A 56,270-nucleotide genomic window follows, 5' to 3' on the forward strand; every position below is an offset into this window, starting at 1 on the left:
TCTCAGGGTTTTTGAGGGGGAATCAAGAGAAGTGCACTCTTGCTTCCCCCTCAAAAACCCAACAACCATCATCTACGGGCGCCGCTTCAGAATGCCCTCTTGACAAAACCCACCACATATCAGCTAGGCGTGTCCAGCTGAGGTAAAATTGACTGTGCACGTCGCTGCGCCCCCTGACTTAGCGGGTCGACCGCGTGATGTGACCCACCGAGCGAGAAGGCCAGATTGACTGAACAGCGTCCCGATGACACGACGACTCCAGACGAACACGCCAGGTATGCCCTGGCGAGCAAGCTGAATTTGCTGCTGGATGCCGTCGCTGCTGAACGAGGTCACCCTCTGACCTACCGGGAGGTCGCCGCCGCCCTCGAAGCCCGTGGGGTGAGCCTGTCTCGCGCCCGATGGTCGTACATGCTCAGCGGCAGCGGATATCTGGTCACCGACGAACCCCTTCTGCGGGGGTTGGCGGCATATTTTGAGATCAACGCCGACTATCTCCTGGGTGGCGTCGATGTCGCCGAGCCCGAACGAATCGCGGCGGTGAACGAGCTGATCGCGGCCATGCGTGCCGCGAGAGTGCGCACCTTTGCCGCACGAACGCTGGGCCAGGTATCACCCCCCACCCTGCGGGCGATCACGGAGATTCTGAACCAGGTAATCGATCGACCGGCCATTGATAAAAAAACTGACGAACCGGCTCCCGGGGATAACCTCACCCCTCGAGAACAAGCCGCTGCCGAACGGAACCGAGATCTGCAGCCTCTAGCTGCCCCGCAAAAATGATGACCTGATCTTCCACGCCAAAACCGATTCGGAACACCACCGGCAGTAAATCATTTGCCACGAACTGTCCCACATAATCTTCCGCTACGACGAGGCCGCCGGTCCGGCCCTGCACGGCGTCTTGCTCAAAGCGGATGGCCGGTGAGAGCGTTCGGTCATTCCGATTTTCGCGATGAGTTCGAATTGGCGGCCGAAGCACTGGCCGATCTTTTGACCAACGCGATCCGCACCAGCGCCAAGGAGCCCGAGGGGTTTGAGGGAGTCTTCGGATGATGCACCTCATCATCGCCTTTGCCCTCTGGGGACTCGTGGGCGCGCTGGCTATAGGCACCCGCCGGCAGCGGCCGCCTACTCCCTGATCCAATTCACCTACCTGGGCATCGTCGTCGCTCTGACGGGAACGATCTGCCTGCGCTTTGCAGGGCGAATGAGAATCCCCGCTCGTCGGCTCGGGTTCCGCGCATCGTGGGCGCTGGCTGCGGCGCCACCGTTCTCATCGTGCACAGCGTGGTGGGCATGGACCTCGCGCACGTCTTCGGGGCGATGGCCCTCGTGGCACTGTTCGCGAGTGCTTACAACGTGCTGAACATGGCCGCGATCCTGCTCCTCTGTTTCGGTCTGTCCCTCCCGCCGATTCTGGGGTAGGTCGGCAAGAGGATCGACCGGCGGAATGTGCAGAGCGTTCTTCCCGACCTCACCCGAATCTGGAACGACGTGTTTGCCCAGCACGTCGAGTTGGGTGACGAGACTCACCGACACACCCCAGGCACGGCGTCGCGCGACGTCGACACCATTGTACACCGCACGCTGGTCGAAATTCGTGACGCCCTCCTGTTCGACCCGAGGGCTCGTGACCGGCTCACGGATGAGGATCTCGCGTTGCTCACTGCGACCGAGACCCTCATCGGCGCGCAGAGCGCATCAGCGTGAAATTCGGCTACGTCCTGACCGCGGGCGCTCTCGCCGTCGGGGACATCGCTGTTGCGAGCTTGGCCGTCGTCAGACAAGTCGTGAGAACGGATGCGCCGATGCGCGAACCGTTCCGCGTGATCGCGGTCGACGACGTCGCTGCACCTCGGGCCGTGACCCTGCCATCGAACGCGGCGGCGCGGGCACCCGGCCAATACGCGATCTGGTTCGACTCCGGCCGCGGCTACGCGCAGCTCGGGCGGGTCATCGCCGTCGGTGAAGTCGCCTCCCACGTCACGCGCGAGCAGCTCCCGCGGTACTCCGCTTCGAGCAGGCCAATCGGCGCGGTGGAGCGGTGTCGTGCCGTCTCAGGCAACGGATGTCGGGCTGCCGTTCACCGCCGTCACCGCCGCGACCGCGCTCGGTCCCGCGCCGGCTTACCGCTTCGATGCTGCCTCCGATCGGCCACCGGCCTCGACATGGGCGATCCACATCCACGGTCAAGGCGCGACCCGGGCTGGCCCGTTGCGCGGCGTTCCGGTCGCCCACCGTGCCGGAATCTCGTCGCTCGTTGTTTCGTACCGGAACGATCACGAGGCCCCGAGCTCGCCCGATAAAAAGTCGATGCTGGGCCAGACCGAGTGGCGCGATGTAGACGCGGCCGTCGACTACGCCATGGCCCACGGCGCCGAAAGCATCATCCTCGTCGGCTGGTCAATGGGCGCGATGATCGCGCTGCAGCTCACCCGGTCATCCCGGCATCGGAAGCGTGGCCTTGCCCCCGTTGAGTGGACACCTCACAAGAGAGAATGTTCACATGGGAAACACGCGCAGGTAGTTCACTCCTGAGTACAAAGACGAGGCCGTGAAGCTGGTGATCAACACCGGCAGGGCGATTGCGACCGTGGCCCGCGAGCTCGGAATCAACGAGGCCTCGCTGGGCCGGTGGGTCAGCGCTTTCAAGACCAGGAACGATACCGGAGAGACCGGAGTCACCGAGTCTGAACGGGCCGAGCTGCTCCGGCTGCGGAAAGAGAACGCAGACCTGAAACTTGATCGGGCGTTCCTAAAAAAAGCGTCCATCTTCTTCGCCCAGGAAGCATCGGATACGAGTGTAAAGCGTTCGAACTGATACTGGCGGAGAAGACCAACTTCACCATCACCCGCATGGTCCGCCTGCTCGAGGTGTCCCGATCGGGATACTACGTCTGGCTTGACCGGAAGCCCTCGAACCGCACGATTCGGCGGGAGAGCATCGAGCAGAAAGTAGCGTGGTTTCACGGCGACTCCGACGAGGTCTACGGTTCGCCGAGGATCCTCGCCGACCTCCGCGCCGACGGAGAGACCATCTCGCGCAAGACCGTCGCCAAGACCATGCAACGCCTCGGATTGGTGGGCATCTGCCCGAAGAAATGGAGGACCACCACGATCATCGACCACGCCGACGCCAACCCGGACCTGGTTCCGGGAGCTGTCGAGGTGAAGTCACGCGTTCCGTCCTTGTCGAGCATGTGGTTCTGAATGTGCTCGGTTCTGGCGTCCGGGTCAACGGTCGTGGTCTTCTTCCACGCCAGCATTCGCACGGCCCGCAGGCCGCGACTGGTGAGGATGGACCCGACAGTGCCGCAGGCGATGCTGACGCCCTCTTGGCTCAGGATCGTCGTGATCTGATCCCGGCCCGCCATGCCCTTCTCACGCGTGTAGACACGCACCACGTGCGCGTCCAACTCGTCGTGGCGAACCTGCGTCGGGGTGGGCTTCGCGGGGATGAGCCAGCGGTAAAACGAGGCCCGCGAGACCTTCAATTTGCTGGCACATCCAGTCGATGGGAAACGAGGCCTTCTCCGCCAAGATGAACACAAAATAGTCGTTCATCGTTGCTTCGCAGCGAAGAAGGCGCTGACTTTTCCCAGGTTATTTCGAGCTCGGGATAACCCAGGAATTCGATCTCCCTCGATAGCTCAGCATTCTCAGCTTGTAAGCCTTGTATTTGGCCTACTCGACCGGGCCCGGTTCGCCAGCACCGCCGACCTTGGGAAGTTCCTCTTTCCAGACGCGAACGCACCCTCGCCGGCCCCACCACCGCCCGAGCCCCGGGTCGGTGGGCGCCCGACCGTCATAACACCCGACACGCTCGCAGCAGCCAAAGCCCGACAGCAACGCGGCGAAACGCCCACCCAAATCGCCGAAGCCCTCGGCGTCTCACGAGCGACGATCTACCGCCACCTCAACCCTTAGCGCCAACCACCGTTCCATTACCGGCCAGACCTCTGCCTCAACAGTGAAATCAACTTCTACGCCGGCCGCGAGATCATTGGAATCCAACGGGAAGGGGCGTTGGCTGATTACGTCGTCGTTCCGACGGCGAATCTCACGGTCATGCCCGATTCGATCGGCTTTCCCGAGATCACGCTCATCGAATCGGCCGGAGCGGCCAATCATGCCGTCCGTGCGCTCGGCGTCTCGGCGGGCGACACGATTGTGGTGATCGGAACCGGTGGCCTCGGCATGCAGGCTGCGCGTTTGGCCCTGGCCCGAGGTGCCCGCGTCGTCGCGGTCGACACGGATCCCGCGGCACGGCAGAGGTGTATCGATGCCGGGACACACTCCGCCTTCGACCCGGCGGACCCCGGTCTCGTCGAGTCGATCCGCACCACCTCCGACCGCACGAACTCGCCGATACGCATCGTCATCACACCCTGAATCACACTCAACTAACGCGTCGTCGCGTCCAGGAGGCTGGTCGCTTCGCGTGCACTCGCGATCACTGCCGTCACGAGGCCATCCTGCAGATCGTAGGCTCTGCTCGCCGGAGCCCATATGCCGACCGCTCCGAGAACATCGCCGTCTCCGGCGAAGAACGGTGCCGCAATTCCGACGATGCCAGTGTTGTACTCCTGATCATCGAGCGCCCAGCCGCGTTCACGGATTGCGACGAGATCACGATTCAGCGCATCCATGATCGCGGGCTGCTGGTGGAGCGGGACCACGGAGAGAGAGCGAGCCAGTACCGCGTTCCTTTGTTCGTCATCGAGGAATGCCAGCACCGCCCGACCGGATGACCGAACATGCTCGAGCCCGCTAAGCCCGACATACAGGCCCGTCGCGCGAACAGCCTGAGTCCCATCGACGAACGCCGTCAGAACTACGGCATCAACCGAGAGCATCGAAATCCACGCCGTTTCAGAGGTCGATGTCGAGAGCCGGGTGACGAGATCGTTCATCTGCTGTTGCAACGAGAACCCCCGCTTGAAACCGTCGAAGAGAACGGCAGCCTGGAACCCGATCCGCAGAGTGAGATCAGCATTGCGCTCGATGTACCCACGCGAGGCCAGCGTATTGAAAAGGTGGTACGAGGTCGTGATGTTCACACCCAGGCCTTCTGCGACTTCACGAATGGTGGGCGGTGTAGCCGATGTCGCCACCTTCTCGAGAAACGAGAGCGCCCGTTCCACCGTCTGCAGCGTTAAGGTGCCGACGGAGTTCTTTGTTTGGGGGGTCATTCAGCCAAAGTTACCCTTTACCGGGCGTATCAGTTTACCTGCGGTGCGAAATATTAGTAGTATAAGAAATCTATTCCAGTATTTGAATTATGTATCTTCGTGGCGCGCATCACTCAAAGGAGAGATCAATGAATCGGATCGATGCGACGGGCGCAAATGTTGCCACGCTTCCCGGCATCAAAACCCTGACGGGCGCGCAAGCCGTAGCTCACGTCATCGCGGCGCAGGGGCGTCCAATTGTTTACGGCATTCCGGGCGGATATACGATGCACATCTACGATGCCCTGTTCCCTCTGCAGGACAAGGTAGAAACCTACCTAGTGCGACAGGAATCGATCGCGACAGTAATGGCTGAGGCACAGGGCCGACTAACGGGACGGCCCGCCTTTGTGATAGGCCAAGGTGCTTGGGTGCTCGGCAACGCAGGCATTGGAATCATGGAAGCGCACCTGGGTGCGTCACCGGTTGTGCTCCTGATCGATGCGACGGACGGCGGTTCATATTCGCATCTCGGCCCGTACCAGGCGGGCTTCGGTGGGTACGGAGCCTACGATCTGGCCGCAGCGATGTCGGCGATCACCAAGCAGGTCTTTGTTGCCACCGACCCCACACAGGCTCTGCAGATGACTCAACTCGCGGTGAAGCATGCAACAACCGGCGAACCGGGACCAGTGGCCGTGATCTTCCATGGGCGATCGCTCTTCAACCATCTAAATCCGGGAACGGAGCCGCCAACCTACCTCGACCGCTCATATCAGGGACCGGAGTTGCCCACAGCGCCAGATACCACCATCACGGCCGCCGCAGACCTGATTCGCCGAGCGAGCAACCCGGTGATCGTGTCGGGTAACGGCACCCGGCTATCGAAGGCCGAAACACAACTCCTGTCGTTCGCTCAAACCCTGTCCGTCCCTGTTGCCACGACCCCAGCCGGCAAGGGCACATTCCCGGAGAACGACTCACTCGCAACCGGGGTCATCGGGTCATTCGGTCACGCCACCGCGAACGAGGTGGTCGGCGGGGCCGATCTGGTCATCGTGGTCGGTTCGAAGCTCGGTGCAACAGACACCGCAAACATGCATCCTGCTCTCATCAATTCGTCGCGACAGAAACTCCTCCAGATCGATGTCGAACCGCTCAACCTCTCCTGGACTTTCCCCGCCGACCTGCTGGTGCACGGGGACGCTGCGAATTCCCTGTCGCGAATCGAAGCTCAACTCACCGGATATTCGGGCGGAGGTTTCAAGAGGGTCGATGCAGCGCGCAGGAACCACCCGTACTACAACCGGCCATACTCTTCGACACCGGGCGCGCTCAGTGGCCGAGATGTTGTCACCGTGCTCTCTGAAGAACTCGCCGATAACGCTGTCGTCACCTGTGACGCGGGAGAGAATCGCCTGTTCGTGTTGCACGACTTCCAATCAAAGCAGGGCGGAACGATGCTGCAGCCGAACGGCGGTGGTGGAATGGGCTATGCCGTTCCGTCTGCGATGGCGGCCGCGGTGAACTTCCCCGGTCGGCCAGTAGTCGCGGTGTGCGGCGATGGCGGCATCGCCATGTCGCTCCACGGGCTGATTTCGGCGGTCGAGCTCGGTCTGAAGCTGACCGTCGTGGTACTCGACAACAACATCCTGGGTTGGGTCTACAACGGCCAACGGGGACGCACTATCGCCTCCGAGTTCAAGGACTTCGACTACGCCGCGATCGCTGATGCAATCGGTTGTGGGGCGATTCGGGTAGACACGCTCGACGGCTTTCGTGCAGCGCTCCTCGATGCACAACAGAATTCGGGCGTTAGCGTGATTGTCGCGATGACGACCAAATCCGACCGCTATCAGGACATTATGTCGTCGCTCAACTCGCATGATGTTTACGCAGTGCCGCAATTCGACGCCATTGACGAATAGGATCCAGCACACGTATCCGCATGCAGCACCGAACGTGCTCGGGGTCAGCTCACGAATATTCTGAGGGAAGTCACGTGTCCACGAGATGCCATACTGTTGCTCAGACTCAGTACACTCATGCAAGAAGCGCGCGCGGTAGGAGTGCGTCGAGTTCCACAATGCTCATCGTAGATACGTTGAGCTTTGACAAAAAAGCTTATCCATATCGATGCAGCAGTCTGCCGGCCTGCTGGAGAAGCCGAGGGCGGGCGTGCACTATCCGGGCGGTGTCGCTGATCTGCATGCCTGGTTCGGTACCGACGCTGCCTGTCGCAGACTATCTGGATTGGTTGCGGTGGCCGGACGGGTTCGCTGTCCTCACTGCGGAAGCGGGGTCGCGTGGTGGCTGGCCGACGGGCGGTACTCCTGCGGTGGCTGCAAACGTCGGGTCAGCGTGACCGCTGACACGATCTTTCATGGCACTGGCCTTGGCCCCATTAACTGTGTAGTTTGAGGCGGCATGGTTGATGATGACCTCGAAATCGGACACCAGCGCGCTGAACTTACACCGGGTACTCGGTCTGGGCAGCTCCCAGACGTCGTGGGCGATGCTGCACCGCTACCGCGATGTGATGGTCGTGCCAGCGCGGGAGAAACTCTCTGGCACAGTGGAGATGGACGAAACATTCACCGGAGGGGGCAAGCTGGCGAGTAGGGCTTGATGGTAGCGCCAGTCCGGCGACTTAGTGTGTAATCGCGTGACATCGTGGACGCTGGGTCTCATGGCTTCGTGCACAGCTACCGCTCTGGCTCACCGAGCACTGCGGGGAGATCAGTCTGGCGCTGGGCGAACTGTGTCTGATATTCCGCGTTCTTGCGTTCCCAGGGTTTCGTCGGGTGGGTCACGCCAACGCCCTGGATGGAGTAGGAGGCAACGTATCGGCCTCGGACGTTCAGCGCGACCATCGGCAGCGGGAATGAGAACACGATCTCAGCGGTGACGGGATCGGTTAGCAAGAACGCGTCGTCGGTGATCGTCCGGTAGAACGAGCGGTCAGCGTACGTCGTAGGCAGGGAGACCTGGTAACCCTGAAAGTAGACCTGCCGGTTCGCTTTGGTGACCTCCACGAGTGACTGATCCGCGGTTTGCGGCCGCGCGTCGTCGTCGGGCATGACCTGCCCGGTCTTGGAGATCGTCAACGGCGCCCGGTGAAGGTCTGACTGTCGTCGCGAGCGAGCCCGCCGGTACTCCGAGGCTTTCGCCTCCAGCACCGACAGCGGGATCGGCTCGGTCGCTGGCGTGTGCTCGAGCAAGTCCCACGCCGCCCGCGGCGTAGCTTGTTCGAGGGCTTGATGCGGTCGGCGGTTGTTGTAGTGCTCCCGGAAACGCTGGATCCTGACACGGAGATGCTCGAGAGTGGCCGGCCGGTCGGCGTCGAGGAAACGGATCAACGTCTAGTGGGAACGCTCATTCTTGCCCTGTGTGGCGGGCTTGCCCGGCAGCCCGCTGATCGGCATGGTGCCTTTCGATGCCAGAAAGATCTCCACGGAGCCGATCGTGCCTGCGCGCAGTTGGTTGAACGCCAGCGAGTTATCCGATAACACTTCCTGGGGTGCCCCGCATGCGGCGATTGCCCGTTCGAGTACGTCCTTGGCATCAGCACTGTTCTCATGACGCGAATACGCGTCGGAGCCCACGTCGTAACGGCTTGCGTCGTCGAGCAGTTGATACACCGTGACGGTTTGCCCGTTCGCCAGCCGGTACTCGAACGCGTCCAGTTACCACAGCGACATCGCCGTCGCGCGCACGAACGGGATGTAGGACGACTTCGGTCGCTTTCTCGGTGACGCGTCCACCTGCCCGACGCTGGCCAGAAGACGTGCGATCGTCGCCACCGACGGGACCTTCCCTCCGAGGAACCCGCTATCCATGGCCGCTTCGTAGTAGATCGAGCGGGGACCATAATCCCAGCCATCAGTCTTGAGCTGTTTGCGGATCTTCACCACCTCATCCACGACGACCTGCCCATAACGCCGGGCTGGGACATTCGGGGCGCGGGAGCGTGGGTGCAGCGCAGCAGCAACCTCGTGGACAGCTCTCCCTCGGAGCTTGTAGAACACGCTCCGAGAGATCTTCAGAGAGCGGCAGAACCCGATAATCGACAGCGCGTGGGGCTGGGTCGGGTCGTAATTCATGATCGCGGCACGAGTCTGGGGTGAAAGAGAATTCGTCATTCCCCAACTATCACCGGCGCAAGTGTCTCCGACGCTGTGAGACACAGTGTCCACGATGTCATGAGATCGAGTGTCCACGATGCGCTGAGACAGGACACACGAAGCCATGAGACCCAGCGCCCACGAAGTTCTGAGATCCACTGTCCACGATGTCACGCGATTACACACCAACTACCTGGACTGGCGCTACCATCAACCGCTACTCGCCAGCAAGCCCGGCAACATGGCCGGGGCACGGCGGGCAAGGTACTGGTGGTCGGCGCTATCGAGCGGGCACCGAAGGGCCGGCGTGGTTTCGGCCGAGCCCGGATGGCGATCGCCCAAAACACGAAGAGCGACTCGTTACGCGAGTTTATCACCACCAACATCGCACTGTGTTCTCGCATCAGGTTGTTTACACACGCTCTCACGACCTTGTTTACAATCTGTCTCATGACGTTGTTTACGCCCGAAACCGCCGGCGCGCTCAACTGCTCACTGCTGAAGATCTCCCGCATCGAACGCGGACACGTCAACGACAGCAAATTCCTCACCAAATACCGCACCTGGTTCAAGCAGCAAACACCCTCGCAAATCGCCGCTCGACAACTATACGAGCATCACAGTCCACGCCTCGGTGACGGCACTGAAGCGGTCCAGGGCCCCGGTATTGCTGAAGTCGTCGGTGACACGTTGCCATCCTTGGCGTGGCCAAAGATCATGCAGTTGCAGTAGTTGTATTTGTCGAACAATCGGATTAGTTCCATGCAGGTGCGGGCCAGTGCTGGCACCGGCACAACGATGTCTTCAAGGAGCGCGTTGGTGCCTTGTGGACGTGTCTCGCCCACCGCGGGGATGATTCCCTTGCGTAGATGCCACAGCTGGGCACGGATGGCGGAGTCGGTACTGAAATCGGCCGGCATGCTAAGCCCCAGCTGTTCCACAACTTTGAGGCCTGTGGATAGCAGTTCCACCAGTAGAAACTGCCGATGCTTGTGTGAAACGATTCAGGTGCAGTTCAGAGATTGGATGAAGAAAATGAGTGCTGACCCAACGGCCCCTTCCCTAGCAGACGCAGGGTTTGAGGGTGGCGGCGAGCTGCCTGGACGTGGCGGTACTCGCGTGGCCAATTACATCCGATCTGCCATTCTCGACGGTGAGTTCGCGCCGGGGCAGCACATCGGTCAGGAGACTCTCGCCAAGCGGCTCGGAGCCAGCCGGCTACCGGTCCGCGAGGCTCTGCGCGTCCTCGAAGGCGAAGGACTGGTGACGTTTGAGCCAAACAAGGGTGCACGTGTCACAATGATGGATGCAGCGGAGTTGGACCTCCTTTACGGCACCCGCGCACGAATCGAGCCCTTCGTCATCGCCGACTCCGTCCCGCGCCTTTCCCAGATCAGCATCGAACGTGCCGGTTCCATCCTCGATGAGATCGAGGCCGGGGTCGGGGCTGTGGAATTTCTAATCCTGGATCGTGCCTTCCATTTGCTTACTTATGAGGGTTGCCAGAGCAGCCAGTTGACTTCTATTGTCAAGCGGTTGTGGAACTCCACGCAGCAATACCGCCGCGCGTTTGTGACCGAGACAGGTCCCAGTTGGGCTGAGGAAACGAACAGTGAGCACCGGTTGCTGCACAGTGCTATCAAAGGTCGCAACCACGAAGTCGCTGCAACGATTGTGGCCACGCACATCACACGCACCAGGGTCGCGCTGCGACGATCGCCGCAGGTGTTCACCCGGAACAGTGAGGGTTGAACCAAAGACATTCCCTCGCCCTCGAGCTGGCGTAACGTCGTCGCGGATGTGCGAGAGTGTCAGTCGCGGTCTGACCCGAGGATTTTGTCAACGATAAGCGCACCGATCGGGATCGCTGACGTGGCAGCCGGCGATGGAGCATTGCACACGTGGAGTTGGTGATCGGTGGACCGAAACAGAAAATCCTCTACCGACGTGCCGTCCCGCATGATCGCCTGCGCGCGGATGCCTGCGGGGTAAGGCCTCAGATCGGCTAACTCCAGCCCAGGGCAGTACTTACGCACGAGCTTTAGATAGCCGCGCGGGAAATAGGAGCTACGCATTTCCTCTACTCCCGTTTGGATGTTGTTCATGGCGAACCTCCACATACCGGGGAAAGCCAAGAATCGGGCGACATCGCGCCCGGTGATGGAGCCGCGTGGGTATCGCTCGCGTGAGAACCCGAGTACCGCGTTTGGACCGACAGTGATCCGCCCATCAATCGTCGGACTTAAATGGACGCCGAGGAAGGGAAGATCAGGGTCGGGCACTGGGTAGATTAGCCGTTGCACGATGCCCCATCGGTCGTGTGGCAGTTGGTAGTATTCGCCGCGGAAGGGGATGATCTGAAAGTCGATGTCAAGTCCCCCCATCGTGGCAACCCGATCAGCCTGGAGACCTGCGCAGGCGACGAGTTGCCGCGTTTGGTATTCCCCCGTATCAGATCCAACAACCACTTTACCCGATGCGCCAGAGCGCTCATCGATCGAGCGCACCTGTGATCGGGTGATTACCCTCCCACCCATCTGTTCAATGTCGCGAGCCATCGCGTGAGCGACGTCGCGGAAGTCGACGATCCCGGTCGCGGGTGAGATCAGCGCCTCGCGGCCGCGCACATTCGGTTCCATTTCTGCCAGTCGGTCGCGATTGATGTGCTCGACCTTGATACCGTTTTCGGCGGCTCTCTCCGCTAGCGCCTTCAGCCGCTCGATTTCAACGTCATCAGTCGCGACGACCAGCTTGCCAACCGTCTCGTAGTGAATTCCGTGCTCGTCGCAGAAGTCCTTGGTGGCCTTTTCACCCGCACGACACAGCCGAGCCTTAAGCGAACCCGGTGCATAGTAGAGGCCCGCATGGATGACGCCGGAGTTGTGCCCGGTCTGTGCGCTCGCGACGTCGTCGGCCTTCTCAAGGACGAGGACCGATATTCCAGGCCGACGCCGCAGCGCTTCTCGTGCGGTCGCCAGGCCAACGATGCCGGCGCCGATAACGATCAGGTCTTCCATGGCTTACCTCCGGTGTTGAAGTTCTTGGCGGCGACAGCCCTGCCACCGCATGTCCCCATGGAATAACCTTATCTATGGATCCAATAGTAGGAAGGTTGCAAATCAAACTAGCACTCCGCGCGCGCCGCTTCATAGGCGAGCGGGGTTGGAAGTGACTTATTCTGCTGCCTTGTTCTCAGGTTCGGCATGGAATCTGGGCCAGCCCCTATTGCCTCATGTCGATACCTCCGGCAAGGTCTTTCATTGCCTCAAATGCGAACCTCCGCGGACTTAGTGATTGAACGAGTGGTTGACGGCCGGTTTGGACACCCCGGGCTTCTTGGCGAGTGACAGGGTCTCGAGCTCCCCGGTGAGGGCCAGAATCTTCCTGGATAGGGCCGCTGGCTTGAGCTGTTTGAACTGCGCATTCATCTGAATGATCGGTCGTTTCCGCACCATCTCGTCCGCGATCGCGCGTTGGTACGGGGTCACCGCTGTGTCGTACTTCTTGGTCACCTTCGCGCCGTGTTGCTGCTTGAATACCAGCTTTTTCTGGGGCAGGAGGCAGTTCGTGAAGATGCGGTCTAGTTCCCAAATCTCGTTGAGTTTGGCCAACTCGGACGGGGTGTCGTAACGGAGGTAACTCACCAATTCCCGGACATGGGTTCAGGTCTTCTGCTCAACGTGCGCCCCGTCGTTGCTATGCTGTGACCGGGACCTCGTGAAGGTAATCTTGTGGTCGAGGCAGTACCGGTAGAAGTGCTCGTTGATAAATTCCGAGCCGTTGTCCGACCTATGCCGACATCGGCATGTCGTTAGTGCGTAGACGGTCATCTCAGATCGTGTTGAGCTTTCGGACCTTGGTCAACGATTTGACGGTAGGTGGTCGGCGCTTGGTGCACGCCCAGTCCAAGCAATGTTTGAAACGCTGCCATGGTCGTGCTGCGCCGATTCTAGCGGAACGTGAAGTCGTTCATGTAAACGTCGAGATATTCGTTGACGACCGACTCGTCCAGAATGCGGGACTTACCCGCTCGGTCCGTGCTCCAATACGAGAGCGCCTTCTTCTTCGTCATAGCCTGCCGCTGCGTCATCGTCAGCTCCATAGAAACGGATTTAACGCACATCTACCACCAAGTCAGAAACTACGCCGCAAAGCGGAAGTTTTTTATGAGCCAATGCAAACACTTGACGGTGAATGTGATAGCTGACAGACTGCCAGAAATAGTGGATCCAATATAGTGAATGACGAAAGGAGCCGGACTTCGATGATGACCTCTGGTGGTACGACCGCTGCGCCCGCTATTTTCCTGTCTCCCGCATGCACGTGGATTGGTCCGGGTGCGCTGACTTCGCTCGCAAATGGGCTCATTTCAGCTGGTACAGCCGTCGCCGGGCCGGTGTTGGTCGCTGCCGACATCGCACTCGTAAAGAACAACCTCCTCGACGGCGCCCTCGACGCGCTGCAAGGCGCCGGGTACGAGCCGACCGTGCTCTCCGACTTTGGCCCAGAGCTGACTGCAGTACAGGTCGACGCTGCGGCCACGACAGCACGTGAGATCGGCGCGGTCGCCGTTGTCGGCATCGGAGGCGGTTCTGTGCTGGACGCGGCGAAGATGATAGCGCTATTGGTCACGAACCAAGGCAACAGTTCGGACTGGTTCGGCGTCGTCGAGCCATCAGTCACCCGGCCGCCGCTCGTCCTCGTGCCGACGACCATCGGCACCGGCGCCGAGGTGACCCGTATTTCGATGATCACCGAAGGTGGGGAAAAACGCATCGCCTCAAGCCAGTCCTTCGTCCCGCAGCTCGTGGTCCTGGACCAGGAGCTCGTGGCCAGCCTCCCGCCCCACGTCAAGGCCTCCACCGGGCTGGACGCGCTTGCCCACGCTGTCGAGTCCATTCTATCCAAGAACAGCACGGTGATGACCGAGCACAACGCGGTCGAGACTATCCGTATTACGATGACTGACCTGGTCAACGCCTACGATGGTGACCCCGACGCGACTGGCCGCATGCTCTTCGCGGCATACCTTGCGGGTCTCGCGCTCAACTCCGGAGTCGTGCTCGGCCACAGCCTCGGTTATGCGATCAACCATGAAAAACCCATGCCCCACGGCACGACGACGGGCCTGGCGTTGGCATACACGATTGCCTATAACCAGTACGTCGACGAACGTAAGGCCAAGCTTCTCGCCCGGGCGCTGACCTTGGGTGGATCAGAGGACCTCCGCGTGGCTGCCGAACACGTGTTGGCGCTCGTGCGCAGGGTCGGCCAGCCCGCCACGCTCGACGAGGCGGGCGTGCCCGCGGGTGTCGACGGGGAGGTTGCCCGCCGCACTGTTGAGCTCTACCCCCGCCCCGCCAACCCGGAGAGTATGGACACCGAGCGTGTCCATGCTCTCCTATCAGCCATGCGCGACGGCGATCTCGATAAGGCGTTCGCCGTTACCGCCAGAAAGGACGCCCGACCATGAAGATCACCGGAAACCTTGTTGACGGCAAGATTCTTGAGCCCGCGACGAGCGATTTTATCGACGTGACCAACCCGGCAGACTCGGAGCAGCTCGTTGGGCGTGTTCCCGCAATGACTGCGGAGGACATCCATGCCGTTTATGAGGCCGCTGTGATTGGTGCCCGCACCTGGCGTGAGACGGGCGTTCTGGCACGCGGGGAAATTCTGCGGGCGGCAGCTGCCAAGGTCTGCGACGAGTCCGATGCGTTGGCTCTGCTCATAGTCCATGAGATGGGCAAGACACTCGCCGAGGCCCGGGTCGAGGTGAAGAAGACGGCGGACTTCTTCGACTACTACGCCGGTCAGGCTCGGCTGCCGTACGGCGAGTTGCTCGCAGACGCCCGGCCTGGAACCTACGCGCGCGTCATCCACGAGCCGCTCGGCGTCGTACTGCTTATCACTCCATGGAACGATCCGCTGCTCACGCCGGCCCGCAAGATGGGTCCGGCATTGCTGGCAGGCAACGCCGTCATCATCAAGCCCGCCACAGCAGCCCCCCTTATTGTTTTGGAACTCGCCCGTATCTTCAATGAAGTCGGGCTGCCGGCGGGCGTCTTGGGAACCGTGACCGGGCGTGGGAGCGACATCGGCGACACTCTGCTCGAGAACAAAGCCCTCAGGGCGGTCAGTTTCACGGGTTCCACGTCCGTGGGTCTGGAGTTGCAGAAGCAACTCGCTGGTCGGCCGGTACGCGTCCAGACCGAAATGGGCGGCAAGAATGCTATCGCCGTCCTCGCTGACGCGGACATAGCTGTGGCAGCGAAGGAGATCGTTTCTGCGGCTTTCGCCCAGGCCGGTCAGCGCTGCACCGCAACCTCGCGGGTCGTCGTCGTTCAGAAGGTAGCTACTCAGCTTATTGCAGCTCTCCGGGAGCAAATGGGAGCACTCAAGATCGGCGCCGGTGATGCTGAAGGGGTAACCCTCGGCCCGGTCGTTTCGACCGCTGCCCGTGAGGAGATATTCGATCACATCCAACGGGCCCTCGGGGAATCCGCTGAACTGCTAGAAGGGGGCGCGCACGCACCCGAGGGCGCCCTGGACCGCGGAGCCTTCGTCAGCCCGACCCTGCTGAAGGTCACCAGGGACCAGGCCATCTGGCGCGAGGAGGTGTTCGGCCCGGTTCTAGGAATTCTCGAAGTCGGCGACGAGCAGGAGGCCGTCGACGCGGTGAACGACTCGGTCTACGGACTCGCGGCCGGGGTGTTCACCAACGATCTGGGAGCAGCTGAACGCTTCATTACCCAGGCGGAAACCGGACAAGTCTCAGTGAACCACCCGACAACCGGCTGGGACGTCCACCATCCGTTCGGCGGGTTCGGCTACTCCGGATCCCCGTTTAAGGAGCAGGGACTGGATGCGCTGCAATTTTACACTCGCACGAAGACCGTCGCCGTGCGTGCGTTGTGAGCGGCATTCTCGACAGCTTTTCCCTCAGCGGGCGTCGTATCCTCGTCACCGGGGGCAGCCGGGGATTGGGGCAGGCCATGGCCCGCGGACTATCCCAGGCGGGTGCACGGGTGGTGGCCGTCGCACGGACATCGGTGGAGGACGAGGCCGACAGCGGAGTGCACCATGTGGTCGGTGACCTGTCGGACATTGCACGAGTAGGCTCCCTGGTGGACGAAGCCGAGAAGTTTCTTGAGGGCACGGTGGACAGCGTAGTGCACGCGGCCGGTGTGCAGCACCGCGCCCCTGCCGTCGACTTCCCGATCAATGAGTGGGAGCGCGTTGTCAGGGTGAACCTGACGGCACCCTTCGCTCTCAGTCAGGAGATCGGGCGCCGCCAGATCAACGCAGGCATCGAGGGCAGTCACGTGTTTGTCGCCTCGCTTACCTCGACGTTGGGCCTGCCGAACATCGCTGCCTACAGTGCCACCAAATCCGGAGTCATGGGACTCGTTCGCTCACTTGCAGTGGAGTGGGCGGAGCAGGGAATCAGGGTCAACGCGATCGGCCCAGGTTATTTCCGGACGGCGCTGACCGAAAATCTCTTTAGAAACGAGGAGGCCCGCGAAGGGCTCCTGAGACGCATCCCCCAAAAACGCTTCGGCAATCCGGATGACCTCTCCGGCGCGCTTATCTTCCTAGCGTCGGACGCTTCGACGTACGTCACCGGCCAGTTGGTAATGGTCGACGGCGGCTGGACAGCCGCTTAAACAGCACACAACACGAAAAAAAGGAGTCAAAGATGACAACTAGCAAGATAAGCGGCTCCGCCCGGCGGCACCGCACTATGAGTGTTGCTACAGTGCTCACCGTTACCATGGTCCTCACCGGATGCGGCGGCGGCGAAGGCGGAGCGGAAGGCGGCGAAGAATCCGGTCCGATCAGGATCGCGGCCCTCTACCCAACGAGCGGCTCGCTGGCACTCCTCGGCGAGGAATCCTGGCGTGGCGCCAATATCGCTGCCCAGCAGATCAACGAGGCCGGCGGCATTAACGGGCGCGAAGTGGAGCTTGTTCAAGCTGACGTCCCGGACGTGAACGGGGCGACCTCCGAAGCGCGGCGGTTGCTTGACGGCGAAGGACTCGAACTCGCCATCGGAACCTACTCTTCCTCGCTGGCATTGGCCGCCTCCGAGGTCTATGCCCGCGGCGGCGGCACGTATGCAGAACTTGGCGCCATTAGCGAGGAGTACAACGATCGCGGGTACGAGAACGTGTGGCGCATCAATCCCTCGGCCGGCAATTTCGCCGAGGTGCAGATCGAGTTCATCTCCGAGTTCGTCGCTCCTGAGCTTGGCATCGGTCTGGACGAGGTTGAAGTGCTCTTGGTACATGAGGACTCCTCTTATGGGTCCTCGGTCGTTCGCTCGGTCGAGACCTTGGCAGCGGAGGCCGGCATCACCAACATCGAGTACGCGCCGTACAACGCTAAGTCCACCGATTTGTCCTCCACAGTGCTCGGCATCGAACAGGCGGACCCGGACGTAGTGATCGCTGTGTCCTACGCCTCGGACGCGATCCTGCTAGCTCGCCAGATGGAGGAAAATGGAGTGGTCGTCCCGGCATTCATCGGTACTGGTGGCGGACACGCGCTCAGCAGCTTCGGTGAGACGCTCGGCGCTGCAGCGGATTACGTCTTCAATGTGGACTTCCCCCAGTACGCGATTAACCCTGAGGCCACCCCCGGGCTCGAAGAGTTCGTGACAATGTACGAGGAAGAGTACGGCGAGAGCCCAGCCTCCGGCCACTCCTTGGCCAACTTCATGGGCGCGAATGTAGTGTTCGACATTCTGGAGCAGACTGGTGGAGATACCTCGGCCGAGGCCTTCGGCGAGGCAGCTGCGGCATACACGGCCGAAGAAGGGACTACGGCCACCGGGTGGGGCGTGGGCTTCAACGATGCCGGGCAAAACACCTTGGCTACGACCTATGTCATGCAGTGGCGCGACGGAACACTGGAGACTGTCTACCCCGAGCTGGTGGCCACCATCGAGCCGCAGCTAGCAACCGAGGGCCAGTAATAATCCAACTGACCGAAAGCCCCGGCCGACTGTTCTCGGCCGGGGTCCTAAGTTGCGAAAGGAATATCGATGGAGATACTGATTCAAACTCTCGTCGCAGGAGTCCTGCTGGGCGGGGTATACGCCCTGGTATCGGTGGGGCTCAACCTGCTCTTCGGCGTGGTGCGCGTCATCAATTTTGCGCATGGCGAGTTCGTCATGATCGGCATGTATATCGCGTTTTGGTTGTGGGCCGGACTGGGCCTGGACCCGTACGTGTCCCTACTGATCGTCGCTCCAGCGATGTTCCTCCTTGGCGTAATCTTCCAGCGCGGCATCATCCAGCCGATCCAGGGGACATCGGCCAACATGAAAATCTTCGTAACGGTTGGCATCTCGATTATCCTGCAGAACCTGGCGTTGTTCCTCTGGGGCGGCCAGCACCGTACCGTCAGCACCAGCTATTCGACGTCGGTGTTCAACCTTGGCGGAGTCACCATTTCCGTCGGCCGGCTGATCGCGTTCATCGGAGCGCTCGTGCTAGTCGCGGCTCTCTTCTACATCATGAACCGGACCATGACCGGCACCGTCCTGCGTGCAATCGCTGAGGACGGTCCGACGGCCGTGCTCGTGGGCATCCCAGTGAAGAAGTTCTACTTCGTAGCCACCGGCATCAGCGTGATGCTCGCCGGTGTCGCCGGCGTGATGCTCACGCCATTCACCTCCGCCTCTCCAATGTTTGGTTTTCACATGACCCTGATCGCCTTTATCGTCGTCGTTATCGGCGGAATGGGCAGCATGGTGGGCTCGCTGGTTGGCGGTGTGCTGCTGGGCGCGATCGAGACGCTGGCCGGTACCTATATCTCTCCGGCGCTGCAGCAGGCCGTGCTATTCGCCATATTTATCATTGTCGTCCTCGTCCGGCCTCAGGGTCTGTTCGGTAAGGGCGCCGGCACCGAGGAGGTGGGCCTCAAGTGAAGCGCTCGCACCTGATAAGTGGCGTTGTCGTCCTCGCCCTGATGGCTTTCCTCCCACTGATCATCGGTCAGTACCTGCTCAATAACGCCGTACTTATTGTCATGTTTGTCGGCATTACGGTTGCTTGGAACATCGCTGCCTTCGGTGGTGCCCTGTCGCTGGGCCACGCTGCGTTTTTCGGCCTCGGCTCGTACACAATGGCGATCTTGCTGCTCGACTTCGGCGTCAATCCGTGGATCGGGATGTTGGCAGGAATGGTGGTGGCAGCCGGCGGCGGTTTACTCCTGTCGATCCCGCTGCTGCGGCTGCGTGGGCCGTTCTTCACACTCGCATCGATCGCCTTCGCCGAGGTGATCCGGCTAGTGGCGGTCTACGCCCGCGACTTCACCGGCGGTTCCGAGGGCCTCACGATCCCGTATGCGCCGGGCTGGCTCAATATGTCGTTCTCAGACCGGGAACCGTATTACTACATTGTCCTCGGTCTGACGGCCATCGCGGTGCTGGTATCGGTCTGGATCTACTACTCACGGGTGGGCTACCAACTCCGGGCCTCGGGTTCGGACGACGAGGCCACGCGTGCCCTCGGTGTCAACACGGCCGTGCTGAAGGTAGTGGCGCTCGTGATCTCAGCGGCATTGACGGGCGCTTTCGGTGCCTTTGCCGCGCAGTACTTCTTCATCGTCGATCCCGAAACCAACTTCTCGCTGAACCTCTACTCCATCCAGCCGGCGCTTAACGGCATCATCGGCGGGGCCGGGACAGTACTCGGCCCGATCCTCGGTGCAGTGTTGATGACGCCTATTGGTGAATACATGCGCGGTGCCTTCGCCGGACAGCAGGGCTTGAACTTCATGATTTACGGCGTAGTGCTCGTCGGCGTGGTCATGCTCATGCCCGGGGGCTTGGTTTCCGGCATCGAGAAGCTGCGCGCACGATTCCGGCTGAAGCGGGGCGTAGGTCGGCGAACCGACACCACAGCAGCTCTCGACGAATCCCGAGCGGAGGACCGGCTATGAGTTTGTTGGAGATTGAGAACGTCTCAAAACGTTTCGGCGGTGTGCAGGCAGTCGACGATGTGTCGCTGCACGTGGACGAGGGGGAGATTCTGGGGATCATCGGACCGAACGGAGCCGGCAAGACCACCCTGTTCAATCTCATCACCGGCACGATCCGCTCGGACACGGGCAAAATCAGCCTCGCCGGTGCGGACATCACCACCACGAGTCCGACCAAGCGGGCACGGGCCGGTATCGGCCGGACCTTCCAGGTGGTACGCCCGTTCCTGAGGATGACCGTGGCCGAAAACGTCATGGTTCCGGTCCTGGTGCACACCCACAAGGTGAGCGAAGCCCGGAATAAGGCGGTTGCCCTCCTGGAGGAGCTCGGTATCGGGAAGCTGGCCGACCTGGACGTCAGCCAGCTCACCTTGGCGCAGCGAAAGCGCATTGAGGTGGCCCGTGCGTTGGCCACCGAGCCGAAGGTACTGCTGCTGGATGAAGTGCTCGCAGGTCTGAACAACCGGGAGGTGCTCGACGTTCTGCCCTTCGTCAATCAGGTCCGTGCCCGTGGCATATCTATCATTATGATCGAGCACCTGGTTAAAGCACTGACCTCCGTCAGCGATCGGATTATCGTACTGGACCAAGGCACCCTCATCGCTCAGGGCAAGTCTGATGACGTACTCAAGGATCCCGCAGTGATCAAGGCTTACATCGGAGAAGAAGATAATGTTGAAGGTTGAGGGCCTAGCCGCCTTTTACGGCGAATCGCAGGCATTGGAGAACGTTTCGTTCGAGCTTCCCGACAACGGCGTTACCGCGCTGTTGGGAGCGAACGCCGCAGGAAAAACCACAACACTGCGCGTCGTGAGCGGAGTTCTGCCTGCTCGCAGGGGCACGGTGACCTTCAATGGTGTCAACATCACCAAGGCCACCCCCGAGGAACGCGTGCGCCTGGGAATCGTGCACGTGCCCGAGGGGCGGCGGCTCTTCGGCACACTCAGTGTCGAGGAAAACCTCCTGCTTGGTGGGTATTCGAAGCGGAAAGACGGCAATAGCAAGGAGCGGCTGGACCGGATCTACTCAATGCTTCCCAAGCTCGCTGAGCGACGCACCCAGCTCGCGGGCACCCTCTCGGGCGGGGAACAGCAGATGTGCGCCGTGGGGCGCGGTTTGATGTCCGAGCCGACGGTGCTGATGATCGACGAGATGTCGCTCGGGCTGGCACCGGTCATCGTCTCGCAAATGTTCTCCTTCGTGAAGGAAATCGCTGCGAGGGGCGTTTCGGTGCTCCTCGTCGAGCAGCAGGTGCAGCATGCGCTGCAGGCCGCCGATCGGGCCACCATCATCGACAGGGGCGTCACCACGCACAGTGGCACCTCCGAGGAGATCCGGAACGATCCCAAGGTACGAGAGGCATACCTCGGTGTCTGAGACAACGCTGCCGGCACTGGTCAAGGCAGGGCCTGACTGGACGACGACGTCTGTCGTCGACGTCGTCGTCCGGCCGCCGGCCGCGGGCGAGGTTCAGATTCGGGTTGAGGCCTGCGGGCTCTGCGGCAGCGACGTACATGCCTGGCGCGGTGATGACGGGTACGACTGGGTGCGCACGCCGGTGGTTCTCGGTCATGAGCTCGTCGGTGAGGTGGTCGCCATAGGGGAGGGCGTCGACGCCTTCTGGATCGGCCGACGGGTTGTCCCCATCGCCATTGACGGCTGCCACGACTGTGCGACCTGTGCGACGGGACTGACGCAGATCTGTTCCGACCGCCAGGTGCTCGGCTTGTCCTTCGACGGCGGCTGCGCCGCCTACGCCGCGGTGCCGGTCGGCCGCTTGGTTGAGGTGGACGCCGATGCCCCGGCTCTGCGGATGACGCTGACTGAACCGATGTCCGTCGCCGTCCGGGCCGTGCGTCACCTCGGTGAGCTCCCGCCAGGAGCGCGCGTCGCCGTCTCGGGTCCCGGCCCGATCGGGATGTTTTCGGCCTGGCTGCTCGCCCGGGCCGGCGTCGATGTCGTGCTGACCGGTACCGAGCGCGATGAAGCCACCCGCCTGGCTGCGGCCCGGCGTCTGGGTATCACTGCCGTTCGCGGTGACCTAGGCGAGCTTTCCACTCCGGTGGATGCATGGATCGAGGCGTCCGGGAGCTCGGCAGGACTGGCACAAGCCGTTGGCTCCGTGGTCCCGGGCGGGACGGTTATCGTCGTGGCTCTCTTCGCCCGGGAGCCAGTCTTTCCGGTGAACGCCCTGGTCCGTGGCGAGATCAAGCTCCTCGGCACGTATGGATCGCTCCGGGAGGATTTTGTTGAGGCTGCGGCGGCACTGGCCTCGGCCGAGGGCTTTGAAGACATTGTCAGTACTGCTTTCCCGCTGACACGGGCGATTGATGCGCTCGAGGCCACGGCCGCCGGCGAGGTCGTCAAGGCGGTGCTGGTGCCGTGAAGACAGGGGCCGGTAGGACGAACCCAGAGAACGGTACGACGCCGGAACCGAGTGTCGGCTCGCGCACGCTCGTTCTCACCGGCGCGGCCGGGGGCATCGGTGCAGCGATTGCTCGCGCATTTGCACGCCGCGGGGACCAGCTCGTCTTGTCTGATCGCTCGGCGGACATGCTGGCGCCGCTGATGGAAGAGCTCAGGAATTTAGGCGCCACCGTCATTGCAGTGCCCGCGGATGTGTCGGATCCGGCGGACAATGACCGGCTCGCCGCCGTCGCACTGGAGCGCTACGGCCGCATCGATGACCTGGTGCTCGCTGCGGGCATCTACCCGGAGAAGTTGCTGACCGAGGTGACCGACGAGGAGTGGCGTCGTTGCCTCAGCATCAACCTTGACTCGGCGTTCTACCTCCTGCGCGCCGCCGGACCTCATCTGGCCGACGGTGCCGGCGTTGTGGCATTGACGTCGATCGCAGGGCTTCGCGGTAGCCGCGGACACGCCGCGTATGCCGCGAGTAAGGGCGGGCTGCTTTCTCTGGTGCGGTCGATGGCGTGGGAGCTTGGTCCGCAGGTCCGGGTCAACGCCGTCGCCCCGGGGATTATTAACACGTGCATGACTACCGGGTTACGGGACACCTCCTCGGAGAACCTGCTCCGTGGCACCCCGCTAGGCAGGTTCGGCACGCCCGAGGAAGTCGCCGGTGTCGTGGAGTTTCTCTGCTCACCGGGTGCCGGCTTCATCACTGGAGAGGTTATCCAGGTGAACGGCGGTCTGCACATGCACTGACCACGGCCAACAACCGAGTCTGATCGAAGAGGATAAGTATGAGAGCTGTGACCTACAAGGGCGCCGGCGGCAATGAAGTGATTGAGCTGACCGATCGCCCTGACCCCAAGCCCGAGGGCGACGAGGTACTCGTTCGCGTGCGGTACGCCGCGCTCAACCCGGCGGACCTGCAGCAACGCAACGGCGACTATCCGCCGCCCCCAGGAGCACCGGTCGACATCCCAGGACTGGAGGTAGCCGGCGAGGTGATCGCCGCGGGTCCGCGCGCCCTCAATGTCGCCGTCGGCGACCGCGTCATGGGTCTGGTCGCCGGGGGCGGCCTGGCCGACCACGTCCTGGTCTCCGAACGGCATGTGTGCGCTGTGCCCGAGAATCTTGAGGACCTAGCGGCAGCCGCTGTGCCCGAAGGTTTCATCACGGCCCATGATGCAATTCGGAGCCAGGCGGCATTGCGTCCCGGCGAGATCCTGCTGGTTAATGGAGCCACCGGCGGTGTGGGCAGTGCCGCGGTGCAGATCGCACACGCCAGTGGGGCCCGCGTCATCGGAACGAGCCGTACGGCAAGGGGTCGGGAGTTGATCTCCGAACTGGGCGGCATACCGGCCGACCCGGAGACGGTGGCCGACGTCGTCCATGAAACCTCGGTAGGCCGCGGAGCCGACGTCGTGCTCGAGCTGGTCGGGGCACCCAACCTCGCCAGCGACCTCGCAGTGTTGGCGGTCTTGGGGCGCGTCATCGTCGTCGGTGTGGGCGCCGGGGCCGAGGCGACGATCAACCTGCGCGCGCTCATGGGCCGGCGGGGGCGTCTGTTCGCGACCGTGCTCCGGGCGCGCTCAACAGAAGAAAAGGCTGTCGCCGTGCGCGCCTTCGAGCGCGAGATGCTCCCGCATCTGGCCAGTGGAGATCTGCGACCCATTGTCGACCGGATCTTCCCCGTTCGCGATGTCGCGGCAGCGTTCGACCACCTCGAGTTCGGGGTCAAGCAGGGAAAGGTGCTGCTCGACTTCGGCTCCTGAACCAGGCCAACCCGACCGGAGCCCGACCGGCGTCCACACTGGCGCCGGACGGCGTCTACACAGAGACAGGAACGAACATGCAGGACACATTGCACGGCCGCACCGCACTTGTCACCGGGGCCAGCAGCGGCATCGGGGCCGGGATCGTCCGGTCCCTGCTTGCTGCCGGGGCCAGGGTCCACGGCGTTGCACGGCGCGGCGATCTTGTGGCTGAAATTTTGGGCGCCGAGGCGATTGAGGCCGGGCGGGCGGTGGCACACGGCGCAGACCTGACGGACCCCGTGCAGGTCGACGGCTTATGCGACGCGCTTGAGACGGACCAGCCAGACATTATTGTGTGCGCGGCGGGGACCAACATCACGGATCGTCAGTTCGGCCAGCTGACCCAGGAATCATGGGAAACGGTCCGCACGCTCAACCTCGACTCGATCGTGCACCTCCTGCGGCGCACGATCCCGTCCATGCGCGGGCGGGGCGGCGACGTCGTCCTCATCGCGTCCGTGTCGGCGCAGTGGCCGGACCATGCCGGCCCTGCCTACGCGGCGAGCAAGGCCGCGCTCGTCGCCCTTGGCCGGGGGATTTCCCGGGATGAGCACGCCGCGGGGGTGCGCGTCACCTCCGTCCTGCCCGGTCTGGTCGACACTCCGCTTGTCGACCGGCGACCCTCACCGCCGCCGCCCGAACTGCGACGTTGGTGCCTCAAACCGGAGGATGTTGCGGCGGCCGTGCTCACCGCGGTTAGCCTTCCACCGCGGGCCCATATACCTGAGATGACTATCGTCGCCACGCGCCTGCAATCGATGGGCGGGACGCAGACTGGCTCTCCGGATCTTCCCGCAGGTCTCGACAACCGATCGCCGGAACGTTTTGACCAGAAGGAGACCGCCTATGTCTGAGCGCAGTTACCAACCACTTGCTGGCAAGGTGGCCGTCGTCACCGGTGCGGCCCGCGGTATCGGTCGCGCGTACGCTATCCGACTCGCAGAGCTCGGCGCCGACGTCGCTGTCGTGGACCGTAATTTGCGCTCCTTCACCGAGGTGGCGGCCGAGGAAGAGGCTGCTGGCGGCAGGTCAACTGATGAGCTCATTGTGGCGCTGGGACGCCGCACTGTGGGCCTCACAGCTGACGTCACAGATCCCGATAGCATCGGGGCCGCCATCAATGAGGTGGTCGCCGCGCTAGGACACCTCGAAATCGTCGTTTGCAACGCCGGGGGAGGCTCCGGGTCCATGACCGATTCTCTCCCGTCTCATGCCACCGCGCAGCACGTTGAGACCGTTGTCCAGCGCAACCTCGTAGGCACGATTTCCACCTGCCGTGCGGCTGCTCGCCACATTCGCGGACAAGGCTGGGGACGAATCGTGACAGTGTCCTCCATGGCGGGGAACATGCCTTTCCGCGGCGGCGGCTACTCCATTTACGGTGCGGCTAAGGCTGGCATCGAAATGTACACCCGGTCGCTCGCCCAAGAGTTAGGCCCCCATGGCATCACCGTGAACTGTCTTGCACCGGGGTACATCGCCACCGGACGCCTCTCGGTAATGTTCGACAACCTCGGTTCGGACGATCTGCTTGAGTCAGTCGCCCTGCGCCGTTTCGGTACCCCGGACGACTGCGCCGGTGCCCTGGAGTTCCTCGTTACCGACCTGGGCGCATATGTTACTGGAACCGTTATCCCTGTTGACGGTGGCTCTATGACTTGAGTCCTCATACCTGTTCCACGGGCAAGGTGAACGGCCCTTATGTCAACTTTCATTCTTCCGACCTCGCAGATATTGCTAGCCCCGTCGGATTTACACAACGAATGCGCCCGCAGTGCCGAATTGGAGAAGATTCGATGAGTACAGCAACCAAAGCCCGGCCAACGGACGAGGAGCTCGTCCGGCTCGCTCAGCGCGGACGATGGCTCGTCCTGAGCACAGTATCCCGAAAGAAAGCTGGCCACATCGGTGGATCATTGTCTGCGATGGACATGCTCGTCACGCTGTACTTCGACATCCTGCGCCGCGACCCTAGTCGGCCCGATGACCCAGACAGGGACCGATTCATCCTCTCCAAGGGCCACAACGCGATAGCCCTATACACTGTGATGGCGCTGCGCGGATACCTGCCCGTCGAGGAGCTCGATACCTTCGACCAAGGTGACTCGCGACTCCAGGGCCATCCCGACCTCTTGCGGTTGCCGGGCTTGGACGCCTCGACGGGCTCGCTCGGGCAGGGACTCGCGGTCGGAGCCGGTATGGCTCTCGAGGCTCGCCGCCGAGGCAAGGACTTTACGACGTTCGTCATGCTCGGTGATGGCGAGCATCAGGAGGGCATGGTGTGGGAGTCCGTAGCGTGCGCGAGCCGCTACCGACTGGACAACCTCGTAGCAATCATCGACCGCAATGGCCTGCAGCAGTACGGGTGGGAGCACGACGGCGGGCCGGATTCCCGTTTCGACCGGCTCGACCCGTGGGCGGGTGTGGACCTGTGCGCCGTTTACCGGGGATTCGGTTGGAATGTCGTCGAGGTCGATGGACATGACATCCCTGCGCTACGCGGGGTATTTTCTGCTGCCAAGGAACGTCGCGGGAGCAACGGTCGTCCGACTGTCGTCATGGCAACGACGAACAAGGGCCGCGGTGTGTCCTTCACCGAAGGCCAGTACAAATGGCATAACGGGGTAGCGACCGATGAGCAGCTTGCCCAGGCACACATCGATCTCGGCATGGACAGGGTGGAAGCGCAATGACTTCGCAACGTGAGGCATGGGTGGCTGAGCTCATTGAATTAGCCGGGCGTGACGACCGGGTCCTCGTCCTGGACGGTGATCTCGGGACTTCAACTAAGGCGTCGGATTTTGCCGCAATTTATCCTGGGCAGTTCTTGCAGATGGGCATCGCCGAGCAGAACCTTGTTGGCATCGCGGCCGGTATGGCGTCGCTTGGTGCGGTCCCGTGGGTGGCGACGTTCGGTGTATTCCTGACCCAGCGAGCATTGGACCAGGTGCGGATGCTCGTCGCCCAGACGGGGGCGAACGTCAAGTTCGCGGGTCATTACACCGGCTTGCTCAATGGGGGGTCGGGCAAGACCCACCAAGACATCGAGGACCTCGCTATCCTCCGGGCGATGCCGGGAATGACTGTGATCGTCCCGGCTGACGGTGCGGAAACCCGTGCCGCCGTGCGCTGGGCCGTCGAGCACACCGGCCCGGTCTATCTGCGACTCGCACGGGATTCGGAGAAAGAAGTGGACACCGGAGGGGTTTTGCAACCCGACCATCTGGTTGAGTTGCGTCATGGGAAGGACGTCACGGTTATCTCTACGGGTGTGCAGACGGCGCGTACGGTGGCCGCCCTGGATCTGTTGGCTGACCGCGGGGTGTCCGCTCGGCATCTGCACGCCGCCTTCCTGAAACCGCTCTCGGAGCGAACCGTGGTTGACGCCGTTGGTGAGGCGACCGAGGTGGTCACTGTGGAAGAGCACTCGGTGCGCGGCGGCCTCGGCGGCCTCGTGGCCGAGGCGATCGCTTCCATTGGTCGACCGATACGTGTTACCAGGGTAGGGCTTGCGGACACCTGGTCGGAATCCGCGCCGAACGACTTCCTCCTCGACCGTTATGGCCTCTCGCCGGAACGAGTGGCCGAGCGGATCCAGGCGGCTGTCGGCTCCCCACTCGGAGCGGCGACATGATCGCAGTCATGAAGACGGTAAGCGGTGAGGTCACGCTCACCCACCGTGCCGTTCCGGAGGTGGGGGCAGGGCAGGTACGCCTGGAGGTCAGCGCCACCGGCGTCTGCGGGACGGATCTGCACATCGCAGCCGACGAGTATGCCTCGGAGCCGCCGGTGACAATGGGGCACGAGATTTCTGGCATGGTGGTTGAGGTCGGGCAAGGCGGCGATCCGTCATGGCTCGGGCAGCGCGTTGTCTGCGAGACTTACTTTTCCACGTGCGAGGTCTGTCAGATGTGCCGAGCGGGCAGGCGTAACCTCTGCGCCTCACGCCGCTCACTGGGTTCGTTTGAGGACGGCGGGTTTGCGGCGTCCGTAGTCGTGCCAGCTCTGAACTTGCACGCCGTTCCGGACCACGTCGCCAGCGAAGATGCAGTGCTCTTCGAACCGCTCGCGTGTGTAGCCCAGTGTCTCCTCGATCCAAGTCGTGTCGAGGCCGGAGAGCGCGCCCTCGTTATTGGCCCGGGGGCCATGGGGTTGCTCAGCATCCAGGTGGCTCTCGTTGCCGGTGCGGAAGTGGCCTGTCTCGGGCTGGCGTCCGACACACGACGGTTAGCCGTTGCAGAACGCATGGGAGCAGCCATTGTTACGGAAGCAGAGTCGGAGGCATATGACGTGGTGATTGAGTGTTCCGGCGCCCCCGCCGGGATCTCGGCTGCCTTCCGGGCAGTACGACGCGGGGGTCGCTACGTCCAGGTAGGCATTAGTGGACGAGAAGTCACAATTCCGTTTGATTCGGTGCTGTACAAGGAGTTGGAAGTTTCGTCAGGATTCGCTTCGACCCCCGGTTCCTGGCGACGTGCCCTCGATCTCGTCAATCGCCGACAAATCAACCTTTCAGGACTTGTCACGCACACGTTGCCCCTAGAGCGATGGGAGGAAGCCTTCGCGCTCGTCGGCTCAGCCGATGCCATCAAGGTGGCGTTGTCTCCGTAGCAGATCGATGATCCGCCCGCCGGATTCACACTACGTCGAAGCTCGGTTACCTGCGGGCCAATGAGGTCCACTATGGTTACCAACAGCCAGTCCTGGCAGCGTAGAGGAATCCATTAATTCCGCTGTCCGAAATCCCCGCGGCAGCCTAGTTCTCAGTGCTGTGGGTGGTCGAACCGATCACCTACTATCCGATCCTTGGTCCGGCCGCGATGTACCAGGCTTTCATGATCGGTAACATCGCCAACAAGTTACTTCCCTCTGCACTGGTCGCCCAGGCGGCCATCGGCGCTAAGGCTGGCACCAAGCGCGGCGAATTCTCAGCCCTGATGGCTATTTGCGGCGCTGCGATAGTGCACGTGTTCTTCATGCTGGTGTTTGTCGGCCTACTTGGCTCCTGGCTAGTGAACATCGTGCCAGCCGACGTCACCGACCTCGCGCGCCTGTACATCTTCCCCAGCATCATCGGCGGGGTCATCGTGCAGCTCGTGGTGTCCTTGAAACAACGTCGCGTCACGCTTATCGCCATCGGCACAGCCGCGTTCGTCTTCTTCGTGCTCGTGCCCGCCATTCCCACTATCGCAAACCTCGCCACCGGAATTACCGTCGTCACCACCGCCATACTGGCCTGGTTTCTGCGCAGCAAGCCCCGTTCCGACTCCACGAAAGAGATCTCATGACCGTGACCCTACTTCCGACTGATGACACCACGACCCGCACGATGCAGGAGCTGTACCGGCATCTCCACGCACATCCGGAACTGTCGATGCAGGAGACGGAGACCTGCGCGTTCCTCACCCGGCGCCTTGACGACCTTGGGGTCGAGACCTTCCGTTGCGGCGGGACCGGCGTCGTCGGTATCCTGCGCAACGGCGCCGGTCCCACGGTCGCTTACCGCGCCGACACCGACGGCCTGCCGATCCAGGAAGAGACCGGACTCGACTACGCGAGCACCGCTCGCGGCACCCTGGCCGACGGCACCGACGTGCCCACAATGCACGGATGTGGCCACGACACACACATGACAGTCGCGCTGACACTGGCTGAGTACCTCGTCACCCACCCGTCCGCTTGGGCAGGCACCGTGGTGTTCATCTTCCAACCCGGGGAGGAAACCGGGGCTGGAGCGGTAGCCATGCTCACCGACGGACTGTGGGACCGCGCCCCCCGCCCCGAGATCGTCTACGGCCAGCACGTATGGCCCGGCCTCGCTGGCACCGTCGACATCAGCAGCGGCGTGGCGATGGCGATGGCCGATTCTTGGAAGGTGACCGTGCACGGCCGTCAGGCTCACGGTTCCCAGCCCGACCAGTCGATCGACCCGATCGTGCTCGGCGCTCACATGGTCGTGCGTCTGCAGACCATCGTGTCGCGAGAGGTGCATCCGATGAAGGCCGCCGTGGTCACGGTCGGCACCTTCCACGGCGGACTCAAAGAAAACATCATTCCCGCCACCGCCGAGTTCACCGTTAACGTGCGCACCTTTGACGTCGAGGTGCGTACCCGCGTCCTGGATTCGCTGCGCCGCATCATCGCGGCCGAGGCACAAGCATCCGGAGCCCCCGATCCGATGATCGAGGTGCTCTCCACATTCCCCCGCTGCCACAACGACCCGGCGGCGACCCAACAGCTGATCACTGAGCTCAGCGGCTCCCTCGGAGCGAACAACGTAATCGAAGTTCCGCCAGTGATGGGCAGTGAGGACTTCGGACTGCTCGCCGAGGCCATCGGCGTGCCCTCGGTGTATTGGATGTTCGGCGGCTATTCCCAGCAGGCCATCGACGCAACCGAATCCGTCGCCGGCAATCACTCTCCGCATTTCGCCCCCGACTCCGAGCCGGCCTTGGCAGCCGGGCTCACCGCCGCACTCACCGCCATCCTGTCGCGGGTCGGCACACCGGGCGGCGCCGCATGAGCACCTCAACAGCCCGACTCTCGGTGAACGGACCCCGACTGCTCGCTGACCTCAAAGCCCTCGGCAGCATCGGCCGCGGGCCGGGCGGTGGCCTGGATCGCACTTCCTTCTCGGCAGCCGATGGTGAGGCTCGCGCATGGCTGCTCGGGCGCTGCGCCGAGGCCGGTCTCAGCGCAGAAGTGGACGGCATCGGCAACATCGTCGTATCGCCAGACTACGATGCCCGGACCGCGGCCCAGCCCGCCGTGTGGTCCGGGTCGCACATTGACACCGTGCCAAACGGGGGCGCCTTCGATGGGGCGCTCGGTGTGCTCGCCGCGCTGGAATGCCTGCGCCGCATCCAAGAAGAACGTCCAGCCCTGGACCGACCAGTGCGGGCGGTCATATACACCGACGAAGAGGGCAACTACGCCCACCTATTCGGGTCGAGCGCACTCGTGCGGGGATTCGCCCGTACCGAGCTAGAGTCGCTCACCGGTCGAGACGGCGACCGGTTCGCCGACACCTTCGCAGCCACCGGCGGAGACCTCGACGCGGCCACGGCGACAAAGTTAGACCCCGCCACGCTGCACGCCACGGTGGAATTGCACATCGGACAGGGACCGACGCTCGAGCATCTCGGGCACGACATCGGCGTGGTCACCGGCATCGTTGCGCTCGGCGGCGGCGTGGTATCGTTCCGGGGCCGAGCCGACCATGCTGGGACCACCCCGATGGACCGGCGCCGCAACACCCTCACTAGGCCGAGCTGCGCGCCGCGGGCGCGGCACGGGTGTTTGTCGATCACGGCGAATCGAGTCGCGTCACCGAGCGCCCCCAGTGGCTCGCCTGCATGGACTACTTGCGCTTCGGCGACACTCTCATGGTGCGCCGCCTCGACTGGATCGCGGGAAGCGAGACGATGGCGATTCAGACTATCAATGAGCTGCACGACCGGGGCTTGAACATCAAGAGCCTTACCGAGCCCGATATCGACACGACGACGATGGGCCGTGCCCTGTTCGGCATCGTCGCCGTGTTCGCGCCGCTCCGCGTTGACACGATCCGGGACAACACCCGGCGCGGTCTCGCACACGCACGAGCTGAGGGCCGAGTGGGCGGTCGGCCCTCTGTGATGACTCCCGAGCGCATCAAGCAGGCACTACGGATGCGCGCCGACAAGCACAGCATCGTGCACATCGCAAAGGTGCTCGGCGTCGGCAAGTCGTCGGCCTCCCGAGCCCTCGACAAGGCCGCCGAGGACGCTGCGCACGACGATTCACAGCTCACCGCGTAGCGGCCTGCCCGCATCTTCCGCGTCCCCCCGATAGATGCCGAACTGCGCAAGAAAGACCTCTCGGCGTAGACGCATCGCGACGCGAAGCGCCCTTGACGAGGGTCTCCCTTGTGTGACAATCCCTGCTTCGGGGAGGGGGACCATGTACCCACCGAGGCCGTGCACGGGCCACACAGACGCCACGTGACGAGTCCCGTCGACGTGACAGTGTGGCCGGTGTACGGGTGGACGATCGGGGTCCCGCTGTCCACCTGTGGGCGAGTGGAGCCGCGAAGCGCTAGGGCTCAGGCCGTCCACAGGTGGTCAGGGGGTTACGTCAGGAACCAGCGCTGTCAGTTGCGACGCCCGCGGCGTCGCTCTCGGCCGACGCCGCAGCCGACGACTTGCGCGCCTGGCTCTTGCGTACACGGACCTTCTTATCGGGTTCGGCATAGCCAACCTTCCGCAGTTCCTCGATCGACCAGCCGGCGGCCTGCGCCGTGCCACTACTCATGGAGGTCGACCAGTGGGCCGGGTTCTCCCGACATTTCACTCGTCTCAAATCCGGGGAACCAGCCAAGGACATCACCCTGCTACTGACTGGCGAGTAGTCCGAGTTGGTATGTGATCTCTCGCTACATGAACAAGAATGGGCGTTACGCCCCCTGCCAGCCGCCGTCGATGATCAGCAGTTGGCCGGTCATGTACTCGGAGCCTGATGACGCGAGGAAGACGGTCGGTGCGCCCAGTTCCTCGGGCGTGCCAAACCGTCCGGCGGGAATGCGGTCGAGGAGCTGCTGCCGACGCGAAGGATCAGCGAATAGTTCCTTCGTCATCTCCGTTTCAACGTATCCGGGCGAGACGCCGTTGACGCGAATTCCGAATCCGGCCCACTCGCAGCTGAGAGCGCGAACCACGCCCATCAGGCCCGACTTCGCCGCGTTGTAAGCGATGAGGTTGGGGAGACCGAGCACGCTGGTCAGCGAACAGACAAATACGTGGTTCCCGGGCATGCCAGCAGCGATCTGGCGACGCCCGACCTCCTGGCTCAGCACGAACGGCGCCGTCAGGTTAACCTGGATGACCCGCTCCCACGCGTCGAACGGAAAGACCACCGCTGCTTCGCGATGTTGCGTCCCGGCGCAATGTACCACGATGTCGATAATGCCGCCGAGAGCAGATTCGGCCTCGTCGGCGAGCGCGCCAACCTTCTCCTGGTCCGACAGATCGGTGGCAATCACTACGGCGTGTCCCCCCTGCTCCTCGATGCGAGTTCTCGTCTCCGTGAGCTGATCAACACTGCGCGACACTAGCGCGGTCTTGGCTCCTGCCGCAGCCACAGCCAGAGCGATGGACCGACCAATTCCGCGGCCAGCCCCCGTAACCAGAGCACGCTTGCCCTCAAGCGAGAAGGTGTCGGTGAAAGGCACGATCAAGACCACCAGCTCCGATCGCCGGTGAAAGCCTTGTTCAAGATTCGGATCATTGATTCCTCTGTCAGTTCGCGGGGATTGTTGGCGGTGAGTCGCGTAGCTTTGATGGCATGTGAGGCAATGCTCGGGATATCGCCGCTATCAACGCCAAGCGCTTCAAGGTCAGCGGGAATGCGCAATGCGGTGAGAATCTCATCCACCCGGGTGATCGCGGCACGGGCGTTTTCCAGTTCGCTGTGGCCGGGGTCGGCTACATCGAGCAGCTCCGCCATTGAAGCGAACTCGGGTACTCGCGTTGGCAGGTTGTATCGCATGACGTAGGGGAGCAGGGTCCCTACTCCGATGCCGTGTGGCGTGTGCGTCAGAGCACCAATCGGGGCCTGCAATGCGTGGACGGCCGCGGTGCCCGTGGTGTTGATTGCGAAGCCCGCGTGCATGGCGGCGAGCATTGCATCGCTTCGCGCGTCAATGTCCGACGGTGAGGCGACAACGCGCTCGAGTGCGGTACCCATTAGCTCGAGGCCTGCACGGCAGTGCATGTCGGTGAGCGAATTCTTGCCGACGTATACGAAGGTCTCGACTGTGCCCGGCTCGGGGTTCTTCGCTTTAGCGGTGAAGGCTTCGATGAGGTGCGAGAGCGCGTCGGCGCCGGTGGCGGCCGTGAGGCCAGGGGGACAAGTGAGGGTGAACTCAGGGTCGATGACGGTGACGGATGCCCCAAGGTGCGGGCTCGCAACTCCGATCTTCATCTCAAGATCCGGATCATAGATCACCGCGATACACGTAATTTCGGCACCGGTACCCGCCGTGGTGGGTACCGTGACGAGTGGCAGCGTCGGTCCCGGGACTTTGAACTCGCCATAGTACGACGCGACATCGCCGCCGTAGGTGAGCATGACGGTCGCGATCTTTGCCATGTCCAGACAGCTGCCACCACCGATACCGACGACGACATCGATACTTTCCCCAGCAATGCGCTGCACCAGGTCTTCTACGTTCGTTCGCGGCAGCTCCGCCTCGATATCGGCGTATATCGACACCGAGACTCCCCGCGCTTTGAGGGCCGACACGATGTCCGCGAATTCTGCGCTCACGGCCATCCTCTGGTCCGTGCAGAGCAGGGCGCTCTGGCCGAGCGACTCGACCACGCCCGCGATGGAGGCACGCTGGCCAGCGCCAAAGATCACGATACCTGGCTGGCGGAGCAGGCCGAATCCACCTTCGATCTTGTTGTGCGGGGGAAGAGCCCTTTCCTGAAGCTCGATGGTGGTGCTCAATTTGCAGCCTCCTCGTCAATCGTGAGTGCAATGTAATGCGGCTCCAGAAACTCCTGAATTCCGTGCTCGCCGCCCTCGCGTCCAAGGCCGGACGATCCGGTGCCGCCGAAGGGAGCCACAGGGTCGGCCATGATTCCTCGGTTGATGCCCACCATGCCGCAATGCAACTGCTCGCCGATTCGGATAGCGCGCGAAATATCGCGGGTGAAGACGTAACTCGCAAGGCCGAACTCGGTGTCGTTCGCGAAATCGACCGCCTCCGCGATCGAGTCGACCGTGTGCAGCACGGCTACCGGACCGAACAGTTCCTCGCAGGCCATGCGAGATGCGCGGTCAACGCCACGGATCACGGTCGGCTCGTAGAAGTTGCCGGGACCATTGATCTCCGTACCGCCAGCAAGCAGATCGGCACCGTCAGCGATGGCCGACTGAACGAGAGAATGAATTCGCACGCGTTGGTCCGCGGAGATCAGCGGCCCCATAAACGTGTCCGATGCGTAACCGTCACCAACGACGAGTTGCTTGGTGGCGGCGACGAACTTCTCCGTGAATTCCTCCGCGATCGCGCTGTGAAGGATGAACCGGTTCGCTGCAACACACGCTTGACCCGCATTGCGGAACTTGCATGTAATCGCTTCGCGTACCGCGAGGTCGATATCCGCGTCATCCGCGACGATGAATGCGGCGTTACCGCCCAACTCCATAGAGGAGTTCACGACGTTCTTTGCCGCGAGTTCAAGCAGGCGCGAGCCGACGCCGGTGGAACCGGTGAAGCTGAGTTTTTTCAATCGACGGTCGTTAAGGAGCGGGCTCGAGATGCCGCTCGATTTCGTGGTGTGCAGTAGGTTGACAACGCCCGCGGGGATTCCGGCGTCATCCAACGTCTTCACGAGAAGCGTAAGTGTCAGGGGCGTCTGCTGGGCAGATTTCACGATCACGGTGCATCCAGCAGCCAGCGCCGCGCTGATCTTGCGCGCACCCATCAGCATCGGGAAGTTCCATGGCGTGACGAGAAGGCTGGGGCCAATCGGGTGATGGGACGTGATAACGCGATATCCCGGGTTCGAACCAACACCGTAGGTACCGTTGACGTGCGCAATCTGTTCCGTTACCCACTCAAAGAAGCCTGCAGACAGGGCGAACTCGGACATCGCTTCACCGGTCGGTTTGCCGCTTTCGGCGGTCATCGTATCCGAGAACTGGCGAGCACGGTCCCTCATAAGGTCAAGCGCGCCACGGAGCAGCCGCGCACGGGCGCGGGGGTCCATCCCACCCCACTCAGCCTGCGCCGCGTTCGCCGCGTCGAGAGCCGCGAGCGCATGCTCCCCTGTCGCGTTGCTGACCTCTCCGATAATTGCGCCGGTCGCAGGATTCGTCACCTGGAACGTCTCGTCGAGGTCAATCCACTGGCCACCGATGAAATTCCCCGTGGGTAACTCGTGTCCACGGACATGTATCACTCGTGTGGCAGTCGGCTCGATCAATATCGTCATGTCATTTCCGATCTCTTCGCGAAGCTTCTGGGTCCGACCGGGACAACACTGCTCGGTCGGCTCTGACCAACTTTCTCATATAATGAACAGCAAGTTCAGTATAAAGGAATAAAGCGCGTGTGCATAGCGAAAGATAGGGCGGAAGTCGCCATCGAAGGGTGCGTGAACTTTTGATTCCCACGAGGAGACTGTTGCAAGAGTCCGCACCCAGGAGATCAGAATCTTCTGCCGTCGCGGCGGCTCGAGAGGCGACGCTGAGGGGCGCGTGCCAGTGGCCTGCCTCAGTCCCCGATCGTCCCGTGGCACAATTAGCTGGATGAGCGTTCAAGACGCGACGGGAATCATCCGGAAAGCCATGGCTGTCATCCATGTCCTTGAAGATGAGGGCGAGGCGACGGCCGCCGAGGTTTCCACGCGGGTGAATGAGCCGATCAGCTCGACGTACCGCCTGCTCAACCACCTTCAGGCTCTCGACTGGGTGGAGTCAGGATCAGCACGCGGTCGCTATCGGCTCGGGCGGTACTTCTCTCGAATCGGGGGGCTTGTCGCTGACCTTTTGGATGTTCGAGAGCGCGCACTCCCATACCTGCGCGCGTTGCGTGAGAAGACAGGGCTGACTAGCTACTTGTCGGTTCGTCGCGGAACGCGCGCCGTGTGCATCGAGCGCCTCACGGGGCGTTCGGTTCATTCCTTGGAATACCGCGTGGGGGACATGCTGCCACTGAATCTCGGCGGTGCACCGATGGTCCTGCTCGCCTTCCTTCCAGCTGAGGAGCGCGATATGGCGCTCCTCAGGATCCAGGGCGAAGAGAACGATCGCCTAGGGGCTCGAGGCGAAGCACTATTCCACGAGCTCGACCTAATCAGGGAACGCGGCTGGAGCGCTTCGCACGGCGATGTCACGAAAGGCGTGGGCGCGATCGGCGCTCCCGTTTTCAACCACAGAGGTGAACTCGTAGCGGCAGTCTCAATAGGTGGTATCCACGATCAAGTCTTCGACGATAGCAACAACCCTGCGCTGGTGCTCAGATGCGCTCGCGCAGTAAGCGAATCCATGGGCCTCGAAATGGAGGGGCTGCAATAGTGCGTGGATCGTCGCAAAGGCCTTTGCACAACGCGAGCGAGCTGATCGAAGTGCTCGCAGACTCAGGAGCGCTGACTGTAGGCGAGATCGCAGAGCGCCTTCCCCTTCCCCGGGCAACCGTGTATCGAACTGTCGAGGCCCTTGTAGCTAGCGGGGTAGTCGATCCTCTACCGAATTCTCAGTTTGCTCTGTCGGCACGGTGGTTACGTCTCGCCGATGTAGCGCTCATCAACATGGCAGAGTGGACGGGAATGGGCGAAGTGTTGGATACGGTCGTCGACCGAACTAGCCAGACTGCGTTCTTGAGTGTCCCATATCGCGGCCAGATGCTATGTCTCGACTGGCGTCAAGGTCGCGGAATCGACATGATCAACTACCGACCTGGGAGCCTCCTTCCTATGAGGAGCGGGGCCGCGGGACGGGTGCTAGCGGCCTACGCGAGCGACGATGTCGATTCCAGCCTGGTTAGTGTTCGCAGGCACGGCTATGCAGTGTCAGACGAAGACGTGACACCCGGCATCGGGGCGGTCGGAGTGCCCGTCTTTTCTTCCGATGGTGAGGTGCGGGCGGCGCTTTCGGTAGGCGGCCTCATCGCCGACATTCGAGCTCACACCGCGGACTTCGCTGAGGCGTTGCAGTCGGCGGCCGACCAGCTCCGTCTAAGGTGAAGGCAGCCAACGTTTGCATCGTGAGCACATGCATTTTCATGCGAACATCCGTTAGCATCACTGTGGTTGCGACTTCTCGCTCAACCGCCTCAAAACTCGACGACGATGAAAAGCTATGACTCATTCTCCTGAACGAATTCTCATCACAGGCGGCGCTGCCGGTATTGGCCACGCGATCGCAATCGAAGCGGAGGCACGCGGTCATGATGTTATTGTGATCGACCGCGACAAGTCGACAGTCGGTAAATCGATCGTTGCAAACCTGTCCGATGTCGAATCGACGAGGAAAGCGCTCGAGGCAGCCCTGGCCGGAGGTCCGGTTACACGTCTTGTAAACAATGTCGGCGCCGTCTTTCCTAATCGGCTGGAAGACCAGACGATCGAGGAAGTAAACGCCGCGTTCGCGCTCAACCTTCGCCCTGCGGTGCAATGCACTCAGGCTGTGGTGCCGGGCATGCGTAAACAGGGTTTTGGACGCATAGTGAACATGGCGTCTCGGGCGGCACTCGGCAAGGAGCTGCGGACTGCATACGCGGCCAGCAAGGCGGGCCTCCTTGGCTTGACTCGTGTGTGGGCGTTAGAGCTGGGGCGGGACGGAATCACAGTGAATGCGATTGGTCCGGGACCGATCGCGACCGAACTGTTTCGAAAAGCGAACCCACCGAAAGCCCGAGCCACGCAGGCCATCATCGACGCAATCCCCGTGCGCCGCATGGGCACTCCGGAGGACATTTCGCATGCGGCATGGTTCTTCCTCGACGAGCGCAGCGGGTTTGTCACAGGGCAGACCCTTTACGCATGCGGCGGAATGTCCATTGGGACGGTATCCCTGTGAGCGCCGTGACCGCACCATTAGCGGTGCTTGGCGGAGGTTCGATCGGAGTCGCGTTCGCGACCCAGTTCGCGTTGTCGGGACGTGAAGTGCGCATCTACGACCCCGTTCTCGAGCGTCGCGCTGTGGTCGAAGCAGAAGTGCGTGTCCGCCTCGAAGACTTGTACGCTAACGATCTACTCAAAGAGCCCGTCCAGATTGTTTTGGATCGCGTTTTGGTCGCATCGGAGATCGCTGAGGCCGTCGACGCATGCGTGCTCGCGCAGGAGTGCGCGCCCGAACGCCTCGAGATCAAACGGGAGCTCTTTGCATCAGCCGCAGCAGCTAACCCACAGATGATCCTGGCAAGTTCGTCCTCTGCTCTGACTCCCAGTTCAATGGCCGGCGACGAGTCCTGGGCTGATCGACTTATCGTTGCCCATCCGGGAAACCCGCCGTACCTCATCCCAGTCATTGAACTCGTTCCGGGCCTTCGTACCGGTGATGGGGTAATCGACGCCGCTGCTGAAGTTTTTAAGAGCGTTGGTCTTCGGCCGATCCGATTAGCACGCGAGATTGAAGGTTTTGTCTTCAACCGGTTGCAGGGAGCGGTGCTGCGTGAAGCGTACTGCCTGCTTCGTGATGGGATTGCAAGTGTCGAAGACATCGATACCGTCATGAAGGATGGCCTGGGTCGCCGCTGGGCGTTCATGGGCCCATTCGAAACGGCTGATCTGAACGTCCGTGGTGGGCTCGCAGCACACGCCGCCCGTATGGGGCCCGCGTACGAAAGCATGGGTGCTGGACGCGGCCAACACGACCCCTGGACCCCTGAGCTTGTCAGTGAGGCGCACCAGCAGCGACGCGAACAACTTCCGCTAAAAGACTGGGAGGAACGAGTGCGCTGGCGCGATTTAGAACTCATGCGCCGCAAACGCCTGCTTGGCTGAACCGACGCGTCGCGGGTGACCACAGCGGCCTGACTTTGGCGTCACAGCTGACACGCACGACTGAACTGAATTTGCGGTGCAATGAAAGGGTTCATACACACTGGAGCAAATCTTCAATCACCTCCAACCACAGACGCTGCGCGGCAGTGTACACCGACGCTCTCGCACTGGTGTTCGGGTACCGATACCTCCCACCGTTCAGGGCAATCGCGTTCCCGCTCTCGCTGTTCCTCAAGAGGATCGACATATGCGGCGGTCGAACCCTTCGCTTAACCCTAATACCGAGACACTCCCGACACCGAACGGGTTCACAGTCAGTGACTTCGCCGGAACGTCCGCGATCACATCGGGCAAGCCGAACACGACTACACGATCCAGCGGACCGTCTACGATCTGCGCAAGCTCCGCGGTAAGGATCTCCTCGACATGCCCGCTCACACCCGCCGCTACCGCATCCCACTGGAGACGGCCTGCACCATCGCGAGCGTTACCATCCTCCGCGACCAAATCCTCGCACCCCTCCTCGCTGGCGTTCGCGGCCCAGCACCGGACCGGCCGGCCACCGAAAACCAGAACCCCAATCGACCGCGACTACGACGTCCTCCGCGCCGGTATCCGCAACCTATAACCGATCTCGGGATCACCACCGCATAGACAACAAATTGTCGATAGCTTCACGCAAACTTCTAATCGCCGTTGTTCCCTGGGCGGCTCCACCATTCGGGGTATGGCCTTTACACGATATGTGGTCCGAACGTAGCAGCTAAACGCGCGTCCGGCCGATGGATCGACGCTCAGCGGGAGCTGTCGATTGAATCAGTGCGAGATGCCATTGGCAGATAGTGGAGAGGTATGTCGAATGGCATCCTCGATCTGGTCGGTGGCGTTGAGCAGCGCCGGCCGGTACACCTCGAGGATGCGATCGAGGCTGGCCGTGCCTACCGCTCCCGCGACATTCACGGCGGCAATCACGCTGCCGTCGGGGCCACGGACTGGGGCAGCGATGCTGCGGAGCCCGATTTCCAGCTCTTGGTCGACGAGCGCCCAGCCTTGGTCGCGCACCTCGCCGAGCATAGCCCGGAACGCCTCAGGCTCGGTGATACTGCGCTCGGTGTGCTGCCCGGCTTCAAGATTCGCCAGAGAGAGGTTAAGCTCGGCAGGGCGAAGAAAAGCAAGCAGCACGCGACCCATCGAGGTCGCATGCGCCGGGAAGCGAGTTCCGATGGTGATTCCGACGTTCATGATTCGCTTGGTGGGAACACGGGCGACATAGACGATGTCACCGCCATCGAGCACCGAGGCCGACGTTGACTCTCCGAGTGTGCTGGAGAGTTCCTCGAGGTAGGGCTGGGCGAGTTCGGGCAGGGACAAGCCTGACAGATAACTGAAGCCGAGTTCCAGAACGCGCGGGGTTAGCAAGAACGACCGCCCATCGCTGATGACGTAGCCGAGGCCGAGCAGGGTGTGCAGGAACCGGCGGGCGGCCGCTCGGGTCAGCCCGGTCCGTTCGGCGACCTCACTGAGCGTCATCCGTGGATGATCGGCGTCAAACGTACGGATGACGGCGAGCCCCCGGGCAAACGACTGTACGAACTGGTCGCTCGGTTCGGGGTCCATGCTCCCAACTTACCGTTCGAGCACGACGGCGAGCCCCTGGCCGACGCCGATACAGATCGCGGCGACGCCAATGCCGCCGCCGCGCTGGGCGAGTTCGTGGGCGAGGTGGCCGATGAGACGCCCGCCAGATGCCCCAAGCGGATGCCCGATCGCGAGGGCTCCACCGTGCACATTCACCTTCTCTGGGTCGAGTTCCGGCCAGAGTCGAAGGCAGGCGAGCGACTGCGCGGCAAAAGCTTCATTGAGTTCGACGAAGTCGACGTCGACCCAATTCCGGCCGGCTCGGGCGAGCGCTCGGTTCGCCGCTTCGACCGGTGCGATGCCGAAGCTGGACGGATCATTTCCGAAACTGGCGCGACCGGTGATACGGGCGAGCGGTTCAACGCCGAGCCCTGCATTCTTTCCGCCGATGAGCAACATCGATGCGCCGTCGCTGAGCGGAGAGGCGTTGCCGGCCGTCACCGTGCCGTCGGTACGGAACACAGGTTTTAGACTGGAAAGGGAATCAACTGAGGCATCAGGCCGGATTCCCTCATCACGAGTGAGGGTTGTTCCCGGCACAGGAATGACCTCGGAATGCAATCCGGCGTCCCATGCTGCCGCGGCGAGACGATGGCTGCGCGCCGCGAAGGCATCCTGTTCCTCCCGGCTGATATCGAACCGATCGACGAGCAGTTCGGCGGTCTCCCCGAGCGAGACCGTCCACTCTTCAGGCATCCGAGGGTTAACCATCCGCCAGCCGAGCGTGGTCGAATGCATGGTCTCGGAGGCTGCCGCGAACGGCTCCGCCGGCTTGGTTACGACCCACGGAGCGCGGCTCATCGACTCGACGCCGCCAGCGAGCACGAGGTCGACATCGCCGGCCTCAATAGCGCGGCTGGCCTGGATAACGCTCTCGACACTCGACCCGCAGAGCCTATTCACAGTACTGCCGGTGACGGAGGTGGGGAGTCCGGCCAGGATGGCGGACATCCGTGCGACATTGCGGTTGTCCTCCCCGGCTTGGTTAGCATCGCCCAGGATCACATCGTCGATCCGGGCAGGGTCGAGGGTGGGATGCCGCGCGAGCAGCGCCTCGATCGCGTGCGCCGCGAGGTCGTCTGGCCGGATGCGCGCCAGGTTCTTTCCCAGCCGGCCGAACGGCGTGCGGATGGCGTCGTAGACAAAGCTCGTGGTCACAGTATTCCGATCAGATCGAGTGCGAGAAGTTCTCGGAGTTCGTCGTGCGTCGTGTCGAAGGTTTCGCGCACGACGAGGCCGTCCAGGGTGATGTCGAACACGGCTCGATCGGTGTAGACCCGGTCGACACACGCGACACCAGTAAGGGGGTAGCTGCAGTCCGCCACGAGCTTCGGTCGGCCATCTCGATCCTGCAGGTCCATCATGACGAAGACCTGTTTGGCTCCGATGGCGAGGTCCATCGCGCCGCCGACTGCCGGGATCGCTCCGGGCGCTCCGCTGTGCCAGTTTGCAAGATCACCGCGCTCGGAGACCTGGAAGGCTCCCAGTACGCAAACATCAAGGTGGCCACCTCGCATCATCGCAAAGGAGTCGGCGTGGTGAAAATAGGAGGCACCGGGGCGAGCGGTGACCGGGAGCTTTCCTGCGTTCATGAGGTCGGGGTCTTCCTGGCCCTCGGCCGGACTCGGCCCCATTCCGAGCATGCCGTTCTCCGTGTGCAGGATGATCGCGTCTCCAGGCGGCAGGTAGTTCGCGACCAGGGTCGGGATGCCGATGCCAAGATTCACATAAGAACCCTCACGGATGTCGCGGGCGACGATTGCTGCGAGATCTTCTCTGCTGAGACTCATGCTTGCTCGCCGATGAATATTCCGTGGCGCAGCCAGGAGCGCTCCCCGACCGCGACGACGCGGTCGACGTAGATGCCCGGCGTTACGACGAATTCGGGGTCGAGCGCGCCAAGCTCCACGACCGAGTCGACCTGGGCGATAGTCGTTGTCGCTGCCGCTGCCATGATCGGGCCGAAGTTTCGGGCGGTCTCGCGATAAACCAGATTGCCCCACGGGTCGGCGTGCAGGGCGCTGATGAGGGCGAAGTCGGACCGGAGGGGGTACTCGAGTACGTAGTTGCGACCGTCGATCTTGCGGGTCTCCTTGCCCTCGGCCAGCTGGGTGCCGAATCCCGTGGGAGTGAAGAAGCCTCCGATGCCAGCGCCAGCGGCGCGGATGCGCTCAGCGAGGTTCCCCTGCGGAACGAGCTCAAGCTCGATCAGACCTGCTGCGTAGAGGCCGTTGAAGACCTGAGAGTCGGACTGCCGCGGGAATGAGCATACGATCTTCGACACCCGCCGGGCGGCAAGCAGCGCAGCGAGCCCGGTTTCACCGTTGCCCGCGTTGTTGTTGATGATCGTCAGGTCTGTCGCACCCTGCTCGATCAGGGCGTCGATCAGTTCGACGGGCTGACCGGCGCGACCAAATCCGCCGATCATGATGGTCGCACCGTCGGGGATACCGGCCAGCGCTTCGGTTGCGCCGGTACTGAGCTTGGTACGCATACCACCACCTTTGTTCAACATACGAACAGGTGTACGTATGCTGAACATGATAGCAGGTCCGTGTTCAGTACGACAGAGCGTGGTGCCACACCGCCCAGCATCGACTTTCTACTTCAGTCGGCGTCGAGACGGACCAGAAGATGGTTCAGACGGAGAGCACTTCAGGTCGCTTCCAATACGCTGACGTAGTTTTCGATCAACAGTCCGCTCTTGTTATTCACGACCGCGCGCGGCGCAGCGGTGACGGATGGCACATTGCGGAGGCGATTTGTTGGCAAAGTCACGCGGTCACGGCAACTCGGGGTACCGGCGCGATTCATCCATTCTCCCGGCTGTCCGTTGTACGTGTTGAGGTGAAACCCGGCCCGGGTCATGGCCTCTTCACGAAGTGGATCGTCGTCAAGTCGGCGGGGATCGAGAGCGAAGTCACTGTCCTTCGTCGCGTCGGCCAGGGCGACGAGTGCGTTTCCCGTGTGCAGATAGATCGTTTGGGCTCCGATGACGATGACCGCGCCCCGATGCTCGCTGAGCACGTCGAGGGCGTCAAGCGGTCGCTGAGCGGCCCCGGTATTGTGGTCCGCAGACTCCTTGATCGGGTGATGCCGCGCAGCCCCTCACGGTACATGAGCCGTTCGACCGTGCAGCGGGCGACGGAGTGGCCATCGCGTTTGAGTTGTGCGTGGACCTTCCTCGCGCCGTAGACGCCGTAGTTCTTCTTGTGCACGTCTGTGATCTCCACCATGGTTTCCTCATCCGTTTTCGATCGTTTCGAGGGCGGCCGGGACGTTGCCGCGTAGTACGTCGACGGGGCGATCTGCATTTCCTTACAGATCGGCTCGACCCCGTAGTCGTGCTTGTTCATGTCGATGAAGGTGATCATCTGCTGGAGGGGCGGTCGAGCTCCGCCGCGAAGAAAGCCGCCGCGCTGCGAAGGATGGCATTCGACCTCCGCAGCTCACGATTCTCTCGCTCAAGCTCGAGCAACCGGGCGGCATCCTCGCGAGCGGCAAGCAGTAGGCGCACCGCTCGTTCCTTCAACTCCGGCGGATACTTCTTCGACGCTGGCATGATTCTGAAGCTTTCCGGGTGATCAAGAACCTCCATTACACCCGGGGCAAGACAAAGCGTCCGTCTTGATATGCTCCCGGAGCCGGCGCAGCTGGTGCCATCGAATGACGCGTTCGGTCACTGACTTGTGTGCCGGATCTTTGAGCAGGGTGAGTTTCTGAGTGGACCAGGCCGTGAACTCGGCCAGATAGCGGTCACGGGCCGGTAGTGCGCCGTGCTCGATGAGCAGTGCGCGGATGTATTCGACGGTCTGGACCGGCGGTAGAGCGTCGAACGCGTCGTGCGAGAGGTCGATAGTTCCGTCGGCGATCGATCGGAGCAGCCGATCGACATGTGGTTGTCGAATCCAGGTCAGGCCGCTGTTCGGTCGTGCCATGTCGCCCAGCGCGGCCGTAAGGGGAGCAAGCCTGTCGGGAATCTGGCCGGTGGAACCAGTCAGGGTCTGCCTGATCTGATCCTTCAGCACGCATCACCAGCAGCGCCCCTTGCTGTGGAGCTCTTCTTCGGCGCCGCACTCGGTGCAGTCGATGTTGAGGGTGATGCCGCTGCAGGTCCGGCAGGTGCGCCCCTGAGGCGTTATGCCCGGAACGATCCCGTCATGCCGGCATATGATGCACGTTCCGTGGAAGCGTTTCGCGGCCATGTAGCAATACCCGCAAATCACCCCTTCCGGCCATAAGACGGCAGGGGAGTAAGCCTCGTGGCAACGAGCGCATGGAGTGTGAAGAGTGGGATCAGGTGCCTTCCGCGGACGACTCACGTGTGCTCTTCGGTGATGATCCGAGCCCGGACCGGGCGGGAATCCGCTGAGATGTCAACGGCCGGAGCGGCGTTGACTGCTTGCTTGCCGACGGTTGTCTCGACGTAGGGTTCAACGAGATCGTTTGGGGTGCAGTCGAAGATGTCACAGAGCGCAGCGAGCGTGCGCAGCGACAGTCGTTCCGGCTGCTCGGCCACGAGGCGGTAAACCTGCGCGGGCGACAGACTTACGCCGCGGTCACGGAGCAGCGGGCCCAATTCGGTCGTCTTCCACATGTTGTGCGCCGCCATGAGGGTTCGGAGGTGCCAGTGGTAGCTGATGCGTCGTTTCGCGGTCATGGTCTGCCCTTCTGGGGGTCGAAGAGAGCTGCCGCGATACTCGCGTCCAGTACTTTTCTCAAGGTCCGGGTTCGGAAGTCGGATGACACCGAGGTATAGATGGAGGTGCTGGAGGCGTGGGTATGACCAACCTGTTGTTAGACGAACAAGGGGTCGTAACCGTCTTCAATAGATGGGTGACGTAGGAATGCCGCAGGCAGTGCGGTCCGATCTCCGATGGCAGTTCGACCTCCGCTCTCCAGCTAGCAAATCGTCGACCCAGTGCCTCTGGGCCCACTCAGGCGCCACGTTCGCTCGGCCAGAGCGCCGAGCTGCGCAGGGTCCCGCCCTTGGTCGCCTTGCCCCAGCGAACGTAGAGAACGCCGTTGCCACCGAATTCCGGCGCGTGCGGGTTGGGGCCGAAGTCTTCCAAGTCCAGCATCTGGAACTCCCGCCGTCGCAGCCCATAGGCGTAGGCGACTGTGAACGCCGTGGCGTCCCGCTGCGCGGGCAGCCATCCCTTCGTGCCCGCGTGGCGCAGTCGGACAACCTCGTCGTCGGCGTGGTCGAAGAAGCCCTGCAGTTCGACTCGCGTCAGAGCGCGCCGCCCCGGCCGCCCCTCATAGTCCGAGCTATGCACGGCCGCGTTCCAGCCAAAACAGAGCTGTATCGGGTGTGTGCCGAACAAACGCTCACAGACAGCCACCCAGTCATAGCGGGGATCGCATACGAAATCGCAAAAGATCCGGATCGCGGCCTGGTGGGAACGCAAAGTACTCACGGCCACCCCGGAGCCACTGCGGAGGTCAGACATGAATTCCTCAACGTCAACGGGTTTCCACGTCCAGGGATATGCATTCGTGAACGTTTGGAAGCGCCGTACAAGCTTCAACCGCGGCTCGATGGTTGATCACTTCAAACCTCGAGCCAATTGCTGATCGGTCCAGCCGCTGATCATCGCCGCGAAAGTCTGCTCATCGGGACGCAGAAGCACTGACACCCGGGAACTCAGAATCTCGGGCGCAAATCCCGGTTCGAAACGTCGCGAAGCCATCTGGCCTCCAATAAGCAGATGCTGAAATCAATCATCAGATGCACGATACGTCCATTTGAGCCCTGAATCAATGGTTCGACGCATTTCTGTCAGGTCACCGAGGGCGCAATCACGACCCCACAACAGCCTTGATTTCACGGGAAAACAGGTCTCGTATCGACCTAAGACGAGTTTTCTCATCAATTGAAATTGGTCCCAGTTTGTGACCGATAATCTATATTATGTCACCAAATAGTTCAACAACCTGCAGCCCCCACGAGCCGCAACTTGGTTAAGTGCTGGATGCGCCGTCAGATTTCGTCGCGTTCCGTGCTGTTTTCAACCGGACCATTTCCGCACGATCAGGAGTGGGCCAACCTCGTGGTCGCGCTGGAAACCGCCTGCGTCTGAACGATCATCAACGGGTTTCCTCGCTTCTAAACCCAATCTTTGCAACATCAGACCGATGAAAGCATCAGTAGTCTCGCGCATCTCATCCGGCAGCCGCGATCGTGGCCATCCAAACGGAGGAGGAAACGATCGATCGCGACTTGTTCGATAGCCAAAAACGTGCGATATGTCAACTACAAACACTGGGATACCAGGTGACCATCACGTCATCCGTCGCAGAATAACTCACTCCTATTTTTGTACTAGATATTCAGGCGAGCCCCAGGGATGGCATCGAGCAGCTCACGGGTGTAGTCAACCTGCGCATTCTCAAAAATCTCGGTCGGTGTTCCGCTCTCGACAATGCACCCACGCTGCATGACGTGTACCTCGTGCGAGATCATCCGCACCACAGCGAGATCGTGGCTGATGAAGAGGTAGCTTAGACCGAGGTCACGCTGCAATACACCAAGCAGGTCGAGGATCTGAGCCTGCACGAGCACGTCAAGCGCTGAGACTGCTTCGTCGAGCACGACGAGCTCCGGGGAGAGTGCGAGCGCCCGGGCGATCGCCACTCGTTGACGCTGACCTCCGGACAGTTCGTGCGGTAGCCGTTCAGCGATGGCGGCGGAAAGCGCCACCTGGTCGAGGAGCTGCGCCACCATCGTGTGCCGGGTCTGCTTCGTTCCCACCTTGTGCACGCGGAGCGGCTCGGCGATCGATTCCTCGACTGTGTACCGCGGGTCCAGCGAGGCGTAAGGGTTCTGAAACACGGGCTGCACACGACGGCGGAAAGCAAAGAGCTCCCGCTTGCCTAGGCTCGCCATGTCGGCACCGGCAAACAGGATGGTGCCCGACGTGATCGGTTCGAGACCGAGGATCAGATTCGCCGTCGTCGACTTGCCGGACCCCGACTCCCCCACGATCGAGACAGTGCGTCCACGCGGGATACCAAAACTCATCTGATCGACAGCAGTGAACTGTGACGCCACCCCGGTTCCGGTCGCCCGAATCGTGAAGACCTTCGTGAGGTCGCGCACCTCAACGAGGTTGTCGACGGCGGGCTGCAGCGCGGCATCTCTTGACGTCGTTGCGACGACATCCAACGATCCAGCAAACTGGCGATCTCTGACCGCCCCGACCATGCTGATCGAGGTGAGGCTCGGCGCCGCCTGCAACAGCTGCTTTGTGTATGCGTGTTGAGGGTTCGACAGAATCTCTTCGGCCCGCCCGAACTCGACGATCTCGCCGCGCAGCATCACGACAATCTTGTCGGCGCGCTCGGCGGCTAGCCCTAGGTCGTGGGTGATCAAGAAGACCGAGGTGCCCATCTCGGCGGTCAGCTGATCGAGCTGATCGAGAATGCGCCGCTGCACCGTCACGTCGAGGGCAGAGGTGGGCTCATCGGCGATGAGCAGCTTGGGCCGGCAGGCGAGGCCCATCGCGATCAGCACGCGCTGGCGCATCCCGCCCGAGAACTCGTGCGGGTACTGGTTCACCCGATGTTCGGGGTCGGGAATGCCGACCATGGTGAGCAGTTCGATCACCTGCGCCTTTGCCGTTGCCCCCGACGCGACGCCGTGCACCTCAAGCGCTTCGGCAACCTGATTACCGATCCGCATCAGCGGGTTGAGGTTCGACATCGGGTCCTGCGGCACCATGCCGATGCCCGCGCCACGAATCGCCTGCATCTCCCGTTCGCTCAGCGAGGCCAAGTCGACACCGTCGAACCAGACCTCGCCGCTGGTCAGTTGACCGGTGCTGGGAAGTAGCCGGTTGATCGCGGCAGCCGTCGTCGACTTGCCCGAGCCCGACTCACCGACGACCGCGACGGTCTGCCCGGGCAGTACGTCGATCGAGACATGTTTGACCGCCTGCACCTCGCGTGCGCCGGTGTTAAACGACACTGACAGGTCACGGATCGACAGAACGGGTGTGGGGGTGTTCATGGTTACCTCTTCGGTGCTGAGCGAACTTAAGAATGGTCTGAAGGTGTGGGGCGAGCGGATGCCGCGCGCGCGTCGGTTAGGTTCTCGCCTCGCGGTGTGCCGAGCCGAGTGTCTCGTCGAGCACTGCGGTTGCGGCGCCGAGCAGCCGCTGCCACAAGGTGTCGGTCGGAATCGGGATGCCGGGGGTGACGAGGCGGTTGCTTGCCAGAGCCAGCGACACTCCGTGGCCCGGGACGAAGCCGATGACGCAGCCGACGAACCCAGGATGCCAGAGCAGATCGAGCTGTCGACCCCCGACCTCGAGCTGGGAACGGCGGAATCCCAATGCCTGTTCGGGATCGGGTCCAGCGGAGAAAAATTCTTCCGCCACCTCCGGACGCCAAAGTTGCTCATGATCGCGGTAGCGTGCAAACGCGTCGGCGAAGTTGATCAGGTCGGGCAGCGTCGAAAATAACCCGGCGTGCCCCGACACCCCGTCGAAGAGGTGGAAGGCGTTGCCGTCGTTGACCACACCGCGCACGGGCGTGCGTCGCCAGCCGCTGAAGTCGCCGCTCGTGTAGGGCACCGGGTAGGGCGTTCCGGTATCGACCATGACGAATTCCGCCTGGTCGCCGAGCGAGCTCGTAGCGACGTCGTCGGAAAGGGACCGAGCGAACTGGGTGGAGCCGAGACCGAGTGGACCGATGACCAACGCGTCGATCGCTTCCGGCAGTGGCAGGCCGGTCACCGACCCGATGATGCGCCCGAGCTGGATGAAGCCGAAGTCTGAGTAGTGACGTGCGGTTCCGGGCGCATAGCGCAGCGGATGCCGGTCGACGAATTCGAAACCTGCGTCAACGGTGTCGGCGGCGAGATAGAGCGGCTGCCACTCCCAGAGGCCGGCCCGGTGCTGCAGCAGCTGGCGCACTGTGATCTCGTCCTTCCGGCCGTCGCAGAATCGTGGCAGGTACCGGCGCACCGGGTCGTCGAGTTCGAGCAGCCGATCGGACATAAGCCGGATAATGGCGGTGGTTGTTGCGACGACCTTGGTGACCGACGCGAGGTCATGCTGAGTGTCAAGACCCAGGGGCACGGCATCCGTCTGGCTGGTGGGCAGCGCGCGGAAACCGGCGTGCGCCGTCTGGTCGAAGCCGGGCGCGCGCACGGCCAGGGCTACACCAGCCGGCGGAGTGCTTCCGGCGGGAAGACCGGCGGGAATGGTGTGGATCAGCTGCCGGGCCGCCCGGTCGAGAATCGTCGAGAGCGTCATCGCCCACTCTCCGTTTTCGTGGGGCCCGTCAGGCCGTTGATTCCGAGGCCAAAGCCCGAGCCCGAGCCCGGAAGCACCATATCACCGCGGTAGCTTGCGCCGCCGCGCACCGGAGAGGAGCGTAGCCAGAGCCCCGCATCGAGGTCCTGCGCACGCTGACGATCCGCTAGCGAGAGCATGCTGACGAATGCTGCCGCGGCGGTGATACCGACCTGGCTCTCCATCATGCAGCCGACGAGCACGCCAACGCCGTTGTCGCCGGCCAGCGCGGCCAGCCGGATCGCCTCAGTGAACCCAGCGGTTTTGGCCAGTTTGATGTTGATCAGGTCCGCGGCGCCGCGGGAGAGAATCTCGACCAGATCGGACGTCGTCCAGACCGACTCATCGGCGAGAACCGGAGTGTCAACGCGGCTCGTCACGAAGACGAGATCGGTCAGGGCACGCGCGGCGACGGGCTGTTCGACGAACTCCAGGCCGAGGCCGGCGTCTTCCCAGCCCCTGATGATGTCGACGGCTTGCTCGGGGCTCCAGCCCTGGTTGGCGTCGACACGCAGCGCGATGGCCGGGCCAACCGCCGCGCGAATCGCGAGGAGAGCCTCGTGATCGTTCTGCCCCGCACCGACCTTGATCTTGAGCGTGCCGAACCCGGCAGCCACATGGGCGCTGGCACGTTCGACGAGCTCGTCGATGCCCGCGGCTGAGAGGGTCATATCTGTCACGACGGGCGCCGTCGCTCCGCCGAGAAACTCACTGAGCGGCAGGTCGGCCTGCTGGGCGGCCAGGTCGTAGAGCGCGCTGTCGACCCCGGCACGTGCGGCAGTGTTGTGCAGGATGCTGCCGGCCAGCTCAGCGCTCAGCGCGGCGGGCTGCTCGAGAGTGCGGCCCTGCACTGCGGCTGAGAGCGGACCGGCCGCGGCAGCGGCGATGCTAGCCGGGCTCTCGCCCGTCACCCGCCAGCTAGCGGCGGCTTCACCCCACCCGCTGCGTCCGTCGGAATCGACGGCCTCAACGAGCACGGCCTGAATCGCGTCTGCCCGGCGGATCGCCGTGACAAACGGGCGCACCAGCGGAACATCGACGGTATGCACGATCAAGCGTGCGACGCGGGAACTCATCGTTCTCCCCCGATCGAGGGCTCGGCGAATGTCGCGGAGGAGGTGGCGACGACGAAGCCGCCGGTAATAGCCGTCCCAACGGCTGCCCCGACAGCGGGCGCCCTTACGGCAGGCGTCGCCCGCCAGGCCAACGAAGCGACGAAGAGCACGAACAATGCCACGGCTGAAATGGCCGCCGTGGTCGTGGCCGCGCCCTGACCAGACGGCAACGTGACCGACGCTGCGATGAACGGGATCGTCGCTCCCCCGGCCGCGCCGAGCGCGACGAATGCCGAGGAGGCGCGCACGGCGTTCCGCTCCGGCGTGCGTTCGACCGCGGTACCGATGAGGAGTCCGTAACACGACCCCGAGGCGAATACCGCGAGTCCCAGGCCGAAGAGAGCGATGACAGGATACGGTCCCTGCAGCAGAGCCGCCCCCGCAGAGGGCCAGGGCGATCAGCGCGGTGCAGCCGAGCGCGACGCGTCCCGGCAGGACCCTGTCGGTCACCGCGACGCCCGACATACGACCGAGGCTCATCAGCAGCCAGAATACGCTGGTGCCAAGGGCTGCCACGGCCGCGGATGCCCCGAGGTTGTGTTCAAAGGTCGACGCCGACCAGCCCGAGATCACTGATTCGGTGCCCACATAGCAGAACAGAGCGGCGGCGAGAAACGCGAGTTGCACGGTGCGCGCCGAACGGCCCGGGCGGGTAACGGTGGCAGCGACGCCAGCAGCAGCAGTGTCAGAGGTCTTGGTGGCACCGTCGGCCGGTGTCCGGCGCGGCACCGACGGAATCCCCCGGAGGCTTGCGACGACACCGAGCTGCAGGACTGCGATCAGCAGCGGAATCGGACGCGCCCAGCCCAGCATCGCCGCGGCGAGAACCGCGAGCGGCGTGACGGTGGCAACGATGCTGATAATCAGGGTGAGTTTGGTCAGGGCGCGCGGTAATCCGTCGGCACCAATGACCCGCACGGCAGCGGTGCCGGCTGCCTCGACAATGCCGAAGCCGAAGCCGGCTAGGGCGGCTCCGACTACGAACCAGAGCGGCGCGGGGGCACAGGCGGCCACAGCTAGGCCGAGGGCCTGAGCGGCGGCTCCGGCGCGCAACAGAGTCATCAACGAGAACAGCGCTGAGGCGAACGAGGTGGACAGCACACCGACCAGCAGCCCGGTGAACAGTGCCGGAATCGCTGGGAGCAGGGCAGTCGACGGCACCTCGAGGTCGGCGGCGAACGCCGGGATGACCGAGGGAATCACCGCGGCGGTACCGCCGAGCGCGGCGAACGCGAAAGCGAGGGAGCACACCGAACGCGTGCCGGTCTGGCTGCCGCTCACGAGACGCTTCCAGAATTCGCGGCCGCGGTGAGCTGGCGGGCCAGGCCCAGTTCCGGCTCGCCGAATTCGGCTTGCACGCGGGTCTCTCCGGTGGGCGTCCAGTCCTGACGCTGATAGAAGGCAAGCGAGGGCGCGTTGTCCCTGAAGACCCACAATCCTGCGGTCGTCATGCCGGCTTCGGCCAGGGCGTCGCCGGCCGCGCGCAGCAGGTGGGAGCCGATGCCGGTGCCTTGAGCAAGCGGCGAGACATAGAGGGAGTGGACCGCGCCGTGGCCGTCGGGACCTGCTACGAAGCGCGTGACGCCAATGATCTGAGGCGCCGCCGCACCCAGTACAGCGGTCGCACCCGAGGCATCGGAGACGCCCGGCGCCACACCCGCATCCGATTCAGCGGCCGTATCCGCCATCGCATCGGCATCCCGTTCGGCAACGAGCATCTCGCCTGGCGCCGCCTCGGCGAGCACCCGCGTCCAGAGGGCGTGGGCCTGTGCATCGGTCATCGCGTCGATCAGGTGTGCTGGCAGCACCGCCCTGTAGCTTCCGCGCCAGCAGTCGAGAAAGACCGTCACGATACCGTCAATGTCCCCCGGGGTTGCTGGGCGATAGGCGATGGACATGCCCGGCTCAGCGCTTCGAGTGCAGGGTCAGCGAGCGGAGCGGTTCGGTCAGCGGAGCTGGCAGTACCAGCGGGCCACTACCCGGTGTGATCGTGCCGAGCACGCGCGCCCCGCGCGCCCCGGTTCCAGCCGGGTTGGTGCCGGGCAGGCCGTGGGCTGTGCACCAACCGATGAGCGCGAACGCGATGGCTTCCTTCTCGTCGGCCGGTGCACCGAACTCGTCGGATAGCACTACGTTGACACCGGGCAGGGCGGCGCGCAGACCGTCCAGAATCACCGAGTTGTGGCATCCTCCACCCGAGACCACGAGCAGGTCGATTCCGGCGGCGCGCACGTCGCGGGCCACGGTCTGCACCGTCAGCTCGGTCAGCGTGGCCACCAGGTCAACGTCGCTTACGGTGCGTCCGGACCGGAGAATCGCATCGCTGACATAGCTGCCGTGGAAGTGCTCTTTTCCGGTGCTCTTCGGGGCGGGCAGCGCGTAGTAGGCATCACCGAGCAGCAAATCGAGCAGAACCGCATCGATCGAACCGGATGCGGCGATCCGGCCGCCCTCGTCATAGCCGAGTGCGTTCAAGGCGCGTTCGGTGATCGTCGCGTCGATGAGCGCGTTGGCCGGACCGATGTCGTAGGCGTAGAGTGCACCGTCGGTGGGGACCACCGTCATGTTCGAGATGCCGCCGAGGTTCAGGGCTCCGGGGGTGCCGGGCGATCCGGCGAGCAATAGCGCATCCAGGAAGGAGACGAGCGGGGCGCCGTGCCCACCCGCGGTAATGTCCCTAATGCGCACATCTGAGACGACGGGGGTGCCGGTTTTCTCGGCGATCCAGGCCGGCTGGCCGATCTGCAGGGTGCCGAGTGCGTGGCCGCCGTCCACCCAGTGGAAGACGGTCTGCCCGTGCGAGACGATCAGGTCAACGGCGCCGTCAGCCGCGATTGCCGCAGCCGCGACGTCTGCGAAGGCCTGCCCGATCAGGGTGTCGAGCTCGCAAACCTCAGCGAGGGTCGTCTCGGCGGGCGGAAGCACCGCGATCAGCCGGGCACGCAACTCGGGGGCATAGGGCGTGCCGCTGCGGTGCAGTACCGCCCCTGTGAGCACGCCATCGGCGAAGTTGAAATCGACGACTGCCGCGTCGATTCCATCGTGTGACGTGCCAGAGATCATGCCGAGAATCTTCATTGTTCCTCCAGAGCTGCGCGTAGGTTTCCGTTGACAGCGCTCAGTCGAGCGCCGGCTTCCTCGGTGCTGCGACCGGTGCGGAGCAGCACAATCGCCACCTTGACGTTGTAGCCGCTGGTCGCGAGTGCGGCCTCTGCCCGGTCACGACTGACGCCGGCGACGGTGCGAACAATGCCGAGCGCGCGCTCCCGCAGTTTCACGTTGGTCGGTTTCACGTCGACCATCAGGTTGCCGTAGGTCTTGCCAAGCTGCACCATCACGATGGTCGAGAACATATTGAGCACGAGCTTCTGCGCCGTTCCGGCCTTCAACCGAGTGGATCCGCTGAGCACCTCCGGCCCGACCAGAACCTCGATGCCATGTTCGGCCGCCTCGCTGAGCACGGTCCCACGGTTGCAGGAGAGTCCAATGCTGAGCGCGCCGAGTTCCCGCGCACGGGCGACGGCAGCAACCACATAGGGGGTTCGGCCGCTGGATGCGATGCCGATCACGGTATCGAGGGAGGTCACACCCGCCGCGTCGATGGCGGATACTCCGGCCGCGGGGTCATCCTCGGCTCCCTCGCACGGTGACACGATTGCCTTCAAGCCTCCGGCGATGATCGCAAAGACCTGCTCCGGCGGTGTGCTGAAGGTGGGCGGGCATTCCGACGCATCGAGCACGCCGATCCGTCCGGGCGTTCCCGCCCCGACATAGATCAGGCGACCGCCGGCCTTCATCCGCAGCGCGGCAGCTTCGATGGCCGGCACAATGCTCGGCAGGGCCAGCGCCACCGCTCCGGGAACCGTGGCGTCGGCGTCGTTCATCAGCACGGCCAAGTTGCCCACCGACATCCGGTCGATCTCGGCGTAGCGCGGGTCTGCTTCTTCGGTGGTCAGCCCAACGAGTGAGATCGTCGCGGCGTCGGGAGCTGCTGTTCCGGTCGGGGTGAGGTCGTGCCGGGTCATCGTTTGCCTTTGTTTCGGGGATCAAGTATGTCGCGCAGGCCATCGCCGAGCAGGTTGAGGCCGACGACGAGAAGAACGACGATCACGCCGGGCGCGATCATGGTCCAGGGCGCGATGTAGACCAGGGTGCGTGCTTCAAAGATCATCGAGCCGAGCGACGGGGTGGGCGGCGGTGCGCCCAGGCCC

General features: G+C 62.8%; 61 protein-coding genes, 4 pseudogenes and 1 other annotated feature (1 of these 66 running past the window's edge). Of the genes and pseudogenes, 38 read left to right on the forward strand and 27 right to left on the reverse strand.

Features of this window, described 5'->3' with window-relative positions; genetic code table 11:
• Positions 1–225 precede the first annotated feature (225 nt).
• The 9 genes from CXY75_RS03230 (at position 226) to CXY75_RS03270 (ending at position 4,395) form a co-directional block, all read left to right on the forward strand.
• Positions 226–783 carry a hypothetical protein gene (locus CXY75_RS03230; RefSeq protein ID WP_104081426.1) on the forward strand — a complete coding sequence of 186 codons (558 nt, stop codon included), beginning with the start codon at positions 226–228 and terminating at the stop codon, positions 781–783.
• Positions 784–924: 141 nt separating this feature from the next.
• Positions 925–1,056, forward strand: a complete 132-nt coding sequence (locus CXY75_RS20710; RefSeq protein WP_255411757.1) for a hypothetical protein — start codon at positions 925–927, stop codon at positions 1,054–1,056.
• 192 nt (positions 1,057–1,248) lie between these two features.
• Positions 1,249–1,428 (forward strand): hypothetical protein, encoded by a 180-nt coding sequence (locus CXY75_RS03235; protein WP_104081427.1) that lies wholly within the window; start codon positions 1,249–1,251, stop codon positions 1,426–1,428.
• A 27-nt stretch (positions 1,429–1,455) separates the two neighbouring features.
• Positions 1,456–1,713 (forward strand): hypothetical protein, encoded by a 258-nt coding sequence (locus CXY75_RS03240; protein ID WP_104081428.1) that lies wholly within the window; start codon positions 1,456–1,458, stop codon positions 1,711–1,713.
• Positions 1,714–2,052: 339 nt separating this feature from the next.
• Positions 2,053–2,541, forward strand: coding sequence for an alpha/beta hydrolase (locus CXY75_RS03245; protein ID WP_104081429.1), 489 nt, complete (start codon positions 2,053–2,055; stop codon positions 2,539–2,541).
• A gap of 16 nt (positions 2,542–2,557) precedes the next feature.
• Positions 2,558–2,824 carry a transposase gene (locus CXY75_RS03250; protein ID WP_104081430.1) on the forward strand — a complete coding sequence of 89 codons (267 nt, stop codon included), beginning with the start codon at positions 2,558–2,560 and terminating at the stop codon, positions 2,822–2,824.
• Positions 2,825–2,859: 35 nt separating this feature from the next.
• A complete protein-coding gene (locus tag CXY75_RS03255; RefSeq protein ID WP_104081431.1) occupies positions 2,860–3,213 on the forward strand; it encodes an IS3 family transposase in 354 nt (117 codons plus the stop codon).
• 285 nt (positions 3,214–3,498) lie between these two features.
• Positions 3,499–3,930, forward strand: a complete 432-nt coding sequence (locus CXY75_RS03265; protein WP_104081432.1) for a helix-turn-helix domain-containing protein — start codon at positions 3,499–3,501, stop codon at positions 3,928–3,930.
• Positions 3,931–4,029: 99 nt separating this feature from the next.
• The gene (locus CXY75_RS03270; protein ID WP_104081433.1) at positions 4,030–4,395 is read left to right on the forward strand and encodes a hypothetical protein; all 366 of its coding nucleotides are present in this window, start codon (positions 4,030–4,032) and stop codon (positions 4,393–4,395) included.
• 11 nt (positions 4,396–4,406) lie between these two features.
• On the opposite strand, the gene CXY75_RS03275 is transcribed toward CXY75_RS03270, so the two are convergent.
• Positions 4,407–5,195: an IclR family transcriptional regulator gene (locus tag CXY75_RS03275; RefSeq protein ID WP_104081434.1), complete on the reverse strand. Its 789-nt coding sequence runs from the start codon at positions 5,193–5,195 to the stop codon at positions 4,407–4,409.
• Positions 5,196–5,323: 128 nt separating this feature from the next.
• Between CXY75_RS03275 and CXY75_RS03280 the strand changes: the two genes are divergently transcribed.
• Positions 5,324–7,102 (forward strand): thiamine pyrophosphate-binding protein, encoded by a 1,779-nt coding sequence (locus CXY75_RS03280; protein ID WP_158251101.1) that lies wholly within the window; start codon positions 5,324–5,326, stop codon positions 7,100–7,102.
• Between the two features lie 506 nt (positions 7,103–7,608).
• Positions 7,609–7,803 carry a hypothetical protein gene (locus tag CXY75_RS03285; RefSeq protein ID WP_104081436.1) on the forward strand — a complete coding sequence of 65 codons (195 nt, stop codon included), beginning with the start codon at positions 7,609–7,611 and terminating at the stop codon, positions 7,801–7,803.
• Between the two features lie 76 nt (positions 7,804–7,879).
• On the opposite strand, the pseudogene CXY75_RS03290 reads toward CXY75_RS03285, so the two are convergent.
• A pseudogene (locus CXY75_RS03290) lies at positions 7,880–9,316 on the reverse strand (integrase core domain-containing protein).
• Positions 9,317–9,748: 432 nt separating this feature from the next.
• Between CXY75_RS03290 and CXY75_RS20335 the strand changes: the two are divergent.
• Entirely contained in the window at positions 9,749–10,030 is a 282-nt protein-coding gene (locus CXY75_RS20335) for a hypothetical protein (protein ID WP_233201711.1), read from the forward strand.
• Here the strand turns inward: CXY75_RS20335 and CXY75_RS03295 are convergent.
• Positions 9,916–10,218: an FAD-binding oxidoreductase gene (locus CXY75_RS03295; protein ID WP_233201710.1), complete on the reverse strand. Its 303-nt coding sequence runs from the start codon at positions 10,216–10,218 to the stop codon at positions 9,916–9,918. The two genes, CXY75_RS20335 and CXY75_RS03295, sit on opposite strands and share 115 nt — an antisense overlap.
• A 199-nt stretch (positions 10,219–10,417) precedes the next feature.
• Between CXY75_RS03295 and CXY75_RS03300 the strand changes: the two genes are divergently transcribed.
• Positions 10,418–11,050, forward strand: coding sequence for a GntR family transcriptional regulator (locus CXY75_RS03300; RefSeq protein ID WP_199182346.1), 633 nt, complete (start codon positions 10,418–10,420; stop codon positions 11,048–11,050).
• Between the two features lie 59 nt (positions 11,051–11,109).
• Here CXY75_RS03300 and lhgO read toward each other — a convergent pair whose 3' ends face one another.
• The 3 genes from lhgO to CXY75_RS19690 all read right to left on the reverse strand — a co-directional run bounded on the left by lhgO (position 11,110) and on the right by CXY75_RS19690 (position 13,388).
• Positions 11,110–12,315 carry an L-2-hydroxyglutarate oxidase gene (gene lhgO / locus CXY75_RS03305; RefSeq protein ID WP_104081437.1) on the reverse strand — a complete coding sequence of 402 codons (1,206 nt, stop codon included), beginning with the start codon at positions 12,313–12,315 and terminating at the stop codon, positions 11,110–11,112.
• Positions 12,316–12,585: 270 nt separating this feature from the next.
• Positions 12,586–12,942, reverse strand: coding sequence for a hypothetical protein (locus CXY75_RS03310; RefSeq protein ID WP_199182347.1), 357 nt, complete (start codon positions 12,940–12,942; stop codon positions 12,586–12,588).
• 305 nt (positions 12,943–13,247) lie between these two features.
• Positions 13,248–13,388: a hypothetical protein gene (locus CXY75_RS19690; protein WP_158251102.1), complete on the reverse strand. Its 141-nt coding sequence runs from the start codon at positions 13,386–13,388 to the stop codon at positions 13,248–13,250.
• A 174-nt stretch (positions 13,389–13,562) separates the two neighbouring features.
• Between CXY75_RS19690 and CXY75_RS03315 the strand changes: the two genes are divergently transcribed.
• The 20 genes and pseudogenes from CXY75_RS03315 (at position 13,563) to CXY75_RS03410 (ending at position 32,312) form a co-directional block, all read left to right on the forward strand.
• The gene (locus CXY75_RS03315; RefSeq protein ID WP_104081438.1) at positions 13,563–14,771 is read left to right on the forward strand and encodes an iron-containing alcohol dehydrogenase; all 1,209 of its coding nucleotides are present in this window, start codon (positions 13,563–13,565) and stop codon (positions 14,769–14,771) included.
• On the forward strand, positions 14,768–16,216 hold the full coding sequence (locus tag CXY75_RS03320; protein ID WP_104081439.1) for an aldehyde dehydrogenase: 1,449 nt from the start codon (positions 14,768–14,770) through the stop codon (positions 16,214–16,216). The genes CXY75_RS03315 and CXY75_RS03320 overlap by 4 nt, the downstream gene beginning before the upstream one ends.
• Positions 16,213–16,965, forward strand: a complete 753-nt coding sequence (locus CXY75_RS03325; protein ID WP_233201702.1) for an SDR family oxidoreductase — start codon at positions 16,213–16,215, stop codon at positions 16,963–16,965. Before CXY75_RS03320 ends, CXY75_RS03325 begins: the two co-directional genes overlap by 4 nt.
• Before the next feature lie 32 nt (positions 16,966–16,997).
• A complete protein-coding gene (locus tag CXY75_RS03330) occupies positions 16,998–18,275 on the forward strand; it encodes an ABC transporter substrate-binding protein (protein WP_104081440.1) in 1,278 nt (425 codons plus the stop codon).
• 69 nt (positions 18,276–18,344) lie between these two features.
• On the forward strand, positions 18,345–19,232 hold the full coding sequence (locus tag CXY75_RS03335; protein ID WP_104081441.1) for a branched-chain amino acid ABC transporter permease: 888 nt from the start codon (positions 18,345–18,347) through the stop codon (positions 19,230–19,232).
• A complete protein-coding gene (locus CXY75_RS03340; protein ID WP_104081442.1) occupies positions 19,229–20,248 on the forward strand; it encodes a branched-chain amino acid ABC transporter permease in 1,020 nt (339 codons plus the stop codon). Before CXY75_RS03335 ends, CXY75_RS03340 begins: the two co-directional genes overlap by 4 nt.
• On the forward strand, positions 20,245–20,973 hold the full coding sequence (locus tag CXY75_RS03345; RefSeq protein WP_199182348.1) for an ABC transporter ATP-binding protein: 729 nt from the start codon (positions 20,245–20,247) through the stop codon (positions 20,971–20,973). Before CXY75_RS03340 ends, CXY75_RS03345 begins: the two co-directional genes overlap by 4 nt.
• The gene (locus tag CXY75_RS03350; RefSeq protein ID WP_104081443.1) at positions 20,960–21,664 is read left to right on the forward strand and encodes an ABC transporter ATP-binding protein; all 705 of its coding nucleotides are present in this window, start codon (positions 20,960–20,962) and stop codon (positions 21,662–21,664) included. The genes CXY75_RS03345 and CXY75_RS03350 overlap by 14 nt, the downstream gene beginning before the upstream one ends.
• Complete coding sequence (locus tag CXY75_RS03355; protein ID WP_199182350.1) at positions 21,657–22,673, forward strand: zinc-binding dehydrogenase; 1,017 nt, start codon at positions 21,657–21,659, stop codon at positions 22,671–22,673. Before CXY75_RS03350 ends, CXY75_RS03355 begins: the two co-directional genes overlap by 8 nt.
• Positions 22,670–23,455, forward strand: coding sequence for an SDR family NAD(P)-dependent oxidoreductase (locus tag CXY75_RS03360; RefSeq protein WP_104081444.1), 786 nt, complete (start codon positions 22,670–22,672; stop codon positions 23,453–23,455). The genes CXY75_RS03355 and CXY75_RS03360 overlap by 4 nt, the downstream gene beginning before the upstream one ends.
• A gap of 38 nt (positions 23,456–23,493) precedes the next feature.
• Complete coding sequence (locus CXY75_RS03365) at positions 23,494–24,471, forward strand: NAD(P)H-quinone oxidoreductase (RefSeq protein ID WP_104081445.1); 978 nt, start codon at positions 23,494–23,496, stop codon at positions 24,469–24,471.
• Positions 24,472–24,548: 77 nt separating this feature from the next.
• Positions 24,549–25,367, forward strand: coding sequence for an SDR family oxidoreductase (locus CXY75_RS03370; RefSeq protein ID WP_104081446.1), 819 nt, complete (start codon positions 24,549–24,551; stop codon positions 25,365–25,367).
• Complete coding sequence (locus CXY75_RS03375) at positions 25,360–26,175, forward strand: SDR family NAD(P)-dependent oxidoreductase (protein ID WP_104081447.1); 816 nt, start codon at positions 25,360–25,362, stop codon at positions 26,173–26,175. The genes CXY75_RS03370 and CXY75_RS03375 overlap by 8 nt, the downstream gene beginning before the upstream one ends.
• Positions 26,176–26,309: 134 nt before the next feature.
• Complete coding sequence (locus CXY75_RS03380; RefSeq protein WP_104081448.1) at positions 26,310–27,206, forward strand: transketolase; 897 nt, start codon at positions 26,310–26,312, stop codon at positions 27,204–27,206.
• Positions 27,203–28,147, forward strand: a complete 945-nt coding sequence (locus CXY75_RS03385) for a transketolase family protein (protein ID WP_104081449.1) — start codon at positions 27,203–27,205, stop codon at positions 28,145–28,147. Before CXY75_RS03380 ends, CXY75_RS03385 begins: the two co-directional genes overlap by 4 nt.
• An 8-nt stretch (positions 28,148–28,155) precedes the next feature.
• A complete protein-coding gene (locus tag CXY75_RS03390) occupies positions 28,156–29,124 on the forward strand; it encodes a zinc-binding dehydrogenase (RefSeq protein ID WP_233201703.1) in 969 nt (322 codons plus the stop codon).
• Positions 29,125–29,279: 155 nt separating this feature from the next.
• Positions 29,280–29,801 carry a hypothetical protein gene (locus CXY75_RS03395; protein WP_104081451.1) on the forward strand — a complete coding sequence of 174 codons (522 nt, stop codon included), beginning with the start codon at positions 29,280–29,282 and terminating at the stop codon, positions 29,799–29,801.
• The gene (locus tag CXY75_RS03400; RefSeq protein ID WP_104081452.1) at positions 29,798–31,036 is read left to right on the forward strand and encodes an amidohydrolase; all 1,239 of its coding nucleotides are present in this window, start codon (positions 29,798–29,800) and stop codon (positions 31,034–31,036) included. Before CXY75_RS03395 ends, CXY75_RS03400 begins: the two co-directional genes overlap by 4 nt.
• Positions 31,033–31,827: pseudogene (locus CXY75_RS03405) on the forward strand (M20/M25/M40 family metallo-hydrolase); the annotation flags it as partial. The gene CXY75_RS03400 and the pseudogene CXY75_RS03405, both read left to right, overlap by 4 nt.
• Positions 31,809–32,312, forward strand: a complete 504-nt coding sequence (locus CXY75_RS03410; RefSeq protein ID WP_233201704.1) for a recombinase family protein — start codon at positions 31,809–31,811, stop codon at positions 32,310–32,312. The pseudogene CXY75_RS03405 and the gene CXY75_RS03410, both read left to right, overlap by 19 nt.
• A 316-nt stretch (positions 32,313–32,628) precedes the next feature.
• On the opposite strand, the gene CXY75_RS19695 is transcribed toward CXY75_RS03410, so the two are convergent.
• The 4 genes from CXY75_RS19695 to CXY75_RS03425 all read right to left on the reverse strand — a co-directional run bounded on the left by CXY75_RS19695 (position 32,629) and on the right by CXY75_RS03425 (position 36,494).
• Positions 32,629–32,805: a hypothetical protein gene (locus CXY75_RS19695; RefSeq protein ID WP_158251104.1), complete on the reverse strand. Its 177-nt coding sequence runs from the start codon at positions 32,803–32,805 to the stop codon at positions 32,629–32,631.
• Between the two features lie 142 nt (positions 32,806–32,947).
• Positions 32,948–33,721, reverse strand: coding sequence for an SDR family NAD(P)-dependent oxidoreductase (locus CXY75_RS03415; RefSeq protein ID WP_104081494.1), 774 nt, complete (start codon positions 33,719–33,721; stop codon positions 32,948–32,950).
• A gap of 2 nt (positions 33,722–33,723) precedes the next feature.
• On the reverse strand, positions 33,724–35,001 hold the full coding sequence (locus CXY75_RS03420) for an iron-containing alcohol dehydrogenase (RefSeq protein WP_199182352.1): 1,278 nt from the start codon (positions 34,999–35,001) through the stop codon (positions 33,724–33,726).
• On the reverse strand, positions 34,998–36,494 hold the full coding sequence (locus CXY75_RS03425) for an NAD-dependent succinate-semialdehyde dehydrogenase (RefSeq protein ID WP_104081455.1): 1,497 nt from the start codon (positions 36,492–36,494) through the stop codon (positions 34,998–35,000). Before CXY75_RS03425 ends, CXY75_RS03420 begins: the two co-directional genes overlap by 4 nt.
• A 316-nt stretch (positions 36,495–36,810) precedes the next feature.
• Here CXY75_RS03425 and CXY75_RS03430 point away from each other — a divergent pair, with 316 nt between their 5' ends.
• From CXY75_RS03430 to CXY75_RS03445, 5 genes and pseudogenes are all read left to right on the forward strand, one after another.
• The gene (locus CXY75_RS03430) at positions 36,811–37,578 is read left to right on the forward strand and encodes an IclR family transcriptional regulator (RefSeq protein ID WP_104081456.1); all 768 of its coding nucleotides are present in this window, start codon (positions 36,811–36,813) and stop codon (positions 37,576–37,578) included.
• Positions 37,524–37,733: pseudogene (locus CXY75_RS20940) on the forward strand (helix-turn-helix domain-containing protein); the annotation flags it as partial. The gene CXY75_RS03430 and the pseudogene CXY75_RS20940, both read left to right, overlap by 55 nt.
• 243 nt (positions 37,734–37,976) lie before the next feature.
• Positions 37,977–38,246 (forward strand): IclR family transcriptional regulator C-terminal domain-containing protein, encoded by a 270-nt coding sequence (locus CXY75_RS20340; RefSeq protein ID WP_233201705.1) that lies wholly within the window; start codon positions 37,977–37,979, stop codon positions 38,244–38,246.
• A 115-nt stretch (positions 38,247–38,361) separates the two neighbouring features.
• Positions 38,362–39,081 carry an SDR family NAD(P)-dependent oxidoreductase gene (locus tag CXY75_RS03440; RefSeq protein WP_104081458.1) on the forward strand — a complete coding sequence of 240 codons (720 nt, stop codon included), beginning with the start codon at positions 38,362–38,364 and terminating at the stop codon, positions 39,079–39,081.
• On the forward strand, positions 39,078–40,007 hold the full coding sequence (locus CXY75_RS03445; RefSeq protein ID WP_199182356.1) for a 3-hydroxyacyl-CoA dehydrogenase: 930 nt from the start codon (positions 39,078–39,080) through the stop codon (positions 40,005–40,007). Before CXY75_RS03440 ends, CXY75_RS03445 begins: the two co-directional genes overlap by 4 nt.
• Before the next feature lie 816 nt (positions 40,008–40,823).
• Here the strand turns inward: CXY75_RS03445 and CXY75_RS03455 are convergent.
• The 17 genes and pseudogenes from CXY75_RS03455 to CXY75_RS03535 form a co-directional block, all read right to left on the reverse strand.
• Positions 40,824–41,624 carry an IclR family transcriptional regulator C-terminal domain-containing protein gene (locus CXY75_RS03455; RefSeq protein WP_104081461.1) on the reverse strand — a complete coding sequence of 267 codons (801 nt, stop codon included), beginning with the start codon at positions 41,622–41,624 and terminating at the stop codon, positions 40,824–40,826.
• 9 nt (positions 41,625–41,633) lie between these two features.
• On the reverse strand, positions 41,634–42,803 hold the full coding sequence (locus tag CXY75_RS03460; protein WP_104081462.1) for a thiolase family protein: 1,170 nt from the start codon (positions 42,801–42,803) through the stop codon (positions 41,634–41,636).
• Positions 42,800–43,435: a 3-oxoacid CoA-transferase subunit B gene (locus CXY75_RS03465; RefSeq protein ID WP_104081463.1), complete on the reverse strand. Its 636-nt coding sequence runs from the start codon at positions 43,433–43,435 to the stop codon at positions 42,800–42,802. The genes CXY75_RS03460 and CXY75_RS03465 overlap by 4 nt, the downstream gene beginning before the upstream one ends.
• The gene (locus CXY75_RS03470; RefSeq protein ID WP_104081464.1) at positions 43,432–44,139 is read right to left on the reverse strand and encodes a 3-oxoacid CoA-transferase subunit A; all 708 of its coding nucleotides are present in this window, start codon (positions 44,137–44,139) and stop codon (positions 43,432–43,434) included. Before CXY75_RS03470 ends, CXY75_RS03465 begins: the two co-directional genes overlap by 4 nt.
• 161 nt (positions 44,140–44,300) lie before the next feature.
• On the reverse strand, positions 44,301–44,672 hold the full coding sequence (locus CXY75_RS20345) for a hypothetical protein (protein ID WP_233201706.1): 372 nt from the start codon (positions 44,670–44,672) through the stop codon (positions 44,301–44,303).
• Between the two features lie 32 nt (positions 44,673–44,704).
• Positions 44,705–44,881: pseudogene (locus tag CXY75_RS20945) on the reverse strand (IS3 family transposase); the annotation flags it as partial.
• A 63-nt stretch (positions 44,882–44,944) separates the two neighbouring features.
• Positions 44,945–45,058: a sequence feature (AL1L pseudoknot), on the reverse strand.
• Positions 45,016–45,207 carry a hypothetical protein gene (locus CXY75_RS03485; RefSeq protein ID WP_146069352.1) on the reverse strand — a complete coding sequence of 64 codons (192 nt, stop codon included), beginning with the start codon at positions 45,205–45,207 and terminating at the stop codon, positions 45,016–45,018. Its footprint overlaps the feature before it by 43 nt.
• A gap of 22 nt (positions 45,208–45,229) precedes the next feature.
• Positions 45,230–45,673, reverse strand: coding sequence for a hypothetical protein (locus tag CXY75_RS03490; protein ID WP_104081468.1), 444 nt, complete (start codon positions 45,671–45,673; stop codon positions 45,230–45,232).
• A 290-nt stretch (positions 45,674–45,963) separates the two neighbouring features.
• Entirely contained in the window at positions 45,964–46,305 is a 342-nt protein-coding gene (locus CXY75_RS03495; RefSeq protein ID WP_104081469.1) for a helix-turn-helix transcriptional regulator, read from the reverse strand.
• 277 nt (positions 46,306–46,582) lie between these two features.
• On the reverse strand, positions 46,583–46,924 hold the full coding sequence (locus CXY75_RS20350) for a hypothetical protein (protein ID WP_233201707.1): 342 nt from the start codon (positions 46,922–46,924) through the stop codon (positions 46,583–46,585).
• A gap of 1,046 nt (positions 46,925–47,970) precedes the next feature.
• On the reverse strand, positions 47,971–49,656 hold the full coding sequence (locus CXY75_RS03505; RefSeq protein ID WP_104081470.1) for an ABC transporter ATP-binding protein: 1,686 nt from the start codon (positions 49,654–49,656) through the stop codon (positions 47,971–47,973).
• Positions 49,657–49,732: 76 nt separating this feature from the next.
• Positions 49,733–50,905: a serine hydrolase gene (locus CXY75_RS03510; protein WP_104081471.1), complete on the reverse strand. Its 1,173-nt coding sequence runs from the start codon at positions 50,903–50,905 to the stop codon at positions 49,733–49,735.
• On the reverse strand, positions 50,902–53,340 hold the full coding sequence (locus CXY75_RS20015) for an enolase C-terminal domain-like protein (protein ID WP_199182357.1): 2,439 nt from the start codon (positions 53,338–53,340) through the stop codon (positions 50,902–50,904). Before CXY75_RS20015 ends, CXY75_RS03510 begins: the two co-directional genes overlap by 4 nt.
• Positions 53,337–53,957: a GNAT family N-acetyltransferase gene (locus tag CXY75_RS03520; protein WP_104081472.1), complete on the reverse strand. Its 621-nt coding sequence runs from the start codon at positions 53,955–53,957 to the stop codon at positions 53,337–53,339. Before CXY75_RS03520 ends, CXY75_RS20015 begins: the two co-directional genes overlap by 4 nt.
• Positions 53,958–53,964: 7 nt before the next feature.
• Positions 53,965–55,137: an anhydro-N-acetylmuramic acid kinase gene (locus CXY75_RS03525; RefSeq protein ID WP_104081473.1), complete on the reverse strand. Its 1,173-nt coding sequence runs from the start codon at positions 55,135–55,137 to the stop codon at positions 53,965–53,967.
• Positions 55,134–56,084, reverse strand: a complete 951-nt coding sequence (gene murQ, locus CXY75_RS03530) for an N-acetylmuramic acid 6-phosphate etherase (RefSeq protein ID WP_104081474.1) — start codon at positions 56,082–56,084, stop codon at positions 55,134–55,136. The genes CXY75_RS03525 and murQ overlap by 4 nt, the downstream gene beginning before the upstream one ends.
• A protein-coding gene (locus CXY75_RS03535; protein ID WP_104081475.1) for an ABC transporter permease crosses the window boundary here: on the reverse strand, positions 56,081–56,270 show its end. Its footprint extends 704 nt past the window's final position; 190 of the gene's 894 nt are visible here — the last part of the coding sequence; the start codon falls outside the window, past its right edge; the stop codon is at positions 56,081–56,083. The genes murQ and CXY75_RS03535 overlap by 4 nt, the downstream gene beginning before the upstream one ends.

Origin of the sequence: Cryobacterium sp. Y11, from assembly GCF_002929535.1 — a bacterium.
Lineage (GTDB): Bacteria > Actinomycetota > Actinomycetes > Actinomycetales > Microbacteriaceae > Cryobacterium.

Excerpts from the sequence above, each read along its gene's own strand:
- CXY75_RS03470 (WP_104081464.1), bottom strand. The coding sequence starts at position 44,139 with ATGCGTACCAAGCTCAGTACCGGCGCAACCGAAGCGCTGGCCGGTATC.
- CXY75_RS03455 (WP_104081461.1), bottom strand. The coding sequence starts at position 41,624 with ATGGACCCCGAACCGAGCGACCAGTTCGTACAGTCGTTTGCCCGGGGG.
- CXY75_RS03315 (WP_104081438.1), top strand. The coding sequence starts at position 13,563 with ATGATGACCTCTGGTGGTACGACCGCTGCGCCCGCTATTTTCCTGTCT.
- CXY75_RS03400 (WP_104081452.1), top strand. The coding sequence starts at position 29,798 with ATGACCGTGACCCTACTTCCGACTGATGACACCACGACCCGCACGATG.
- CXY75_RS03345 (WP_199182348.1), top strand. The coding sequence starts at position 20,245 with ATGAGTTTGTTGGAGATTGAGAACGTCTCAAAACGTTTCGGCGGTGTG.
- CXY75_RS03495 (WP_104081469.1), bottom strand. The coding sequence starts at position 46,305 with ATGACCGCGAAACGACGCATCAGCTACCACTGGCACCTCCGAACCCTC.
- CXY75_RS03285 (WP_104081436.1), top strand. The coding sequence starts at position 7,609 with ATGATGACCTCGAAATCGGACACCAGCGCGCTGAACTTACACCGGGTA.
- CXY75_RS03390 (WP_233201703.1), top strand. The coding sequence starts at position 28,156 with ATGAAGACGGTAAGCGGTGAGGTCACGCTCACCCACCGTGCCGTTCCG.
- CXY75_RS03350 (WP_104081443.1), top strand. The coding sequence starts at position 20,960 with ATGTTGAAGGTTGAGGGCCTAGCCGCCTTTTACGGCGAATCGCAGGCA.
- CXY75_RS03385 (WP_104081449.1), top strand. The coding sequence starts at position 27,203 with ATGACTTCGCAACGTGAGGCATGGGTGGCTGAGCTCATTGAATTAGCC.
- CXY75_RS19695 (WP_158251104.1), bottom strand. The coding sequence starts at position 32,805 with ATGAGTAGTGGCACGGCGCAGGCCGCCGGCTGGTCGATCGAGGAACTG.
- CXY75_RS20340 (WP_233201705.1), top strand. The coding sequence starts at position 37,977 with ATGAGGAGCGGGGCCGCGGGACGGGTGCTAGCGGCCTACGCGAGCGAC.
- lhgO (WP_104081437.1), bottom strand. The coding sequence starts at position 12,315 with ATGGAAGACCTGATCGTTATCGGCGCCGGCATCGTTGGCCTGGCGACC.
- CXY75_RS20335 (WP_233201711.1), top strand. The coding sequence starts at position 9,749 with ATGACGTTGTTTACGCCCGAAACCGCCGGCGCGCTCAACTGCTCACTG.
- CXY75_RS03430 (WP_104081456.1), top strand. The coding sequence starts at position 36,811 with ATGAGCGTTCAAGACGCGACGGGAATCATCCGGAAAGCCATGGCTGTC.
- CXY75_RS03465 (WP_104081463.1), bottom strand. The coding sequence starts at position 43,435 with ATGAGTCTCAGCAGAGAAGATCTCGCAGCAATCGTCGCCCGCGACATC.
- CXY75_RS03380 (WP_104081448.1), top strand. The coding sequence starts at position 26,310 with ATGAGTACAGCAACCAAAGCCCGGCCAACGGACGAGGAGCTCGTCCGG.
- CXY75_RS03330 (WP_104081440.1), top strand. The coding sequence starts at position 16,998 with ATGACAACTAGCAAGATAAGCGGCTCCGCCCGGCGGCACCGCACTATG.
- CXY75_RS03520 (WP_104081472.1), bottom strand. The coding sequence starts at position 53,957 with ATGTCCATCGCCTATCGCCCAGCAACCCCGGGGGACATTGACGGTATC.
- CXY75_RS03335 (WP_104081441.1), top strand. The coding sequence starts at position 18,345 with ATGGAGATACTGATTCAAACTCTCGTCGCAGGAGTCCTGCTGGGCGGG.
- CXY75_RS03295 (WP_233201710.1), bottom strand. The coding sequence starts at position 10,218 with ATGCCGGCCGATTTCAGTACCGACTCCGCCATCCGTGCCCAGCTGTGG.
- CXY75_RS03320 (WP_104081439.1), top strand. The coding sequence starts at position 14,768 with ATGAAGATCACCGGAAACCTTGTTGACGGCAAGATTCTTGAGCCCGCG.
- CXY75_RS03370 (WP_104081446.1), top strand. The coding sequence starts at position 24,549 with ATGCAGGACACATTGCACGGCCGCACCGCACTTGTCACCGGGGCCAGC.
- CXY75_RS03485 (WP_146069352.1), bottom strand. The coding sequence starts at position 45,207 with ATGCCAGCGTCGAAGAAGTATCCGCCGGAGTTGAAGGAACGAGCGGTG.
- CXY75_RS03275 (WP_104081434.1), bottom strand. The coding sequence starts at position 5,195 with ATGACCCCCCAAACAAAGAACTCCGTCGGCACCTTAACGCTGCAGACG.
- CXY75_RS03280 (WP_158251101.1), top strand. The coding sequence starts at position 5,324 with ATGAATCGGATCGATGCGACGGGCGCAAATGTTGCCACGCTTCCCGGC.
- CXY75_RS03510 (WP_104081471.1), bottom strand. The coding sequence starts at position 50,905 with ATGACGCTCTCGACGATTCTCGACCGGGCGGCCCGGCAGCTGATCCAC.
- CXY75_RS03425 (WP_104081455.1), bottom strand. The coding sequence starts at position 36,494 with ATGACGATATTGATCGAGCCGACTGCCACACGAGTGATACATGTCCGT.
- CXY75_RS03365 (WP_104081445.1), top strand. The coding sequence starts at position 23,494 with ATGAGAGCTGTGACCTACAAGGGCGCCGGCGGCAATGAAGTGATTGAG.
- CXY75_RS19690 (WP_158251102.1), bottom strand. The coding sequence starts at position 13,388 with ATGACGCAGCGGCAGGCTATGACGAAGAAGAAGGCGCTCTCGTATTGG.
- CXY75_RS03440 (WP_104081458.1), top strand. The coding sequence starts at position 38,362 with ATGACTCATTCTCCTGAACGAATTCTCATCACAGGCGGCGCTGCCGGT.
- CXY75_RS03255 (WP_104081431.1), top strand. The coding sequence starts at position 2,860 with ATGGTCCGCCTGCTCGAGGTGTCCCGATCGGGATACTACGTCTGGCTT.
- CXY75_RS03375 (WP_104081447.1), top strand. The coding sequence starts at position 25,360 with ATGTCTGAGCGCAGTTACCAACCACTTGCTGGCAAGGTGGCCGTCGTC.
- CXY75_RS03525 (WP_104081473.1), bottom strand. The coding sequence starts at position 55,137 with ATGAAGATTCTCGGCATGATCTCTGGCACGTCACACGATGGAATCGAC.
- murQ (WP_104081474.1), bottom strand. The coding sequence starts at position 56,084 with ATGACCCGGCACGACCTCACCCCGACCGGAACAGCAGCTCCCGACGCC.
- CXY75_RS03505 (WP_104081470.1), bottom strand. The coding sequence starts at position 49,656 with ATGAACACCCCCACACCCGTTCTGTCGATCCGTGACCTGTCAGTGTCG.